The organism is Flavobacterium microcysteis (assembly GCF_006385255.1).
Taxonomy (GTDB): Bacteria; Bacteroidota; Bacteroidia; order Flavobacteriales; family Flavobacteriaceae; genus Flavobacterium; species Flavobacterium microcysteis.
The window spans coordinates 230,686-288,356 of sequence record NZ_VFJE01000053.1; the positions used below are offsets into that span (position 1 = coordinate 230,686).

Below are 57,671 nucleotides of genomic sequence, written 5' to 3' on the forward strand. Positions count from 1 at the left end.
CCTTGGCTATTACTTTAATTATAATACAAGACTATATATAGGATACCAATCTACAGAATCGAACGACATTCAAAACCTCAACAGTTCAACCTTACGAGATTTCGATAACTCTTTCATCACTTCCAACTTTGAATACTCAAAATTTAAAAGGGATGATTTTCTATTTCCTGATAAAACACTACTCAATATCAAGGCCGGTGTTGGTAGTAGAGATTCTGAAAATTCAAAAAACAGCCAATTTTTCGCAAACATAGATCTCCGGCACAACCTCTATCTAAACGACAAGAACATCATAGCACTGCGGAGTCAAAACTTCTTGCTGCAGAGCGACAGCTATATTACCAATGAACTTTTCCGTTTTGGCGGAATTAATTCCATACGGGGCTTTAATGAAAACAGCCTGCAGGCAAATCTCTATTCTTCTATACTCACAGAATATAGATATGTCCTCGCCCCAACAATTTACATGCACTCAATTATTGATTTTGGCTATTATCAGGACAAGACTACAGACAATGATGGAAATCTTTTAGGACTCGGATTTGGATTTGGATTACTTACCAAAAACGGACTCTTTAATATTGTTTATGCCAATGGTAGTACGGGCGATCAGCAAATAAAACTTTCCAATTCAATTGTTCACATTAGTTTTAAAGCCAAATTTTAACAATTATAATATAGATACCCTAATATATTAAAAACAAAATTAAAAAAAGTATAGGTTTGTTAAGAAATATTTAAGAAATTTGAATTAACTAATTCTAACCTATATCTAATGAAAACAAAGTTAAACGGCTTGTTAACGCTTGCACTTGCGTTAATAATGCAGATTTCTTTTGCACAAGAAAGGACAATTTCTGGTACAGTGAAAGACCAAAACGAACTGCCTCTTCCTGGGGTAAGCGTAACTATCAAAGGAACGACAATGGGTACTCAAACCGACTTTGATGGTAAATTTCAAATTAAAGCTTCACCTTCCGACATTCTAGTTTTCAGTTTTGTGGGTATGACCTCAAAAGAAGTCATGGCTACAGCTACCGATTTCAATATTGTCCTTGCAGATGATGCTACGCAACTTGAAATGGTTGTTGTGACTGCACTGGGAATAAAAAGAAACCCAAAAGAGCTGAGTTATTCTACTCAGGTCGTAAAATCTGACGAATTAAACCAGGCAAAAGCTGTAAATGCAGCCACAGCCTTGGTTGGAAAAGTATCCGGTTTGCAGATCAACACTATAAATAGCGGGGTTAATCCACAAACAAGAGTTGTATTAAGAGGGGCTAGATCCATTTCAGGAAACAATGAGGCTCTTATCGTAATTGACGGTGTACCATCTGCACTAAACACTTTAAGTGAATTGAACCCGAATGACATCGAAACCACAACTATTCTAAAAGGTGCTAATGCTGCCGCCTTATACGGTTCTGCAGGTTCTAATGGAGCGATCATGATTACCACTAAAAAAGGACGAAACGGCAAGATGACATTGCAATACAATTCGACCATAACTTTTGAAAAAATCCAATTCATTCCAGACAGACAAACCAGATTTGGTCAAGGTTGGGCAGGAGAACTTGATCCGGTTGAAAACACCAACTGGGGAGCACCATTAGATGGATCACTGGTACAGGTAGGTGCAGAATTGCCTGACGGTTCTATCAGAGAATTTAGCTATATAGCGAGAAAAAACAATATCAAAGACTTTTTTAATGTAGGAACTACAAAACAAAATGGCTTCTCTATATCACAAGGAGATGAAACGAGTAGTTTGTTCTTCTCCGCACAAGATGTAAAAACAGAAGGAATTATTCCTGGTGATGTTTACCACAAAAACACCTTCCGATTAAACACAAGCAAAACTTCTGGAAATTGGTCGGTTGCAGGTAATGTTTCGTATTTTACTGACAAGACAGACATTGCAGGAAGCTTAACAGGTTCTGACGATGAATCCGAGTTCTTTTCAGACACTGTATCCGGGCGAAGCATTTACAGTCAGCTTTTACAGACTCCTATCAACGTTCCTTTAAGCGTTTATTCGCAAGGAGATTTGCAGGATTATTTTACCAATTATGCCTATAACCCTTATTGGATCATAAAAAACTCACGACGCATTTCTTCTTCAGAAAGATTCCAAGGGTCGGTTGATTTAGGCTATAAAATAAACGACTGGTTCAACATTTTATACCGAGGTGGTGTGAGTGTATTGAGTTCCGACTTCAAACATACCAATAATGGCCATGTTTTCACAGACGGCAGTGGTCGTCAGGATTTAAACCAAGGTGTTTCTGACGGTTCAAATTTCGAGAGAAGAATCAATAGCGACTTGATGTTTAATTTTGATTTTAATATTACTGATGACATTACCGCCAAAATCATTTTGGGTAACAACATCAGAGACATCAGAACAAAAGAAATGGGAATCCGTGGTGATAACTTGGTTATCGAAGGACTTTACAATGTTTCGACCAGAACCGGTGAGCTTCGTGGAGTTGAGTTCAATTCCCGATTAAGAAGCATTGGGCTATATGGAAGTGCTGAACTAGGCTACAAAGACTTTTTATTCCTAAATGTTACAGGAAGAAACGACTGGTCTTCTGCTCTGATCAAGGAAAACAACTCCTTCTTCTACCCTAGTTATGGTGTTTCATTTATTCCAACATCTGCTTTCCCAGAATTAAAAGGAAACGTTTTGAATTTTGCAAAAGTAACAGCGAGTTACACCAAAGTGGGGAACTCAACTTCTGCCTATGCCAATCAAAACACTTATATTAGATCTGTAGGTTTCCCTTATGGCGACCTAACATCATTTAATTTGAGCAGCACAGTTGCTTTAGCAGGATTAAAGCCCGAGTTTACAACATCCAAAGAATTTGACCTGAATCTGGAATTCTTCAACAAAAGAATCTCGTTAGATGCAAGTTACTACATTTCAAACTCTACCGACCAGATTATCAATGCTGCCGCATCTTCTTCATCTGGAGCGACAAGAGCTTTGCTAAATGCCGGAGAATTACAGACCAAAGGATTTGAATTGGACTTAGGATTTGTGCCAATCCAGACTGAAGATTTTCAGTGGGATTTTAGAGTTAGCTACAGTGCTCCTAAAACGGAAGTTAAGAGCTTACTCCCTGGAGTAAATGAGCTTTCATTAGGTGGTTTTTCAACTGCAGGAGTTTATGCTGTTGTTGGAGAAGAATATCCTATCATTAAAGGAACAGCTTACCAAAGAGATGACCAAGGCAGGGTAATTATCGATCAGGCAACAGGTAACCCTATACAGTCATCAGCCTTGAAAAATTTAGGAAAAACAACTCCTGATTACATCGTAGGTCTTACAACCAACTTTGATTATAAAGGATTTAGACTTTCTGCCGTTTTTGATTACAGAACCGGACATGTGTTTTATAATGAGATAGGAGAAATGCTTGACTTCACAGGATCTTCAGTGCAAAGTGCCCAATCAGGAAGATTGCCGTTTGTATTCCCTAACTCATCCTACCAAAGTGCACCGGGCGTATACACTCAAAACACAAGCATTCCAACATCAAGTGGAGGTCAACCTTTCTGGGATTCAGTTTATAGTAAAATCTCTGAAAATTACGTAGTTGACGCTACAGCATTCAAATGCCGTGAAATAGCGCTTAGCTATTCGTTCTCTAAAAAAGCATTAGAGCATTCTCCTTTTGAAGGTATAACCATTGGAGCAAATGCACGTAACGTATTCATGATCCTTCCAAAATCAAACCGATACACAGATCCTGAATTTGGATTTACTACAGGAAATGCTGTCGGTGTAGGAACAGTAAATGAGATCCCACCAACAAGAAGCTACGGTTTCAATGTAACATTAACTTTCTAATCAAAAAAATGATGAAAAATATATTCAAAAAAAGCTCTTTATTAGTTGCTTCTTTTTTCTTACTGGCTTCATGTAGTGATTATCTGGACATCAATGAGGACCCGAACAATCCTACGAATGTAAAGCCGGAATTACTACTGGCCAGTGCTCAAAATTCTGGAGCTGCTAAACTGAATGTTAACATGAATCAGGTGGGCAACTTTATGGTCTATAACTGGGCGAACAATATCGAAGAATATATCGCCTACCAAGACGAAATGCAGTACACCGTGAACAGTACATTTTATGATGATGTTTGGGATGACCTGTATCTAACGTTAGCGAACTTCCATAAGATCGAAAAGACACCTTTGGAAGATTATGAAAATTATCAGGGAATTGCCAAAATAATGAAAGCTTTCTATTTTCAATATCTTGTAGACTTATATGGAAACATTCCTTATTCAGAGGCATTGCAACGTGATTTGGAACTGACTCCTGCTTACGATAATGCGGAAGTTGTATATGATGACCTGATTGTGCAATTAGATGCCGCAATCGATCTTATCAAAAACGCTCCTGCTTCAGCATTAAATCCGGGCAGAAATGACATTATGCTTCACGGAGACATGGACGAATGGGTGAAATTTGCCAATACAATAAAGATGAGAATCCTGATCCGTCAATCCGGAATGCCTTCAAAACAATCCTATATTGCAGACAAATTCGATGATATTATCAACGAAGGCAGTGGTTTCATAACTGAAAATGTGACAAACAATCCAGGCTACCTTGCAAGTACCGGAAAAATGAATCCGTTTTTTGAAACTTTCGGAACAACATTATCCGGAAGCCCAACAGACGACAATAGATCTTTAAAAGGAACACAGTATACTGTTGATTACCTTACAAACACGAACGACACAAGGCTGGAGAAAATCTATGCTCCTATTCCAGGTGGAGGTTTTGCCGGTATAAATCAGGGCGCTCCTGACGAACAAGGAACCGTTGTTGTACCTTATTCTGGATTAGGAAGCGGAGTTCTTAAAAACTTTATCCAAGATGCCTATATACTAACCGCTGCTGAAAGCTATTTACTTCAGGCCGAAGCTGTCGCAAGAGGTTATATAGCAGGAAGTGCTCAGGGTCTGTACGAATCCGGAATTCAGGCTTCTTATGAAACTTTGGGTCTTACAGCTGCTCAAGCTAGCACTTATTATTCACAGGCCACTAACCTTGTAGGATGGGCAGCTTCATCAGGAAATGAAATTGAAGCGATCATAACACAAAAATGGATTGCCTTGAATAGCATAAATGGTGCTGAATCTTGGATCGAATATACAAGAACCGGATTCCCATCCAGTCTTCCTATATCATTAATTGCCAGCAGGCCGCAACGCCCAATCCGATTAATGTATCCTAACTCAGAATATGTGGCGAATTCTGCAAATGTTCCTAACCAGACAACAGATGACGCTTTCACATCACCTATTTTTTGGGATAACTAATAAAATATGAAACATGAAAAATTTTAAATTCAAATTCGCAGCTATTGCGATCATATTGGCCCTGTTTTCATCTTGCCTTGTAGATGATGATGTAACAGACTATGGCGCCGGAACAAAAATTGTCGACTTCCCGTCGGGTACAGTTGACGGCACATTTGATATCGGATTGGATCAAGTTGAATTTCAGGTTCCTGCCCGCATAGTGGGCGGTAACGGTTCTGCAACTCCATCAGACATTGTTGTTACCTATGAAGTGGATGAGGATAAGACAACCGCTGTTGAAGGCACCAACTTTACTATTTTAAATAATGGAACTTTTACGTTTCCTGCCGGAGATACTGAAGCAACTTTTCCTATATTGATAATTCCTTCTTCTTTGGATCCGGAATTGGAAGTTCCATTGACTATTGCGCTAAAACTGACTGCTGCAACAGGAAATTTCCCGATAGGAGTTTCTACAAAAGAATCTACCGGTACTGTCATAATCAATTTAAAACCATTATGCCCGATTACGGATGATTTATCAGGAACACATACCTATACTCAGACTTCAATGCAATATGGCGACGGAACTGGAAACGGTACCGGAACTGGAATTGCCGGCACTATCAGCGGTTCAGTAACCTGGACTGAAGCTGAGCCAGGAAAGTATAGCCTTGATGATGCTTCATTCGGATTGTATGAAGCTGTCTATGAAGACGACCCTGCTGTTGGACCAGATGGTGCTTTTTTTACTTGGGTATGTCGTGAATTTCTTTTCAGCGGTTCAGATCAGTATTCGGATGTTTTCACCTATAATATTGTCAGTGTTACAGGACCTGTTATGGTCTTTACCTGGAGAAACACCTTTGGCGATGGCGGTACTGTCACCCTGACCAGAGAAGGCGGTGTTGATTGGCCGGATATCTTCCAGACAAACTAATCAAAAAAATATTTAAAGGCCGGCAGATTGAATTCGCCGGCCTTATTTTATTTCTCTATAACTTTATCCTATCTTTGCCACCATGGAAAAAGGACATCAAATTTTCGGAATCAGAGCGATTATCGAGGCTATACAGGCTGGGAAAGAAATAGACAAAGTATTCATACAGAAAGATGCGCAAGGCGAATTGATGAAAGACTTAATGAAAGTCATGAAACGTGCTAGTGTAAATTTCTCCTATGTGCCTGTAGAAAAGCTGAACAAACTGACACCGAATAACCACCAGGGTGCCGTAGCTACTATTGCGCCGGTTTCTTTTCATAATCTTGAAACACTTGTCGAAACGGTGATGGATAGCGGCAAAACTCCTCTTTTCCTTATCTTGGATCAAATATCCGATGCCCGAAATTTCGGAGCCATCATCAGAACAGCAGAATGTACTGGTGTCAATGGAATTATCATTCAAAAACAAGGAGCTGCTCCCGTTAATGGCGATACTGTAAAAACTTCAGCAGGTGCCGTTTTCAATGTACCCATCTGTAAGGTAGAACATATTAAGGATGCCATTTTCCATCTTCAAGGATCAGGCATAAAAACTATTGCTGCTACAGAAAAAACAGACCAGAATATTTACGACCTATCGCTTAATGAGCCTATAGCTATTATTATGGGTTCTGAAGATCGTGGTGTCAATCCTTCTGTTCTAAAAATTGTGGATGAAAAAGCTAAGTTACCAATGTTTGGTACTATTGCTTCTTTAAATGTATCTGTTGCTTGTGGTGCTTTTCTTTATGAAACAGTAAGACAGAGAAGTTAACTATTCTTTTCGACAGTATCTGTTTCACCTTCCTGATTATCTTCTGAATTATCACGGACAATTGTATAAAAGACATTATAATTGGACCTGAAAAATTCTTCCTCCCTGATTTCAGCATCGTCTTCAGGCTTTGGTAGATTTTGGAAGTTGCCATTTTCATCAAAATGCCTCATGAACATATCTTCTTCAGGATTGAAATCTGGTCGTTCCCAATCATATATAATCGGCTTTTGGTATTCTGGAGTTTTTATCGCTAATGAAAAGACATAACCTGTTATAAGACCTGCCAAATGGCCTTCCCAAGAAATTCCTTCTTGTACATCTGGAAAAACATACCATATCATACCTCCATACATCAATATAATGGTTAATGATAGGGCAATCAGTCTGTAATATTTGGTTTGGATTCCTTTAAAAAAGATAAAACTCACCAAAACATAAATCAAGCCGCTGGCTCCAATATGATAGGATTCCCTACCAATAACCCAAGTCAGGAAACCAGAAAGTAATATTCCATATCCTAACACTGCTAATGTCTGCTTCCTATAAAAAAAACGCATCGCAGCAATCAAAAGAAACAGCGGAATCGAATTATTATAAAGATGCTGGATGTCGCCATGTAGAAACGGGCTAAATAAAATACCTCTTAATCCAGAGAAGGTTCGGGGATAAATTCCATATTCTGTAAGATTGAGCTTAAAGCGAACTTCGGCCCAAAAAACGATCCACAAAAGAACTACGGAAAACAATGGCCAGGCCAAAACTGAGGGAGAGAATTTCAAATTTTTATCGTCCATTGCTTTTTAGGATTTTTTTTACCAAAAACTGTCAAAAACTTATCCAATTTTATTTTCGTGCTATTTTGTCAGCATTCAAAATAAATGAGCCCTTTTTACCCTATCAGACAAATAAGATCGCTCTTTAGAAATTTCACAAAAGTTTATGCTGTGTTGCATTAAAAAAACTTCTTCAAATTCAGTAATTTTACAAAATGGAAGCACCATTAGCAGAAAGAATTCGCCCACAACAGCTTGAAGATTATTTAGGCCAGCCACAATTAGTAGGCCCTAACGGATCATTAACCCATCAGATTGCAAAAGGCATTATTCCTTCCTTGATTTTTTGGGGACCACCCGGAACAGGAAAAACTACATTGGCCCAAATTATTGCACAAGAATCAAAGCGTCCGTTTTATATCTTGAGTGCAATTAATTCTGGGGTAAAAGAAGTGCGTGATGTCATTGAAAAAGCCAAGCAGAGTGGTGGTTTATTCACGGCTAAAAATCCAATCTTGTTTATCGATGAGATCCACCGTTTCAGCAAGTCACAACAAGATTCTTTATTAGCAGCTGTAGAAAAAGGCTGGGTAACATTAATAGGCGCTACTACAGAAAACCCTAGTTTTGAAGTAATCCCCGCACTACTGTCGCGTTGTCAGGTTTATGTATTGAATGCTTTTTCAAAATCAGATCTGGAAGCACTACTGGAGCGTGCTATGAAAACCGATGTTTTCCTAAAAGAAAAAAATATCGAATTAAAAGAAACGGAAGCTTTATTAAGGCTTTCGGGCGGAGACGGCAGAAAACTACTCAATATCTTCGATCTTGTTGTCAATGCATCAAACGATGAAAAAATCGTGATTACGAATGATTCTGTGCTTAAGCTGGTACAACAAAATACGGTATTGTATGATAAAACCGGCGAACAACACTATGACATTATTTCTGCTTTTATAAAATCAATCCGTGGTAGCGACCCTAACGGAGCGGTTTATTGGCTGGCACGCATGATTGAAGGAGGTGAAGATGTCAAATTTATAGCAAGACGCATGCTGATTCTTTCCAGTGAGGATATTGGCAATGCAAACCCAACAGCTTTTATCATGGCAAACAATACATTTCAGGCCGTGACTACCATAGGTTATCCCGAAAGCAGGATTATCTTAAGCCAATGCGCCATCTATCTGGCAACCTCGCCTAAAAGCAATGCCTCCTATATGGCAATTGGGAAAGCGCAACAAATAGTTAAACAGACGGGTGATTTGCCAATTCCGATTCATTTGAGAAATGCACCTACAAAATTGATGAAAGAATTAGGTTATGGCGAAGATTACAAATATGCCCACGACTACCAGAACAATTTTGCCGAACAGGAATTCCTTCCTGATGAAATAAAAAATACCCCTATTTATGTTCCCGGAAATAACTCCAGAGAACAGTCAACAAGGGAATTTTTAAAAAATCGTTGGAAAGATAAATATGGTTATTAAAACTTAATTAAAAGTTTTTCTGAAACCGGCTTATCATCTTTATAATATTCAAGTATCCATTCATTATTTTTTCTGATTAATGCACCATTAATCGTTTCAGATTGCACTGTAAAATAATCCGGATGCGAAGTCTTGAAAATTTTGAACACCACTTTTGGTGTTTTATCAATCAATTGGTAACCGTTTGAAATTGGTTGGGCAAAAAGCATGTTTGGAGTATCTTCTGGCTCAACAGAAGATTTGGGAGTTTCAACCTTTTTTGTCTCTGCTTTATAAACGGTCCCGTTATAATTATATCCAAGAGCAAATAGCGACTTAAAAGCATTATTCAGCGCTTCAGGATAAGCAAGTTTATACTCTTTAGCCTTGCTGGTTCCGACATCGCTTCTGGTAATTTCTCTGTTTTCACAATCTCTGAATACAACAATCAGCTTTGTGGATAGCAATGAACTTACTTTTTCTACATTAACAAATACCCTACTACATCTTTCTCCTGCTGTTTCTAATGGCAGATTCTCATTATCATAGAAAGCCTCAAATCCCATCTTACTAAGATTAAATTTTGTGATAGTATTGAGTCTATACTCATTTTCCTCATTTGTAAAAGCAAACTTTACAGGAACAATGGCATATTTGTAATTATTCAATGACTTTTGTGCCAAAGCAGAAAGTGAAGCAAACAGGAATAAGATTAGAATATTTTTTTTCATATGGAAAAAGTTTAAAGATATTTTTTTAAATCCAGCAGATGATTCACCTGCTTAATATTAGGATGTGTTTCTAAATTGTGTTCGTTAAAAAAGATAGCGTCTAGGCCTACATTTAAGGCGCCTTCTATATCGGCTTCCATGTTATCGCCAATCATAATACTTGTTTCTTTAGAACATTTCGCCAAATCCAGTGCATAGTTAAATATTTCCGGATTTGGTTTTTTTACTCCTGCATTTTCAGAATTAGTAATTGTTTCAAAATAATGCACAATATTAGAATTGACCAGCTTATTGTTTTGTATCTGGTGAAATCCGTTCGTAATTATGTGCAGCCTGTATTTTGGCTTAAGATATTCTAAAAGCTCTATTGTACCATCATAAAGATGATTGAATTGGGGAAGATAGCTAATATATTCCTCCGCTAAAAAATGAATCATTTCGTCGTCAATCTCTATTTGCATATGATCAAAAACATCTTTTAATCTTCCGTAACGCAATTGTTCCTGCGTTACCTCATCGTTTTGATATAGCTTCCAGTATTTGATATTTATAGGAACATACAACGAAATAAAGTCCTGAATATTCACATCTACTTTGTGTTTTTTCAAGATGGTATCGAATGCTAATGCTGAATTTTTCTCAAAGTCCCATAGCGTATGGTCCAAATCAAAAAAAACATCTAAAATTTTACTTTTCAATTTATTTTCCTTTTACAATTACGGCATCTTCTATATGATAGATCCAGTCTTCTACATCATTTTCATTTATACGGAAATTACCTTCCAAAGTTACATACTGATCTGTTTTCAATTTCGGAGTGCCTCCTCTGAATTTTATTCCCATAATGGTTTCCGGCCCAGCTTGTCCACAGAAAAAACAAGCCGCAAAAACATTTTTACTTAGTGCATAAGTTGTATTGTCTATAGGAACAATAAATCCTGACATGGCAATTCTTTTTTTGTTTTTCCCCTTCAGGGTAGAATTTATTATGGGATACATTACCCCATCAGGATAATCCTTATTTTGTTTTTTTACAAATTTGATCGCTCCTAACAGTTTCCAGTTTAGGGTATCTGACACAACAAAAGACTTTACTTCAGACTTAGAAAAAATTTCAGTTCTTGGCAAAAAGCCCGCTTGTTGCAAGGAAGATGAATCTGATTTTTTCCCCTTTAGGTTATCAGATATAGAAATCACACTTAAAAAAGTGAAAAGAGTTATAACAAAATAATAAGTCTTACGCATTTGCTAAAGTTTTTGAAATATTCAATCGATATGCTTTTATGGCTGGAATTACCGCTGCCAATACTCCTACAAAGATAGTCACTATAAATAAAATTCCTTCTTTCTGCCATATAAAAGCAAACGGATCAAAAGTCATTTTATATTCTTCATCTGTTGAAGAAGAAATCAAGAGCAATGCAATCCTTCCAACAATAGTGCCGAAAATGAACCCAACAAAGCACAGCAATATACTTTCAAATAGTACCAGTGTAAGCAATTGCATACGGCTGGCTCCGCTGACTCTCAATAGGGCAAATTCGTATTTTCGTTCTTTCAGTGTGTTATAAAGCGCTATAAAGATACTGATTCCTGATATAAGCATAATTCCGTAAGCCAGATACTGCAACGCCTGTAGCCCAATTCCGAATAAGGAAAACAGCCTGTTGATTTCGATTGCTGGAGAGGCAGCCTGCATTTTTGTATTCTGTGCTATCAATCTCGGCCAGGTTACAAAGCCCATTTTATTCCTGAATTTTATCAGGACTGCGGTTATTTCTTTTCCTTCTTCTGATACCGGCATTGCTTTTTCATGATCGTGATGGTCGTGGTCGTGTTCATCGCCTTCAAAATGGATATGTCCTTCTTCTCCATGAGCAGGATTTTCATCTGCATGTTCATGATTTTCATGCATTGCCCATACGCTAGGAATATTGCACAAAATAAGATTATCAATTACTTTTCCCGTTGGGCTTGCAATACCACTTACTTTATAGGCAAATTCTTCATGAACCTCACCTTCTGCTGCATCGCCATGCGATCCGAAAAATTTATCTCCTACTTTTATATTTAGTTTTTTTGCAATTTCAGCACCTACAACAACTTCAAAATCGGCTTGGAATATTTTGCCTTGAGAAACTGTTGCTCCAAATTTACTCAGATAGTCCGGTGTTGTTCCTACAATCTTAAATCCTCTGTAGTTGTCTCCAAAAGCCAATGGTATAGCACTTTTCACAAAAGGATGTTTCATCCATGTTTTCGCTTCGCTGTAGCTAATATTTCCTGTTGGCGCATCAACCTGATACACTGAGGAAAGAATCAATTGAAGCGGACTTCCTTGTGCTCCCAAAACAACATCAACTCCATCAATGTTACTTGAAAATTGCTTTTCAAATTGCTCTTGAAGTAAGATTAATAATGAAATTATAGCAACACTTGCTGTTAGCAGAACAATGCTTAAGATGGTGTTCAAAGGTTTGAACCAGATATTTTTCCAAGCTAATTTGACAATCATACTAATGTAATTTGATTAGAAAAACGATCTTTTAATCTTTGGTCGTGTGTAACAATAATGAGTGCAGCTCCATATTCTTTAGACAATTGCGAAAGCAAGTCGGCTACTTTATATGCATTCTCATCATCAAGACTCGATGTAGGTTCATCGGCCAAAAGCAATTGAGGCTCATTTACCAAAGCTCTGGCAATCGAAACCCTTTGTTGCTGTCCTATACTCAAACGTGATGTCAATTTATGTATCTGGTCTGAAAGCCCCAGTTCAGCCAAAAGTGATTTTGCTTTTTCTTCGGCTTTTTGTCCGGTTGCTAACCAGGAAGAAAGAACAACATTTTCAAAAACAGAAAATGCTTCTACAAAATGCGACTGCTGCAGAATGAGTCCTATATTTTTCCCTCTGAATTTATCCAACTTCTTATTGGATAGGCTTTCAATATTTATATCGCCTATACGAATGGATCCTGATTGTGCTTTTAGCAAGCCTCCCAGCAGATGAAGCAATGTAGTTTTTCCTTTCCCTGAACCGCCGGTAATCAAAAGTACCTGACCGCTATCTAAAGAAATATCAGGGAAATTAAAATTCACTTTCCCATTATAAGAAAAAGCGAGATTTTTGGTCTGAATCATAATTAATGTTGTTTCTGCAACTGCCTGCAAGATACTCAAATACTTTAAAATATTTTGTTAAGTCAAATTTATAAAATGCCATTGTCTGGCTTCTATGTTTACTTAACGGTCTTATATTTTGACAAGAGAACAGCTGATTATTCCGTAAAAGAAAATATATTTATAAAATAATTTTTTCATTAACCCGCATAAAAGGCCACACACAATCATGAAGCAATTATTTAAGTGTATTTTTATTTTACTTTTCACTTTAAAAATTTCAGCCCAGACAGACACAGAAGTTTATTTATTTTCAAAAGATATTGACGCCAAAATCCAGAAAGATACCTTGGCATGGAAATATCAGATGGGAGCAACCCATTATTCCATAAGCGAATATTACCAAAAGGCCTTGAAAACTTGGGATAAAAACGGGAGTACTGCACGAGAAATAAGCAAAGAAGATAGTTTGTACTTTACTTCATTCAAACAAAAGGATGCAAAGGATTATATCATCAACCGTTCAAAAAACGAACAGATCATCATTATCAATGAGGCCCATCATAACAATATGCACCGGGTTTTTACAACTTCACTCTTACAAGGTTTATATGATAATGGTTATCGCTTTTTTGGCTTGGAAGCTCTCGCAGACTCATTAATAAACAACCGAAAATTTCCTATTATGGATAGCGGTTTTTATGTTGCAGAACCTCAGATGGCAAATTTGTTAAACGAGGCATTAAAAATTGGTTTTGTTTTATTTGAATACGAGGCAGCAGAAGGGAAAAACGGAAAAGAAAGAGAAATTGAAGAAGCAGCAAATATTGCGCAATTAGTCAAGAAGAATCCGAATTCAAAATTTTTGATTCATTGTGGCTTTGATCATGTGATAGAAGGAACTCCAAACAATAAAAATTGGGGAAGAGCTATGGCTGGCCGATTAAAAGACGAGACAAATATTGATCCTTTTACTATTGACCAGGTTGCTTATACTGAAAAAAGTGACATTCAATTCACCAGTCCTTATATGTTGATGGCCAATCCTGAAAAATCAGTAATCCTAGTTAATGACAATGGAAAATTATTCAATGGAGGTGAAACAAACGACCAGACAGATTGCAGGATAATTCATCCTATTACTCGATACATAAATGACAGGCCTAATTGGCTCTTGTTAGATGGACAACGAAAGACCTATACGATTCCAAAATCTAAAATCACAGAATATCCCGTTTTGGCTCTTGCTTATAGAAAAAATGAATATGCTCAAAATGGCGTTCCTGCGGATGTTATTGAAATCGTAAATAAAGAAACAAAGACAAATTTTATTTTAGACAAAGGCATTTATAAAATAATTCTTAAGGACAAAAATTATAAGATTATCCAGGAATTTGATGTGAAGATAAAATAACCTGATTAACGGGAAATAAAGATACCGTAGCTAAAAACATTGTTATGATTTACTTCAACTCATAAGATGCCTTCATCTGCAAAACTGTAAAAGGCATTTTCAGTAATTATGACATGATCCAAAACTTTAATATCCAGGTTTTCTCCTGCCATTTTTAATTTTCTGGTTATTGCCTTGTCAGATTCGCTGGGATGTAATATTCCTGAAGGATGATTATGAGCGTTATGTAAAGCTTTGCATAATCATCATTATGCAAACTAAAAAATTATGGATAGTATAGCTCTTATATTGTTTATTTTCATACTGCTTCTGTTTTTTTTGACAACATAATTTTTGTCTAGCTTTATTAATAGTTAAATCTATGTTAATTTTTTTCTGTCTTTGTCAAACAAGAGATCGTTTTTTTCAGCATTTTCAACCAACTTAGGAATAATCTAAAAAAAATGATTGTATATGTATAAAATTGTACATACAAGCCACAATAAAATCATTTAATAAATTAGTTTTCAATTAATTAAAATTAAATGGACAATAAATTTCAATTTTTTCAGAAAATTGTAATACAGGCAGAGGAGTACTTGTTTGTAAATCTTAACTTTTCCCCAACCCACATCGAATACTGTAAAAAAGATTGGAGGACGATTCGTTATTATTTGGAATCACTCGGTTATACAGATTTTTCTATTGCTCATGAAATGGAAATACGGAATTATTTCATAAACCATACGGGCAAGAAAAGAAAGACTAGATCCTCTGAGAGAATGAATACTGCCATAACAGCACTATGCGAATACGCAAAAACTTCAAAAATTTCACTCCGAACTAGGACTAACAAAACAAAAAAACTTTTTACCGGAGAATTGGGGATAATAATTGAAAAATTTATTCGCCACGAAAGAGAAATTAAGCGATTGTCATATATCCGTTCACTCAGCTATGAAAGAGAATTGGACAAATTTTATAAATTTTGCTCAGAAAATCTGATTAAAAGCATTCATGAAATCGATTTAGCATTTTTATTAAGTTTCATAAACCAAATCCCTACTACCTATAAATCCTCTATTCAAACTGCAATCAGTGCTTTGCGGGGATTCATCCAATATTTATTTTCAAACCAACTTATAGCTACGAATTTTTCAAACGGAATTCCACGATACAAAACTATAAGTCAAAAGCATCTTTCTTCAACTTACACAAAAGAAGAAGTCGAACGCATAATAGAAAGTATTGACCGATCCACACCTAGAGGCAAGCGTAATTATGCTATAATCCTTTTGCTGGCCAGATTAGGCCTACGAGTCTCAGATGTATCTAATTTAAAATTCGAGAATTTAGACTGGAATTCCAACCTAATCTCTATTACGCAATTTAAGACTGGTAAAAATATAGTCTTACCATTACTCCCTGAAATAGGAAACGCTATAATAGACTATTTAAAATATGGTCGTGCTGAATCCGATGAAAAACGGATCTTTTTGTCTTGTGTTTCCCCGTATAACAGCATAACGACAGCAAGTGCTATTAGCTCAAGAATAGCTAGTGTATTTAAGCATTCCGGAGTCCATATTGATGGTAGAAAAACAGGACCACATTCACTGCGACACAGCCTTGGATACAGGCTACTTCAAGAAAACACAGCTCTGCCGGTAATATCTCAGATATTAGGCCATCAAAATACCCAGTCTACTAAATATTACTTACGGATAGACCTCACATCTTTAAGACACTGCATTCTCGATGTTCCATTAATTGATAAAGAATTTTACGAACAAAGAAAATATTCTTTTTATGGCTAAAATATATTACTATAGCATCTATGCTGATAAAATACAAGAATATGTTCGACTAAAGCATAAGCTCGGCTATCAATTCAAAAAGCAAGAATATCACCTTAAACAACTTGACAGATTCGCTTCATTAAGAGGTGAGACGTCGGTGGGGTTTACTAAAGCTTTTTCAGACGATTGGGAAATAAAAAAAAATCATGAAACTGAAAGGAATAGATATATCAGGGTGTCTATCCTGTTACATTTTTCATCTTACCTTCGGGATATTGGCTATGAATCATACTTGCCAAAACTTCCAGCATATAAAAGATCTACATATATGCCTTATATTTTCTCAAAGATTCAAATCGAAGCCTTATACAAAGCTGCGGACGAGCTTAGGGCAGGACGTAATACTTCAATGAATACATGCATAATGGCAATTCCAGCAATCTTGAGAATCTTAGCTTCAACAGGAATAAGAATAGGCGAGGTAATAAATATAAAAATATCTGATATAATACATGAAGATCAATGTTTGAAAATTTGTGATGTTAAAAATGGAAAAGAGCGTCTAATACCTATATCTAAAAATTTACTGAATGTCATAGAATCTTATAAGAAGTTCAGAAATTTATTGCCTGAAAAAAATATACAATCAGAATATCTCTTTATCAAACTAGATGGGAGAAGATGCACGGCCAACGGCATAAGGAGGTGGTTCTCTAAATCTGTTCAGATGGCAAAAATTAGGGAGTCAAATCCAGGTCATACTCCACGTGTACACGACCTTAGACACAGTTTTGCTGTAAATTCCCTTGCTTCAATGGTAGCTGATGGGATAGATCTTTATGTGTCGTTGCCTATCTTATCAAATTACATGGGACATCAAAATATTCAAGCAACTGAATACTATGTTCGTTTGACTAAAAACATGTTTCCAGATCTATCAGATTCGTTAGATAGCACATGCATAGATATTTTTCCAAAATTTAAAAATTATGAATAAATCCGATTTCCCAAAATATGTTGCAAACTTTATATCCAAACATCTTCCATTTGAAAGAGGATTAAGTATAAACAGTATCAGGGCATATCGAGATACTCTTGTTCTTCTGATAAAGTTCTTAACTGAAGAGAGAAATATTCGTGAGGCAAAAATTGAGATTAAACACCTGACAAAAGAACTAATACTTGCTTTTTTAGAATGGATTCAAGAATTTCGAAAATGTAGCAATTCTACGAGAAACTCTAGACTCGCAGCAATCAAATCCTTTATCAGGTACGTAAAAGAAGAAGATATCCAATATATGCACCAATTCCAGCAAATCAGCTCTATTAGAGTAAAAAAAACGGTTTCTACGATAACGCCATATTTAACTATAGATGGATTAAGACTTTTGTTAGAGCAGCCTGACTTAACAAGCGAAAGAGGACGAAGGGATCTTGTGCTACTATCATTACTATATGATTCGGGCGCAAGGGTTCAAGAAATAATAGATTTAACACCCTCTATGTTAAGAATTGACAAGCCTTATACCATACAGTTACTTGGAAAAGGAAACAAAATGAGACTTGTTCCATTAATGTCTGAACAGATTGAAAATTTAAAAAAGTATCTAAAAGAGCAAAAGTTGTTGGAATCGCATACAAACCACTATCCTGTCTTTTTTAGCAGTCGAAAGCAAAAATTAACGCGTGCCGGGGTTAATTATATTATACGCAAATATGCTCAAAAAGCAATGAAAACAAATCCAGAATTAATACCGAAAAAACTAACCGCACATTCCCTTAGACATTCGAAAGCCATGCATTTATTACAAGCAGGCGTTAATATTGTATATATTAGGGATATATTAGGGCATGTTTCCATAACCACGACTGAAAGATATGCCCGAGTAGATTCCAAATTCAAGCGAGAAGCACTTCAAAAAGCATATTTAGATATTAATAAAACAGAAGATGCTCTTTGGGAAAAAGACTACAGTCTTATAAATTGGCTGAACAAATTCTAATCAGTACTGTAAGAGAATTTGTCGTTTAACATCTTCCAATTGTACTAATTAACAAAGAGGACCTTTTATTAAACTCTGAACAATTCTTTCATTTCTTAAATTCTTCATTAGCTACGGATTTCATTTTCAAGTTTAAAATTTAATTTAAAATCATCTGTTAATTGAGATCTATTAAGTGAATTCATATCCATATGTCCAAAACCCCATTCTCCTTTGTTTTTTACTTTTTGTGTGACAAAATGAAAATTTAATGGCAATATAATTTTTTCCGATTTTAATTGTTCATCGGAAGAATTAAAAGGTAAAAATATTTGTAATCTGTGAAATCCAAATCCAAAAATGAATGTGTATTGAGGCGAATCACATGGAATCTTCCTTTTGGCTAAGAATGCAATAGGTTTTATAATAGGTGGCCTACTTTCGTTATGGATCAAAAGTAATGGTATGAAATTATCATCAAATTTTTTTTCAGGTTCATTTATCCATTCAACTGTTTTTCTGAATTTATGAAGTTCGCTTTTTTCCACCATTGACAAGGCAAATTTCGTTAATGCTTTATAGACATAAAGAGGTATAAATGTTTGTGTAGTGGCTTTAATATTTAAAATACCATTTTCTAGTTTCATACACTCTAAGTTCCCATCTACTTTAGCAATAACTTTGTTATCATTTTGAAACTGAACTGAAAAATCACCACTCTTACTTTTAAATTTTGGGTATTTATTTTTTCCCTTAATTGGTAGAAATGTATTTTTAATTCCACTAAAAGCACTTAAATTAGTTTCATACAAACCAAATTTCTTATTGCAATCGTCACATTCATTGTAACAAAATAGAGTTTTGTTACCTGTGAATTCAGGCAGTAAATGTGCTTTTGATTTGAATTTAGCATTTGGTGATGAACAATATCTGCAAATGTGAAATTCATCTTTTGGAGAAACGTAGTCTAACATTGAATTTGAAATTTCGTACGTTTCATAAAATTCTTCAGGATCTATAACGTAAACTATTTTCGTTTCCATAAAAAATATTTGTTTTTATGAGTTCTGCTGCAACTAATATTTCGCAACTTTAGGTAGCAACTACAAATTAATGGAAAATGTAGTAAGAAAATGAATTCGATTCAATTGAATATTCCCAAATAAAGGCTGACAAACTATTCCATTAAACCATTGTAAAATGATAATTACTTGAATATCTCTTGCCAAAAGGTAATTGGCAAAAAAGACTTTTCTTTGTCTTTGATATTAAATTCCTTGGTTAAATAACCATTAGTTTCGATTTCTACTTCTACTTCTCCTTCCCCTTGACAAAGAATGTTTTCAATGTTTTCATAAATATTCATATCATTTTCATCATATCCAGGAATACAAATCCCTACCCTATAAGAATCTGATTTAGTTTGCAAATCAAACACTATGAGAAAGCTTTTTAGTTCTTTTGGTTTAGTAATAACATTTACGCCCAAAAAATCGTCAGTGTAATTATTATGAATCCAAAAAGGTTTGTTTATAATTTCCTTTTCTGGGTGTTTTATTTGACTTCTTATGACTTCCATGTGTTCGCCAAATAAAAATGCATGTCCTAGCTTTTCGAATCCTATTAAGTAAGCAATTTTTAGAAGACCAATACTTGCTATACGTTCATTTCTTCTATTTGGTTTTCTAAATTCAAAACTTAGTTTTTTTCTTAGATCGGCAGATTCAAAATTTGAAATCAACGGTAAGCCGGAAATGTACTCATATTCGAAACTATTGAGAAATGCATCTTTAACAACAGGATTATTAGCCGGGCTAATATTTATCTTAAATCCTCCTTCAGAACCTATGCTTACTATAGCATTAACGCCTTTTTCTCCAGTTGATTCATTACGTAATTGGGTTTTTATTGATGCATTGGGTTTAAAACCCATTATATCGAACTCATTTAATGCCAGCAAAATTTCACTGTCAATTTTTGAACCAGCTGAATTATTACAATTTTTGCATGTCAATATGTTGTCTTTACCTCCTAAAGAACTCGGTGGATTATGTTCTAACGTTAATTCTTCGTATCTATTTTCATTATAATGCTGTGTACACAATGGGCAATAAAGTCCAAATTCAGTAGGCACTATATTGTCGGATTTTAAATTTTTTTTAAAGTCCAATAGATTATTTGAATATATATCAAATAAAATCCGTTTTTTGACTTTTTTACTCATTAGTTTGTATCATTTGCAAACAACATTTACGACTTAAAAAACTTTACGCCAATTTAAGGATTAATTTGTTATGAAATTAAGGTTTACAGCCTCAAAGGTTTTCATTAAGACACTAAATAGCAATGTTTAAATATCTATTATTGGCAGTTATTGTCTATATTTTTTCTTGTTATTCAAAATCCATGACTTTATAGCTTGTTTTTTTAAAGTATGGATAGTTTATATCTAGAATTTTTTGATTGTCACCTTCATCAATAACCAGCTTATAGACTTGATCAATAAATTTATTCTCAAGAATCTCTTTAAATGCTTTTAGGGTATGTATTCGATATTCATTATTATACATTATGAAAGTCGGCGTGTTAATAATGAATATTCCCTCAAAAGAAAAAGTTTCAATTCTTAAATCTTTATTATTTGTCAGAACTTGGAAATGTTCCTGAACTTCATGAATTTTTGAAGTCAAATATGTTAGTTTTCGTTTAATGGTTTTATTATAAGACTTTTTATTTGTTTCAAAATAAGCACGATCATTTTTAAAATTATTCATATCATAACGTGCGATTTGATGTTTACTATCTGCAATAATAATTTTCTTATTATGTATAAAAAGAAAATCAATCTCCCCACATTCTTCATTATCAATATTTATGTGTTGCCCATTCCATTTTTTTAAATAAGTAATATTCCTATCAAAAATAATATCATATGTTTTTAAAAGCTTTTCTGCTTCATCTTCCAAGATTTTGTCATTATACATGACCTTGTTTTTTATAAATTCTTTAAAACAAGGATTTTCCCATTCAATAGGATATTTATTCCAACCAAACGCATTCGTTGTAAGCGACATAATACTTTCCACAAATGAGCGATCACCTACAAACGTCAAGTTTTTGCCATTAACATTCCAGATTAAAAAAGGCCGATATAGATATTTATTTAAATTATGTGGTTTATAGACTGCATCTTGCAAAGACATTTTATTCTCTTTTGATAGAGTTAGTCCTTTAAAAAAAGTAGAACCTTGTTCATATGAAACACCATATAAGTTTTCTAAATTTTTCGGATAGATAAACCATTCATCTAACGTAAATTTCCCACTTTCAGAATTTTCATGTATAGCTTTTATTGTTCCTACTGCTGCGCCATATTCTACACCTAAACATTTTTTGGATGCTGCTATGAAATCATTTAAATCATTTTTTCCTGTTACAGCCATATCAATATGACTTTTAAAAGAATCCATTAATTTTGTAATTAAAAAACCATAATAGTGCTTGTGGTCAAAATAAAATTGATTATCAGAAGTAAATTTAAGATCAATACAATCTTCAATTAATTGCTGTTCGGCTAATAGATTTGAACAAGCAAATATAAAGTCCCCAAAATAAAGTAATTGATCAATTACATCCTCCTTTTCTTTCAAATACTCAATTGAACTTGGTCTACTAGAAACTAATTTCAAGTCACAAGCTTGTTCTAAACATAATTTTAAAATTCTTCGATATACCGCAAATTCTTTGTTATCTAGCTCTTTTATTGGTGAAACATTTGGATTTTCTTGTTGAAAAGCGCAGGAGAATTCATGGAGTAAAAATAATCCTTGATAAAAAGTTAGCTCATTTTCATTTTGTAAAATCTTAATAAATTTCTGCTGATACCAATCAAGCGTATAGAATAGGATTTTATTAATTTGGGCTTCATCAAACGGGCCCTTTCCATACTTATCTATTAATTTTCTTGAAATTATTGGGCGATATTTTTCAATTGTATTTTTTTGATACCAAGCAACAAGTCTGCCTTCAGGTGTAAAATATATCGGCATATGATTTTTTAAATTACAAACAATGTTCTGTAACTTTGCGTAGTTGCAGATTCGTAAATGAATTTACTATTAAAGATAAAACTTCTTGCAAAACAAGATAACAAATATTATTCGTACACATCTTCTTAATACCTGACATTGACATAAGGTATGTATAGACCTATAAATAAATACGCCATTCTTCTGGCAACAGCTCATTCTTGTAGTAGCTATGGGCTAGATAGCGCACAAAAGAATAGCCCGCAGTATCTGTTCGGTAAATAGGCACCATTGCCTTCACTCCTTTAAATCGGTTAATAAAGTCTTTGAAATCAAGATCCGGCTTATCCAACATCTCAATGTGATATTCTTTGTGGAGATGTTTCTCTAATAAAAGTTCCTCAACATTATAGGACTCGCAATCTATTGTAGGTATTTGAAAGTTCATATCTTTCGAAAGATATTTCTGAATTTCACCATAAATAACTTCATTCTTAAAGATTACTGTTAATTCCAAAAGTGTTGCAATAAGGATTGAAGAATCATCTGTATACTCTTCAGGCTTTTGTCCCATAGATAATGCTTCAATAAGATACTCTATACTATTAGAAAATTCAGGCATGAGATCATTTTTAATTTTCATAATCGCAATCCCATGAACAACCTGTGATAGATAATCGACAAAGAATTCAACATCTTCTTGTCTGCGTGAAGATACTTCGACAAAATACACAAACAGTTGCATTATAGGTATAGAGTGATTATCAAGTAATGGTCGCCAGCAACCTGAATTATTTTCGACAATACGTATTATTAAATCTTTCATTTTATTACGTAATCGTCTCTTAATGACATTGTTCGTTTTTGCTTTCCCGATATGTTCTCGAAGCCTTGAATAATAAATCATATCATCAAGATACTCAAAACATCTCAACGGGTATCCTATCTTTTCAAAGAATACCCCATTTTCCGAATACAATCCGTTTTCGATTGAAGCGACTGGATATGTTTTCTTGAAATAAGCACTCAATATCCTGAATTGGGTCATGAGTAACTTATTAAACTCTTTTTTTATTGCTAATTTTTCTTCCACTTTATTATTTAACACCCACCTCCATGTCCGTAACACTAAATATTTGGAACATTCTTTAGCTGCAAGAAGATTTTTGCCCAAAACACTATAATGAAAGATTAGTGCTTCCAACAGATTAAGTGTAGCAAATAACTTTTTCAAAGAACGTCCACGTACTTCGAATACTTTATCAAATTGTAGGTTTACTAGTTTTTTAAAATCACCATAATCATAATCAGGAGTATCTAGAAATGCAAGAGTCTTCTTTAATAATCGTACACTATCATCGTCAGAAAGAAGATATTCTCCAAAAAGATGTTCCGAAAACAAAATGGTAAGCTGATAAATATCCCAACGTTCAAATTCACCTTCGTTAAAATTCTTAGTAATAAATCCATCAAAGGTTACCCGTAAGCTGGGTTTAATCACTCCATTATGTACTAGAATTATTTTAACAGGAAGATTATTAAATTCAGGTATAGAGCTGTCTATAAATGCTGTATCTTTTGCTGCTAATATCGACTCTCGTATACCGTCCTCTGCAAAATAATTCTTTTCATTGATGTTTCTATCAGAATAGCCTTTAAGTTCAAAATACCAACGATATTTTACACCATTGGAATCTTTGCCAATAGCGATAATATCTTTACCATATTGTGCCTGACCTTTCGATTCCTTGGCCGTTTGGATAATCTTAAAGCCCATCGAATTAAGTAAAATTGGGAAAAGGTAATCTAGTTCCCGGTCTTCTTTCAGTGAACCTAAATATTCCTGTACCATGATAGATGCGCTATTCATTGGCAATAAGTTGTATTATTAAATCAAATTGTTCCTCTTCCCAGTCTGTCCGCTGTTCTATACCACATTGTATATTATATTCTTCAGGATAAATAAAAAGACTACGTGGAAGAACCATTCCAGTCTGGATATGCCCAAGTTTCTTTACTCCCTCTCTGCCTGGAAATTTCCAGCCTCCACCCTTGCCCAACTTTACTGTCTTTCCTATCATAGACAAAAAGCTATTCTCTTTTGCCCCTTTTTCAATTGTTCTTGAAAAATTTCGATTGTGGAGTTTATTGAATTCCCTGAGTAATCTATATTGCGTTTCATAAGGATTAAGTTCCGCTATTCCCTCCTTGCAATCTGCATTAATTCTAAAAAATTCATCTCTGTACTTAGTTACTCGTTCCAAGACTTCAGGCCTTTTATAAATATGGCTGTAGTCATCTAACGCTTTTGTAATGTGACCAGCATAATCTTGAGTAAGCTCCTCAAGCTTTGAGATAAAACTTTCTCTCACAGTCTCAGAATTACTATTTAAAAGTGGCAACAGTGCTATAAGATAATTTCTAGGCTCCCCAATATTTTGACACAATCCTACCCATAATTTATATTGAGTAAGGGGTGCTAAGGATAAAAGATCATAATCTAACATATAATCACTTTGCAAGCGGTTTGCATTAAAAATCGAATTACCCAACTCCCTTCTTGAGCTTTTGTTATCCGTTACAAGTTCTATTATAGTCCAGTCAAGCTCTTTTTTGTCGCACTTATTTATGAAGTTTTTAAAATTTTTCCCGAGATCTCTAAAAGGCTCCTTGTCGGCTATCGCAGTAAGAACCTGTTTAAAACTTTTCAAATCGTCCAATCTCCAATATACATTTTCTATAACTCTTAAAAATTCTTTCATATTGAAATAGGATTGATCAATGAGTGTCAATAGTAAATGGGTTTTATAGTTTTCATGTCCCTTTATAAAAGCCATTTGATCTATAATTTTAATTGCAGGTAACGCACCATAATTTACAAGGATATTCTCTAGCCTTTCAAAACACGCCTTGTCAATTTCTTCTTTCTTGTTATATTTAATCTCATTACTAATTAGATTTAAAAGCATTTTGGATAAGGCAACGATCAATACTTCATTATCCTTATTACTTTCGTACAATTTCAAATATGACAGTGCCCCAACATGTTCTATCCCCTTGACCATGGATAGACCATAAAAAATACATTCTGCAACTAGGTCGTTTGCTAAATATGGCTGTGCAATAGTCGATAGAAATATTTCTCCATGAATCTCATATAAATAGGCAGTAAGTGCAGTGATAATCTTACCTGATTCTATATTACAATTGCAACTATATTCAAACAATACAATTGCTTGCTCTGTTTTTTTTATAGTAAATTCACGTAATCCTTCCAAAAGGTAATATTGGTTACTATTGTAGGTTGCTTCGCTTTCTGTTAATTCAAATAAACGCGTTAAATCACTATATAGAACTTCTGTTTTTGCTTTTATTTCAGTCAATGCATTGCCATAAGCATTTACAAATTCATAAATACGTTTCCTACTTTTTGGGTTTATTTTATCAAATTCTTCAAGTTGGTCAATATAATGTACAAATAAGAAACCATTTTTAGAAAACCTAATAATGAGTAGTGTCAATAGCTCTCTTGATATATCTTCTTTTTTACTAGCATATCCTTCTGCTTTCAGAAACTTGGCAACGTGTAAATATAAATTATGGTAACTCTCAAAAATATTGTTTTCAGTAAAATTCAGCTCCGTTTTAAAGTACTTGTAAAATCCAACAGCAATGGCAGCACTATTTTCGATTTTCAATAGTCCATTAACTGACAAGCAAATATTTTTTGATATTAATTCATTGGCTTCCTTCAAATCTTCAATTAGAACACTATCTCCCTCTTTTTCTATTAGACACAGAATATAAGCCTGAAGTGTAAGATCAAGAAAGTCATCGTTATTTATAGTATCATACAATTTCGCTATTTCGTATTTCTGTATCATATTAATAAGTTTTTCAGATGTTAAAATACATAAAAAAAATACGTTTTTTTTTAACAACTGCACAAATATTTACAAAGGTCATATGGACAAAGATTCACAAATCAAAAAGAAACTCTGCTTATTCTCTTTCTAAATAATTATTCGTAATTTTATTAAAGTCTTATATCTTATATCACTAATAATATGGCGAAGAATAAAAAGATAAATCAGCAGTTAGACAAACACGATAGTTTATCCAAAGATGACTTTCAAAAATATCCGCAGACTGAAAATGATTGTGATCCTCTTATAACAATAGCAATAGCTGCAATAAAAAGTAGAAAAGAACCGCTTTTTAAGAAGCAAGATGAGGAGGCCGACAGACAGTTGGACAATTCAACTTTCAAAATTTCGATGAAATAATATTGTCTCTATCTTATTAAAGAACAACTTGTTTTAATTGTCAGTCTAGGAAATGAGTTTAGGAAAGCGCCCTTTATCTCCACATAATCTCTATTTTCTTCATACATACAAGTAAAGGGGTTGAATTGCGCTTATATCATGTTTTATCACTACAGATCAAATTCCTACCGGGTGTAAACACTACTTATAGAATTATTTACTAATCGAATTACGTCAGAAGAACAAATCTCTCTTATTTTAAATACAAAAGCCTTACTATGAATGCAAAAATCTTAATTTGAGTTCTCTATTTAATATTTATGTCAAACTAAGCATACTAAAATTCATAAGTTTCAATATATTAAGCACTTCTCTTTACATAACAAAATACTTTACATAATGAGCTAGAATTATTGAAGTTGCATTATGCTCGATGGCTACTTTAAAAACAAGACGGGCATCTACTACAGTTCCTGTCATTCCGCCTTTACTCAACCGCCATTTGTGAGTAATCCTATTGGAATTACTAAGATACAGAATCCAGAATTCCTCATGACCAAGCTCACCAATAATAGGCTGCATTGTCTCAAAAACCACTTTACTGGTAGCAATTCTCCTTGACGGCCTGGCTTCTTCAGAGCGTCGTCTTCTGCCTAATTCAATAGCAGCAAGAATCGTAATAGCTTTTGCCTCTCCAATGCCATGATAAGTGAGCAGCTTTTCAATGGATAGCTTTCCAATACCATTTAGATTTTTAGCATCGTCCAGGATTCGTTTACTTAAGGCTACCGCACTTTCGTTTTCGTTTCCGGTGCGTATCAGGATGGCTATCAACTCTGCATTGCTTAGGGCTTCTTGTCCTTTATATCTTAATTTTTCACGAGGCTTGTCGTCTATAGCCCAATCTTTGATTGTAAGTGTTTTTGTTTTTTTCTCCTCTTCTTCCTGCATGGCGTTTAAATTAAATTACGATGAAATATACGAATATATGTTTAAGAAAAAAACTTATAAATCAATCCTTATTATAAGATATATCATACATTTTGCGTTATAACTGGAAACTAATAGCCATGAAGTATTTTCTCTCTCTCGCCTGTTTCTTATTTATCACTATTGCTTTAGAAAAGAGTTTCCCGGAAAAGCTTTCGGATGCAGCAATTGCGCTGACAAAAGACAAAGTCATTTACGATCCGAGTTACTTTTCAATAAGCTATCCTAACGGCGATGTACCAAAAGACAAAGGCGTTTGTACAGATGTTGTTATCAGGGCATACAGAAAATTGGGAATCGATCTACAGAAGGAAGTACATGAAGACATGAAAAAAAACTTCTCAAAATATCCGCAAAAATGGGGGCTCAAAAAAACAGACCCGAATATTGACCATAGAAGAGTGCCTAATCTGCAGATCTATTTCACCCGATTCGGTAAAAGCTTAGAAGTAACCGATAAAGCTTCGGATTATAAAACAGGCGATTTAGTGACCTGGATGATCAATAATAAAATGCCGCATATTGGAATTGTAACCAACCGAAAATCAGCCGATGGGAAACGGAATCTGATTGTTCATAATGTGGGTGCGGGACAGGTTTTGGAAGATTGCCTTTTCCAATATAAAATAACCGGACACTACCAGTTTAAAAAATAAGCGGACCAGCTTCCTAAAAGGAAATGACTGATCCGCAAATCATCATAGTTTATTTATAGAAGCGTTTTTACCTCATCAAAATTTAGCCCACCATAATTTCCGGAACTCATCAGCAACAATGCGATTTTCTCCGTATCAAATTTTAGGTGGAAAAGGTATTCTTTAAATGCCGCAGGATTTGTATAAATAATCAGATCTTCACGATTGAAAGATTTTGCTATTTGCTCATAGGTTACTTCTTCCAACTGTTTGATTTTTACAGCATCAGGTGAATAGAAAACGACTGCCACATCGGCTGCATCTAATGATCCTTCGTATTCTTTCAGAAATTCAGCATTTAGGCTGCTATACGTATGCAATTCCAAACAAGCAATCAGTTTTCTGTCTGGATATTGTTCTTTCACTGCTTTTGTCGTAGCTGCTACTTTGCTTGGTGAATGTGCAAAGTCTTTATAGGCTACATTATTCTTATTTTCTGCAATTTTCTCCAAACGTTTTGAAGCGCCTTTAAAACTGGCAATCGCTTCATAAAAATCTGCCTCATCAACACCCATGTTCTGGCAGATCCATTTGGCTCCGGCAAGATTATTCAGGTTGTGGGCTCCAAAAACTTCTATTGGCATATCTCCTTCTGGAGTTTCAAGCAATGTTGTGCCATTCTCTACGCTATAACTTGGAGTCGAATATGCAATTTTTCGGATAGGATTTGTTGCCGCTTCCGCTACTCTTTTTACTTCCGAATCATCTTCATTATACACAAGAATACCGCCGTTGGTGATTTTTTGTATGAAAATCTCAAACTGTTCTACATAGTTCTCATACGTTGGAAAAACATTGATATGATCCCAAGCAATTCCGGAAATCAAAGCAATATTGGGCTGATACAAATGGAATTTTGGTCTTCTGTCCATTGGCGATGATAAGTATTCATCTCCTTCAAGAACGATAAAATCATTTTCTTCCGTTAGGTGCACCATCGTATCAAAACCTTCCAATTGTGCTCCAACCATATAATCCACATTGATTCCGTGGTAATGCATAACATGCAAAATCATCGAAGTAATGGTCGTCTTTCCATGCGAACCTCCAATTACTACTCTTGTCTTGTTTTTTGACTGTTCGTATAAAAACTCAGGATATGAAAAAATCTTCAATCCTAATTCTTGCGCTTTTAAAAGTTCAGGATTATCGGCTTTGGCATGCATCCCAAGAATAACCGAATCGATATCCGAAGTAATTTTTTCAGGAAACCAACCCAATTCTTTAGGTAGCAATCCTCTTTTCTCCAAACGTGTTTTGGAAGGTTCAAAAATAGCATCATCGCTCCCGGTTACCTGGTATCCTTTTTCATGCAAGGCAATGGCAAGATTGTGCATAGCACTGCCTCCAATGGCTATAAAGTGTGTTCTCATCTATTCAGATTATGATCGGATATTAATTATGTTTTGCTTTTCTCAGCATATTCATCCAAAACAGCTTTTGCTTTTTCCGGCTGTTTCATTTTATTTTTATACAGGTCGGCTAATTTTTTATAGGTCGTTTTTGACCTACCAATTTCGACTGCCTTTTTATAATTCTTTTCTGCTTCTTTATATCTTTTAAAATATTCTGCAATATGTCCTTTTGAAAGATAGCCATCAACAGCAGAAAGCGACATCAGTTCCTCAGCATACTTTTGTGCCTTTTTTTCACTACCGCCAACAATCCCGGGAAGCTGCAGGTATAATTCAACCAATGCCCATCGGGATTCAATATGTTTTGGATTTAGCTCAATGGCTTTTTTAAAGGAATCCTCCACATCGTCAATCATCCCCAAAGCTTTAAATTTATTGCTTTCTTTAGCTTTCATTGCCAAAGCGCCTCCGTATTTATAAAAATAATTAGCTTCAGAAGGTTTTAATTCTTTTAGCTTTTCATAATACCCTAAAGCTTCATTCCAGTTTTTTGTATGCGCTTCAATATCTCCTAAATACTCTATGACACCTGCATCTTTTGGGCTCTTTTTATAAAGGGCGATAAATATTTCTTTAGCCTTTTCATAGTTTCCTTTATTAAAAAACTGCTCACCTTTCGCATATTCAGATTGCGAAAAGGCAGCTATTGGAAACAAGAATAAGAGTAAAAAGAAACGTTTCAACAGGCTTGATTTAGTCTTCCAAAAATAGCAAAATGATTTGGAATAGTGGAACGGATTTTATCAGTTTTGGAGAACAAATAAAAGTAGTATATTGGTGACAATTATGGCTCCAATTTTATTTTTGAGAGCTTCCAACCTTTTTATAAAAACTATACTCCTTATTATATAAAACCTCTTTTATGAAAAAAATTATAGGATTACTGGTACTATTCTTTTCCTTATCAATAACAGCCCAAAGTTTGGATAAAAGCTGGAACAAAGTATATGAGTACGAATACGATGGAAAAATAAAATCCGCTTCAGAGGAATTAAATAAAATCTATAAGAAAGCCAGAAAGAAAAATGACCAGGCAGAAATAATCAGGACTTTCCTATATCAATCCAAGTTTTTAATGACGCTTGAAGAAGAAGCTCAATATAAAATCATCAAAAATCTTAGGGAGGAATTAACAACCAAAGACGAAGCCAATAAAGCCATCTTCAGTTTCATTTACGGAAAATTGCTTTCTGAATATTATGGACAGAATAGGTATAAATTAAAAAATCAAACAGCAACTGAGTCTATTTTCAATCCAGACTTTAGGACATGGTCATCATCTGATTTTGAAAAAGAAATTGCAACTGCCTATGAAAACAGCATCAAAAATGAGACGATTCTGTTAAAAACACCTTTAAGCAATTATGACAAGATAATCGTTTTTGGAAAATTCGAAGCCCCTTTAAATAGGTCTCTTTATGATTTTCTATCCGAAAAGTATCTGGAAAAAAATGAATTTTATAAAGATGAATCTCCAGAAGAGAAAACCTTTCTTTCTAACAATATTCATTCATTCTATGGAAACCCGAAAGAATTTCAGGAACTAGATTTAAAGAATTACAAATTCTCGCCTTTTTATCTCAGATTAGCTATATATCAAAAACTAGAAAAAAGTTATGCCTCACAAAACAATGCCATTGCTCTTTCAAACATCGCTCTCAAAAGAATTCAGACCGTTTACAAAAGACGAAATATACTGGAAGAGTATTTAACTGTTTTAGATCGATTTATAGCAATAACACAAGACAAGTATCAAAGTGCTTTTCTTATCGAAAAAGCTACAATATATCAAGATAACGCTTCAAAAGATACCCATACGGATTATAATTCAAAAGCAGTTGAAATCTGCGATTCAGTCATCCTAAAAGGAGATGAACCGTTCGCCTCAGAGGCAAAAAATACTAAAGTATCTATTTTAGCCAAAAATCTAACTGTAAAAACAGAAAAATACATCATCCCCAACCAACCCAATTTAGCCTTAATACAATTCGCAAGCATTGACACTATTTATGGGAGTTTATATAAAATCCCATTAAAATTTGCTATCAAACTTGAATCCCGAAACATCGAAAAAGATTCTCTCTTTATTGATTTTGTAAATAAAAACAAACCGTATAAAACGTTTAAAAACAGATTACCTAGTACAAAAGGCTACTTTGAATACTCAACAGAAATTATTCTTCCTGAAATGGAAGCTGGGATATATTTATTGACAATAAGCACAAAAAAAGACAGTTTATCCATTGAGGATATCTATTCTTATGCCACTATAAATGCTACTGATCTCACTTTAGCATATTCTGACTCCCAAAATACGGAACGGTTTCAAGTATTGAACAGAAAAACAGGGAAACCAATAAAGGATGCGATCATAAAATCAGATGATTTTATAATAAAAACCGATAAAAATGGAATGGCCAAATATGAACGGACAAAAGCAACCCAAAACTACTCTCAAAACATCCAGATAATAAAAGCAAAAGATACTCTTTCTCTTTTTTACAATACAACTTATTTTTATGAACATGTAAGGACAAAAGAAGAAGAAGAAAAAGAAGAAAAAGAAAAATTTAGAGTTAAAGCCAATCTGTTTACCGACAGGTTTATATACAGGCCGGGGCAGACCGTTTATTTTAAAGGAATACTACTCAAGAAAAAAGATAGCAAAAATGATATTGTCCCTGACATGTTTGTTAGTGTAAGAGCAGAAAACGTAAACGGTGAGGATATTTATATGGCACGTTTAAAAACCAATGAATTTGGCTCTTTTATTGGCGAATTTAACATTCCAAAAAATACACTAACAGGAGATTTCACGATTAATGCTGAGGAAGACGAAGACTATGAAACTGACGCTCATTATGACGAAAACAAAGACGAGCATCCGTTTTGGGATAAGGTTAATCGCTTTGAACACAGCGAAATCAGTTTTAAAGTTGAAGAATACAAGCGTCCAAAATTTGAAGTGACTTTTGAACCGATTACAGAGAACTTCATCGTAAACCAAAATATTAAAGTTAAAGGAAAAGCGAAAGCCTTTGCAGGAGCTACTATTTCAGATGCTACAGTTTCTTATACAGTCAAACGAAACAGTTATTATCACAATTGGCGATACTCAAATAATCATTTCAGTTATGACGATGAAGAAATAGCAGCAGGTACAATAGAAACAGATCAAGACGGAAACTTTGAAATCGAATTCACGGCTATCCCAGCTAAAGGTTTCAATGAAGAAGGACAGCCTGTTTTTAATTTTTCTATAGAAGCAGAAGTTACAGATAGTAATGGCGAAACCAGAAAAAACATCACAGTAGCAAAAGCAGGATATCATAATCTTGTATTGTCTGCAAACATACCCGAAACGATCAATGCCAAAACGATTCAGAAAATCACTCTAGACAGCCAAAATTTAAACGGACAATTTATTCCAATAATTGGAGAACTTAAAATTTACAAATCAAAATCTCCAAATCGCGTCTTAAGCAGCAGACGATGGGAAGCTCCCGAAATTCAGATAATCCCTGAAGATGAATTCATTCGGCTATTCCCTACATTGCCTTATAAAAACAACAACGTAGAAAAAGGAGAGCTTGTTTTTAACCAAAAGGTTGACACAAAAACAACAAAAGAAATAATTCTGAATGATTTGAAAAAATGGGTTTCAGGAGGATATCAATTATTTTTTACCTCAAAAGACATTTCCGGAAAAGAAATTGAAGTCAGTTCGAGTTTTAAACTGCTTAATGATTCAGACAAAATGCCTGGTGATCATGAGCTATTTCAATATGAAATTATAAATACAGATCCGAAAAAAGATGGGTTTGTAGAAGTGCAATACACATCCGCTGCTCCTCTATATATTACCACAGAAGCTTTTTATCAAAGCGAAGCCGTATTCAATAAAGTTATCGAAGTAAATGGAAAAAATATTTTTAGGATTCCAATAGAAAAGGACTGGAAAAATGACGTTAAGATTAGTATGAATTTTATATGGGAGAACAAAAATTTCGAAAAAAAACATACCCAATTCCTTCCCATTTATCGGGAAAAAATAAATATCGAAACCGGTACTTTCCGTAATAAAATAGAACCCGGCGGTAATGAAACCTGGTCTTTTTTCATCAAGGATCAGCATAAGAACGGTATAAAGGCAGAAGTTTTAGCCTCTATGTATGATACTTCTCTTGATCAATTCTATGAATCGGAATGGAATACTTCATTAGATTTTTCTAATGATAATTACAATAATATCGAATTCAAACAATTTTTAGGTATGGGTAATCTTGCTTCTTTATATTTCAGAAACCTAATTCCCTATCAAAATCCTATTTACTACTCTCGAAGCCAATTCAATTGGTTTGGATTTGATTTTTTACACTCTGAACAAAAAGACTCACAATACCACCAATATTTGACAGAAAAATTAATCCTTTCAAGCGGAAAAACAATTTCGGGAGTTATTACAGAAAATGGATTGCCTTTGCCGGGTGTTTCTGTTATAGTCTCAGGAACAGACAGGGGTACTCAAACCGACTTTGATGGGAAATATGAAATCAAAGCCCTAATGAATGAAATTCTTGCATTCCATTTTGTTGGAATGAAAAGCCAATACATCAGGGTTAATAATAAAACCATAAATATTGAAATGACTGAATCTGACGAAATGCTTCAGGAGGTTATCGTTACCGCATATACATCTACGAAAAGACCTAAAAGTTTAGCGGCAGTAAATTATGTAACTGTTGATGTAATTGAAGAAAGATCAAATGCTTCAGTAATTCAAAGCTTACAAGGCATGGTCCCTGGCTTGAATATCGGTTCAGGAAGTGGCCAACCAGACGGGGATACTACTATCATTCTTCGTGGTAGCGGCTCAATTAATATGAGCGGTTCCCCATTATTTATTGTTGATGGTATGCCTGTTGCTGAAGACGAATATCGATCCATGAATCTAAAAGATATTCTCTCTGCAAATGTCTTGAAAGGCAATGAGGCGACTTCGCTTTATGGCTCCAGAGGTGCTAATGGTGTTGTAATAATCACTACAAAAAAATCACTGGAAGCCCTGACTGAAGTGAAAGCCCGAAAAAACCTTTCGGAAACGGCTTTCTTCTTCCCTCAATTGCGAACTGATGATAAAGGAAACCTAAAATTCAGTTTCACGTCACCGGAAGCTTTGACTCAATGGAAACTAAGGCTTTTTGCCCATAACAAAAAAGCAGTTTCCGGATATTTAGAGAATTTTGTTATCACTCAAAAAGACCTGATGGTACTTCCAAACGTACCGCGCTTCTTAAGAGAAAATGATACTATCGTAATCACGTCAAAAATCTCAAATATCACTTCCGAACCAAAAAGCGGAATCGCCATGTTACAGCTTTTTGATGCAGCAACCATGCAACCTATTGATGCAAAAATGCTGAACACAGACAATGTCAAAAACTTTAATATCAAGGCAAAAGGCAATACGGCAGTAAGCTGGAAATTATTCGTACCGCAAGGATTACAAGGCGTGCAGTATAAAATTTTGGCAAAAGCCGGAGATTTTACAGATGGTGAAGAAAACATACTTCCTGTCCTGACCAATACTATGCTGGTGACAGAAAGTATACCGCTTTGGATTCCCGGCAACACCAAAAAGGAATATGTTTTTGAAAACTTAAAAAACAACCAATCTTCAACATTGCGAAACCATCTGCTTACTTTGGAATATACTTCAAATCCTGCCTGGTTTGCTATCAAATCATTGCCCTATCTGATGGAATATGAACATGAATGTGCCGAACAGGTTTTTTCAAAATATTATGCCAATACGTTAGCAAATGAAATCATAACCACCAATCCAAAAATTGCAGCTGTTTTCGATGCCTGGAGAAAAGCAGGAAAACCAATTTCTAAATTAGAACAGAACGAAGAATTAAAATCATTGATTTTAGCCGAAACACCTTGGACAAAAGATACCGAAAATGAAGAACAGCAAAAGAAAAATCTGGCAATGCTGTTTGACCTGGAAAAAATGAAAACTGATATCAATGACAATTTTGAAAAATTAGACCGCAAACAATCTCAAAGTGGCGGTTTCCCTTGGTTTAGTGGTGGAAATGACAATGAATACATTACCCGCCATATCGTTACAGGATTAGGTCATCTGGAAAAACTAAAAGTTTCAAATCAAAATATTGAGAAATTCAGGCGAATTACTGCCAAGGCAATTCCTTTTATTGATGAGAAGTTTTTAACCCGAAACAGAAATGCAGAAATCAATCAAAAGAAAAACAAAATCTGGAACTATGATACCTATGCTGATCTGCATTACTTATATGCCAGAAGTTTTTATACAAACACCTACCCGACAAACGACAGTCTTAAAAAAGCTATCCTAAAACACCTTGACTATACAAAGCAACATTGGATGGAATATGGCTTGTATCAAAAAGCGATGGCCACATTAGCCTTACATCGTTTTGGAGAAAAGGAAATCGCAAAAAAAATAGTAACCAGCCTAAAAGAGACCGCCATAAATAACGAAGAAAACGGAATGTATTGGCTTAGCAATAAATCAGGCTGGTATTGGTATCAGGCACCTATAGAAACCCAGGCCTTATTGATTGAAGCTTTTAGTGAAATTGGAAATGAGAAAAAATCGATTGAAGCCATGAAAGTCTGGTTGCTTAAAAACCGACAAACCAAATCATGGAATACCACTAAAGCAACAACCGAAGCCATATATGCCTTATTGCTTCAAGGAGAGGATTGGCTTTCTGTCAAAGAAAGTACGGTCATAAAACTGGGTGATGAAAAGATTGTGACTAAGAAATTAGCCGAAAATGAAAAAGAAGCAGCGAGCGGCTATATCAAGATGAATTGGAAAGCAGATGAAATCACTAAAGACATGGCTACGATAAGCATCAACAACAAAAGTAGCATACCTGGTTATGGAGGCTTTTATTGGCAATATTTTGAAGATTTGGACAAGATAAAGTCCAGCCAGGACGGTCCGCTTTCTATCGAAAAAGAATTATATATCAAGGAAAATACGGCTAAAGGCAAGGAACTCCAAAAGATAACAAACAAAAAAGCATTGAAGATTGGAGATTTGGTAACCGTTAGACTGATTATTTATGCCAAAGATGACATCGATTTTGTACACCTGAAAGATATGAGAGCAGCTGCATTTGAACCTGTTGATGTACTTTCCGAATACAAATGGCAAGGCAGTTTGGGATACTATATGAGTACTAAAGATGCAGCAACCCACTTTTTCTTTGACAATATCAGTAAAGGAAAATATGTGCTGGAATATGACATCAGAGTGAATAACCCAGGAGAATTCTCTAATGGAATCACAACAATCCAAAGTATGTATGCACCAGAGTTTTCAAGCCATAGTAAAGGAATTCGTGTAAAAATAGAAGAATAAGTACGAATTTAAAATAATGGATGAGTTCTATTCCCGGAACTGAGAAGGGAATCGTTCTTCGAAATAATTACAATATTTTCCTCGAAAGCAGCGTTAATTCGTAACGAGTATCAGTAACAAATAAAAAAAGAAACTATGAAAAGTAAACGCCACCTAAAATTACTATTTGCCTTATTTTGTACATTACTTTTAATAAACTGCTCCAGTCCGGAATCTAAAGTTACGAGGGTAGTCAATAAGTTTTATTCGGAATACAAACATAATTTCCGGATAGTAAACAAACAATATGTAAGCGACCACTTATATGAACTTATTTTAAAAGCGAAGGAAATTGAGGATGAAGATGCCATGCTTATAAAAAACAGTGCTTTTCCAACGGATAAGCCATTGCTTATTGAAGGTGATGTTTTTACCAGTCTATACGAAGGGCATACCTCATTTACAATTAAAAAAACAACTATTACAGGAAACAAAGCAACCGTAATTGTTGAGTTTAAAAATAAAAAATACAATCAAACCTGGGAAGATGAAGTACGGCTTGTAAATGAGAAAAGCAAATGGAAGATAGACGATGTGATTTTTAAAAAAGAAATCAGTTCTTTTGGTTCAACACAGCAATGTCTGAATCAGATTATAAATCATGAGTAACGAAACTAAATAACAAAAAAAACACTTAATTTCTTAAGTGTTTTTTTATTATTTGAACTAATAACTAATCTAAAAATTATTTTGCGATTGTCATTTCGTCAATGATATGTTTTGCTCCAGCATATTTGTCAATGATAAACAAAACATAACGGATATCAACATTGATTGTTCTTTGTAGTTTAGAATCAAAGATTACGTCACCAGCCATAGCTTCAATGTTACCGTCAAAAGCTACACCAATAAGCTCTCCTTTTCCATTCAATACCGGTGAACCTGAGTTACCACCTGTAATATCATTGTCTGTTAAGAAGTTTACAGGCATATATCCTTTTTTGTCAGCATATTGTCCGAAATCTTTTTTCTCGTTCAATTCAATCAATTTTTTAGGCAAGTCAAACTCTTGATCGTTTGGCTTGTATTTTTTGATTGTTCCTTGAAGCGTAGTATAGTTATTGATTTTAGCGTCATTTCTCTTATCTGCAGGCAAAGAACGAACTTTACCATAAGTCAAACGCAAAGTTGAGTTTGCATCTGGGTATTTGATTTTGTTCAGCTTAGACTCACGTAATCCTTCAACAAGAAGACGGAATGACTTCTGGTAATCATTTTCCAATTTAGCCACTTCTTCCGGCTTGCTTCTGTAAGTAGCCAAGATGCTAGATGAAAGCAAGTATAGCTTATCATTTTTCAACGCATCTGGATTTGGGTTTTTCAAAAATGCTTCCGCTTTTTCTTTTGTAGCGAAAACGCTTTCTGCGATAGCTTCATCTACAAATTTTGTGAAGTTATTGTTGTTTTCTTTAGCAAGTCCTTCAACAAACGGATCTAGCTTATAACCTGCTTTTGCAGCATAAAGATTTAGCTCTGCAATCAATACATCTCTTTCTAATGGAAGATAGAAACCTTCATAAACACCTTCGATTGCTGCCTGAAGTCTTGGAAGCATTTCTGCTTTCTTAGCATCATTTTCTTTAGCATAAGCTGCAATTCCGTTTCCTAAACTTGCAGGACCACCAGCTAGGCTGCTGTTTCTCAAGATAGAAATTAGGTAATTATCGTGTCTTGACTTTTCGTTTGTTGCTTTGTAATATTTGTTGATTGTTTCAACAACAGCACCATATTTTTGCTTGTTCTCAGCCTTGTTAGCCCATTTGTTGAACTCAGCTTCTTCTTTTTGTTTTGTATCTGCTGTCTTGAATTTGGTCAACGCATCAATCATACCTTGACGGTTTTTCCAATAGTTCGCTACAGAAGCATATTTAGAAGCATAGTTTAAACGTACTTGGTCACTTTTGTCCATGTGAACTTTCATAGCGTCCATTCCAGTTTTAGAACCTTCAACCCATGCAGGATAAGCAAACTTTACGTTTTGCTCAATTCCACCAGCCGGCATCCAACGGTTTGTTCTACCTGGATAACCTAAAATCATTGCGAAATCATTTTCCTGAACACCTTTCAAGCTGATTGGCAAGTGGTGCTTAGGCTTCAATGGAACGTTCTCAGTAGAATATTCAGCAGGATTTCCATCTTTATCAGCATATACTCTAAACATAGAGAAATCTCCTGTGTGACGTGGCCATTCCCAGTTGTCTGTATCACCTCCGAATTTTCCAATACTTTCCGGTGGAGTTCCAACTAGACGAACGTCTTTATAATCTTGGTAAACGAAATAGTAGTATTCATTTCCTTGGAAGAATGGACGAACAGAAACAGTATATTTCCCTCCTTCATCATTTTCTTTCTGGATTTTAGCAATTTCCTGGTTGATCGCTTTTTCACGCTCAGCCTCGCTCATGCTATCCGTAACTTTAGAAAGGATTCTTTTAGAAACATCATCCATTCTCACGAAGAAACGTACATAAAGTGAGTTTGGCTTAATTTCAGCTTTCTTGTCTTTTGCCCAGAATCCATCTCTCAAGTAGTTGTCTTTTGGAGTAGAAACTTCTGCAATTGCATCATAACCACAGTGGTGGTTAGTCAAAACCAAACCTTGGTTAGAAATAATTTCTGCAGTACAGCCGCCATTGAACTGAACAATAGCATCTTTAATACTTGAATGGTTGATGCTGTAGATTTCCTCAGAAGTCAATTGCAATCCCATTTTCTGCATGTCACGGTGATTCAAACGTTCAATGAACATCAAGAACCACATCCCTTCGTCAGCCTTTACTGTTGTAGGAACAAGCAGTATAGCCGTAATTAAGGATAAAATAATTTTTTTCATTTAATAGTATTTAAAGTTTAATAGGTATGTGAGTAGTCGCATAAAATGTTTTTTTGTTACATTTTTGACCGCCGACATATATTTTTGCGTTGCGAATATACTTCATTTTAAAATTTTAGACTTACAAACGAAGAGAAAACTAAATCGTTATCGCAATTTTAACTTTTGTTTTAGAGTTCTAGTTTCTTAGCTTTTTTATCTGGCTTCTTGACGGCCGGTAATTTCATTTACTTTCCTTGTTTTCTTTTGTGGCAAAAAGTTTCTTTCGCTCAAATGCGAATAATATTGCTGGATAAAAGCCTTGAAATACAAAATATTCTTTTCATCTTCCCGTGTTTGGTTTTTAACCCCATTATTTTTCCATAATGGGTCTTTTCTGTAATCTGACTTGACCAATATATCCTTTTCATTGAATTGGTAGTAATGAGTATCAGTTGTACAATTAAAAGCACTATTCGAAAAATTAATGGCAAAATGGTTTTCTTGCCCATTCGGATTAAAATGATTTTTTCCAAAGGCAAAATACGGTTGGTCATAATCAAGCATTCCTAAAAGTGTAGGCATGATATCAATATGTTGCATGATTTTGTCATCGGTTCCTGTAAAATTTTTACCCGGATGATAAAACAAAATCGGGATAGAATAATCAAATGGTGGTTTTAAAAACTTTGGGGAATCGGCTCCGGAAGCATGATCGGCTGTTATGACAAAAAGGGTATTCTTAAACCACGGTTCGTTTTTAATTTCATCAAAAAATAATTGAAGTGCATGGTCAGAATATTTGATAGCACGGTGTATTGGAAGCGTTCCTTTAGAAAACTTGCCTTTAAATTCATCTGGAATACTAAACGGATGGTGTGACGAAAGCGTAAAGACGGTCGTAAAAAAAGGTTTGGGCATCTGGTTGACTTTCTCATGAACAAAAGGCCAGAATTTATGATCCCATATTCCCCATTTTCCATCAAAATCATCGTTTCCTTTTGCTTTTTCGTATTCTTCTCTGGATTGAAATTCTTCTATATCAAGATTTTTACCAAAAGACACAAATCCCATAGATTCTTTTACGGCTCCGTGCATAAAAGCAGTATGATAACCCATTTCGTTCATACAGGCTGGCAAAGCATGATAATCTGCTACAGAATTGGGTAATGAAAGGAATGGCTCTTTGAAAGTTGGAATTGAAGCCCAAATTGCTGGCAGCGCATCCATAGAACGGTAGCCATTCTGATAAGCATTTGTAAAAAGATAGCCTTCCTGAAAAAGCGAATCCAAAAATGGAGTATTGGTTTGCTGTTTCGGTTTAAACTGATCCGAAAGACTTTTGATGTGGGCTTTACCGAAACTTTCTAAAATTATGATAAAGACATTCGTATTCCTGTCAATCTTAAACTTGTCTGAAGACGACGGCATATGTGTCGTTGGCATATAAGCTTCAGCCGTCTTTTTGTCAAAATATTCGAGTTTGGGAACTTTTTTGGATTTACCTATCGTTCGGAAAAGACAGAAAGGATTACTCAATATTAAGGAAGTATGCGAAGCATTATCCGTATACATAAAGGCATCACTCATCGAAATCGGAAAGGAAGCTTTTGAAAGGCTGGCTCCCCTGACAAGAAAAACAGTCAGAAAAACCATTACACCCAGATATACCGAATTGACTACATAATATTTCTTATTACTGGACAGTACTGATTTTCCATATCCTATCCATCTGAATCCGATGCAAAGTATGGCAAGCACGATAAGATAGAAGATAAAACCATACCAATAATCGGCTATAAAATCAAGTATCAAAAGTGAAAAGCTATCTTCATTGACTAAAAACAAATCTCCTAAAACCAATCGGGACTGTTTGTATGGATAATAAAACACATCCGCAAAATTAACCAGCAGGCCAAGGCTATTTGAAATCATATAAATCCAAAAAAGCCTTTTCTGATAGTTTTCTTTTTCCCGAAACCGAAAAGGAAGCAGCGAGAAAAAAATAAAAGGCAGGTTCAGATAAAGTATGGAAACTGTATCAAACATCAGGCTACCTCTGAGCAAAGAAAACAGGTCCTGATGGTGGATGGGATCTATCAGGTGGTCGTTGAAATAATAAAACATGAATCTTCCGAGCATGAATGCGACATAAACGACCATAAGTCGTAACAGCATAACGGTAAAATCATTTTTCCAGTTGATTTTCATAAAATCTAACTACTTAGCTCCTTCGAAAAACGAAACAAGAACCTGTTCTGTGGTAGCAGAAAAAGTGTTGGGGAATCGAAGTAAAATGTTTGTTCACACAAAAATAACGAATAATTTACATTCTGTTTACTTGCCTAAAAAATTATATCAACCATTTAGCCCATAAAAAAAGCATCGTAACGATGCTTTATCTTTTCTGCTGTATGAGTTCCATTGTCTTTTGTAATGCGTCCTCATTATCCTCAATCTCAATATCTGGGAGAATACTTTCTGTGTCGATAATGCCGCTTGGACGCACATCCAGACTGGTCGATACCTGAAATGTAAATTTGGAATAAGGCAATGCATACCACATCATAGGATCTGCATAAAAAGAAGAAAGGTTTGCCGTGGGTTGTCCGACCAAAGTTCCGAGTTGGTAATCTTTTACCATTGCCGCAAACATTGACCCGGCTGAAAAAGTATAATTATCAATCAGCACGAAAACATTCCTTTTATGTTTTAATGATGACTTTTTAGGCTTTATGAGTTTATGTTCCACAACTGCCAGTTCATTGTCTTTTGTGCTCCAGATTGCCTTTGTATGCTTATTGATTCCATAAGTGAACTTTGCCCATCGCATTATTTTGGGTATGTACATTGCCGAAAAGTTCTTCTTGAATTCCGGCGTAACCTTCCACAACGTTTTAGAGGAAGTACGGAAAGGTTTATCAGCAAAATAGCGCCCTAAATCTTCCCCATAACGAGCATCGCCTCCATCATGATTGCGGACATCAATAATTATGTTTTTAATTTTAAGTTTTTCAATTTTCTTAAAGCTTGTCTTGTAAAACTTCTTGAAATAGCTTCGCTTCTCGCTGTCAAAATCCTTAATCGTAAGTAAGGCTGTGGAATCATTCAGAATTGTAAACATGCAGGTTTCTTCTTTGGCTTCAGATTTCTTTTCGGCCAGGGCAGTACTCAGAACACCCTGCACCTCCATCCTATCCGTTTTTCCATTCTTATCCAGAAAATCAATTGCATAAGGAGCCGTCCAATCATAAACACGCCACAGATAATACGGAAAAGAAGCCGTGACATATTTTTCGTCAAGAAAATCCAATTCTTTTGAAGATTGCAGTTTTAATGTCTGCACTACTTTTTCAATCGGAATGCCATTTACCGCAACAATCCGGCTTATAGAATCGATAGCTGTTTGGTCTGAATAATTCTTTTTCACCCCATAGCTTCCTTTTTTGTTTTCTATGGAAAAAGGAAAAAACAAACCACCCTCTTTTACATACTTTTTATAAAACTGGGTAGGATAACTTCGGGTATGGGCATCATTCATAAAAACCAATATCTTATCAATCTGTCTCCAAAAGCCAAACGGCGAAAGATTTTCCGGCAACTCCTTTTTTAGGGAATCCAAATAATGTGTCCATTCTTCCTTGTTCCTGTAATAATAGGGATTGGGATGCGAATAGTTTATTTTTTCTACCAGACAGTCTATATCATAAATCATTTGCTTTTTAGAAAGCTGTTCATCTTGTGCAAAAACCTGTTGGCATTGCAGTATCGTTAAAAAGGCAATGGTTAGTAGAAACCGTATCATTTCAAAACATCTTTAAGTTCTACGATTTCAAACTCAGGATCATATTTGACAATCTCACGAAACATTGAAATATGACCGGCACCTAGTAACACCATCACTTTACTGTCTTGACTTTCCGTTAGTTTTTGCACTAACGAAAACATATACAGGTTGCGTTTGTACCATTCCGATACCAGAAAAGCCCCAATAAAATTATCTGTCTTTCCGGCTTTGTTCGCCAAGCCTACATACCATTGGATATCAGAATTTGCATATTCTGGGGTATTCAGGCTCAAAATCAAATCTGTTAACGAATAGGTCGCAATCTTTTTATTTGTATTCGTTTCAATATCTTTCATCATTTTGCTGCTTCGCTCTATTAGCGCTGTCTGTCCGGCCTGTTCCATCCCTAAAAGCAGCATATTGTATGGAAAAGTCGTATCTAAATAATCAATCGCATACATCTTTTTATGGTTGAGCTTTTTTGCGGTTCGCAATGCTAACTGCACTCTTTCATCAGCCATTTTTTTCAATAGACTATCTGGGGTTTGGGCATAAAACTGGTCTAATTCATCCTGTTTTGTATGATCCCATTCTACAAAAATTTTATCTGGACCAAACTTTTTAATACGGTTTGTTATCGTTTCCAGTTCCTTTTGGCTCTTTGGAGTCATGACATCAAAAGTGTTTACTTTGGCGACATCATATCCCGGGTTTTCAAAATGAAAGCTACCAACCAGCAAAATCTGTTTCTTTTTTGTTTGTGCCATCAATCCTGTACTGGCCACCAATAACATCAATAGGACTATTCTTTTCATAATTTGAACGTTTTAAATTTGTTCCAAAAGTAAAATCCCAACAGTAGCGCTTTTTTAAATTTTGACGAAGGCATGATAGTATCTTACAAACTGTCAAAATCAAAACCTGAATAATTTCATATAATGAATCGGGGGATTTGTCTCAAGAAATTGAGGTTTCGTGTAAATATTGATTTGATTCAAAGTCATAATTGTATTTTTGAGAAGCAATACTGATGACATGAAACTAAAAATCCCATTACACTATCATATTACATTTTTTCTCAGCATATATCTGCTTTTTGTGCTTTGGGAATTTACAACCAGTCTCAATCAGGATTCCTCTTTTTTTGCTTTTGATTTGATGTCTGTGTTGTTATCCGTAACTCTGGCGCTGGCGCTTTTTAGTATTTATCTTTTTAATTTTTATACTTTCTGCCATTGGTTTCTAAACCGAAGAAAATTAATTTTATACATACTCTCCCTTCCTGTCACACTCATACTTTTTGCTGGAGTGCGTTATTTTTTGCAGGAAGTTGTTGTATTTGAATTGACAGGTTTCCATAATTATTATGACGCATCCAGGCAGCCTTTATATTATATCCGTGACAACTTTTTTTTCGGGATGCCTGCCATAATATTAAGTACGCTGTTTTATCTCATGTTGCAATTTCAGCAGTATCAAAGACAAAATCAGCAATTGTTACTCGAAAATAAAAAAGCCGAATTCCAGCTATTAAAATCGCAAGTGAGTCCGCATTTTTTATTTAATACGCTTAATTCTTTTTATAGCGAATGGATTGAAAAAGATCCCCAAACCGCTTCAGATTTGCTGAAATTATCCGACCTTTTGCGTTATGTGATTACAGAAACCGATAAAGAATATGTACCACTTACTAAAGAATTACAGTTTATCAAAAACTACATTGATTTGCAGGAAAAAAGATTTGAAAATCAGCTCTATCTTGATTTTTCGATTGAGGGCAACGCTGGCAACCTTATGATTCTTCCTTCGGTTTTAATCCATTTTACAGAAAATGTTTTTAAGCACGGGAAACTGAATGATCCTAAGAAAAAAGCGAATATTACTATAAAAATCAGCAGTCATTTTCTGGAAATTTCAACGTTCAACAGCAACCAGCCGGGTGAGAATTATTCATCAACGGGAATTGGTTTTGACAACCTTACCAAACGCCTGGAATATGCCTATCACGAAAATTTCACTCTGGAAAAAACCAAAGAAAATGATACCTTTAAGACTTATTTGAAAATTCCTTTAAAAAGCAATCTATGAAATTCAAATGCATAATTGTCGATGACGAACCGCCAGCAACACGCATCTTGGAAAAGTATGTAGAGCAAGTTTCTTTTCTGGAAAGAGTAGCCACGTTTAATGATTCTTTAAAGGCTTTAGAGTTTTTAAATACCCATACTGTTGATTTGATTCTTTTGGACATACAGATGCCACAGCTGACGGGACTGCAGCTTTCAAAAATCATTTCAAAAGATATCAAGATTATTTTTACGACGGCTTATCCTGATTTTGCACTGGAAGGTTTTGAGTTAAGTGCTCTCGATTATTTGGTCAAGCCTATTGCTTTTGAACGTTTTTATCAGGCGGTATCTAAATTGCAGTCCAGTCCAAAACAAGAAATCCAGTCCTCCAATTCAGTCGATTTTATTTTTATAAAAACTGATGGCAAGAATAAGTTTGCCAAGCTGTTCTTAAAAGACATTCTTTATATTGAAAGTCTCCAAAATTATATCTGCATTCATACGCTGGAACAGCAATTTATTACACATTCTTCTTTGCGAAATGTATTGGAATCCTTGCCACAGGATGATTTTGTGCAAACCCACAAATCGTATGTAGTGGCTTTAAAACAAATCGAATCAACCGATAATTTTTCCGTTTTCATTAACAACAAAGAATTGCCTATTGGAGCGACCTACAAGGATGATTTTTTTAAGCGAATCGATCAGAACAAAATATAAAAGGCGACCATTAGGCCGCCTTTTTATTGATACTCTTTTATTTCTTTTATTCCTGATTCTCGTCAGCATTCAACATTTCCCAAAGCTTGTCTTTTAATTCAACAAGTCCCTGGTTCGCTATTGAAGAGATGAAATGATATTTCAAGCCTTTAAACTCTTTATCCAGCTGTGCTTTCATTTCTGATTTCAGTTCTTCGTCAAGCATATCCGATTTCGAAATCACGATAAAGCGTTCTTTATCTAAAATTTCCGGGTTATAGCGTCGCAACTCATCCAAAAGGATTTCATATTCTTTTTTAATATCGTCTGCATCAGCAGGAATCAAAAACAGCAATACCGAGTTTCTTTCGATATGTCTTAGGAAATAATGTCCTAGTCCTTTTCCTTCGGCAGCACCTTCAATAATTCCCGGAATATCTGCCATTACAAACGATTGGAAATCTCTGTAGGCCACAATTCCAAGATTCGGTTTTAGTGTTGTAAACGGATAATCTGCAATTTTTGGTTTTGCAGAGGTTAATACAGACAGTAAAGTAGATTTTCCTGCATTTGGAAATCCTACCAAACCAACATCGGCCAGAACTTTAAGTTCCAGAATAATATCCAATTCGTTAGCTGGCATTCCAGGCTGCGAATATCTTGGCGTCTGGTTTGTGGAACTTCTAAAGTGCCAGTTTCCTAATCCGCCTTTTCCTCCTTTTACTACAATCTTTTTCTCACCGTGTTCTGTAATTTCGAACAGAATTTCGTTGGTTTCTTTATCACGAACTACAGTTCCCAACGGTACTTCAATGTATTTATCTTCTCCGTCAGCACCCGTACTTCTTGCACTTCCTCCATCGCCACCATGTCCGGCTTTAACGTGTTTTGCAAACTTTAAATGGAACAATGTCCAAAGTCCCTTATTCCCAACCAGATATACGTGTCCTCCTCGTCCTCCGTCACCTCCGTCAGGACCACCTTTTTCAATAAATTTCTCTCTATGCAAATGCGTAGATCCTTTTCCTCCTTTTCCGGAAGTAACATAAATCTTAACGTAATCTACAAAATTTCCCTCTGTCATTTTCTTTATTTAAAGTGTAAAGTTTAAGGTTTAAAGCTACAGCATACTGCCAACTCTAAACCTTAAACTTTATACTGTTTCTTTTTTGTTTATTCTTTTAGGGAACGTACTAAAACCTTATCGATTTTAACGCCGTCCATATCTATAACTTCTAGTTCAAATAAGTTCCAGATTAGCTTTTCGCCTTGTTTAGGTATATACGAAAGCTCTGTCATGATCAAGCCGCTCACTGTTGTAACTTCATAATCATTGATCAGTTCATCCAAATCAAAATAAGTCAAAAAGTCGTGGAGCGAGTAATGCCCGTCTACCAACCACGTACCGTCTTCTCTGGCTACCAACTGGAATTCTTCATGATAGAAATCGGATGCATCACCAACCAACGCTTCCAGAATATCATTTAAGGTAATCATACCTTGCGTGATTCCGTATTCGTCTGTTACGATAGCATAATGCACTTTGGTTTTCTTGAAAATATCCAATGCTTTATAAGCAGAAGTATGTTCTATCAGATAAACCGGTTCTTTCATTATTTCTCTAAGGTTGAAATCTCCGCTTTCGAATTTGGCAAACAAATCTTTTAGCAGCACGACACCCACAACTTCGTCCAAACTTTCTTCACAAACCGGATATACGGAGTGGATTTCGTCAAGGACTTTTTGCTTAAGTGTCGTAAGATCATCTTCCAATGAAAGATAATCAACCGATTTCCTGTGCGTCATCAGCGAGTTTACCTTTCTGTCACCAATATGGAAAACACGTTCCACAATGTCCTGTTCGATTTCCTGTACTTCTCCTACTTCGGTTCCTTCCTTGATAATTGCCTTGATTTCTTCTTCGGTAACTTTTCCGTCAGCCGTAGGTCTGATTCTGAACAATTTCAGAAGCGATTCTGTCGAGATGGTCAAAAGCCAGATAAAAGGTGCGGTAATTACCGAAATTATCTTCATTGGCAAGGCCACTGTCTTTGCAATGGTTTCCGGATAATTGAGTCCTATTCTTTTAGGAAGCAATTCTCCAAGCACTAATGAGAAGAAAGTCAATATAACAACTACGATTCCAACTGAAAGATTTGCCGAATACGGCTGAAGGAATTCGTACTGGTCCAAGAAAATCTTTACATCGCCAGTGACATTATCACCTGAATAAATACCCGTTAAGATTCCGATTAATGTGATTCCGATTTGAACGGTAGACAAAAATTTGTTTGGTGAATTGGCCAAATCCAAAGCAGTTTTGGCACTGGTATTCCCTTTTTTTGCAGAGGTCTCCAACCTGTTTTTTCGCGCTGATATCAATGCGATTTCCGACATCGAAAAAACACCATTTAAAAGGATTAAAAAGAAAATTATAGCTATTTCCAAGTTTTATAAATTTAGTTAAAGGCTATCGATTACTGTACTTAATCGATCTGTAATTTCTTCTATGGTACCAATTCCGTCCACAGCGTGAAATTTATTTTGTGCTTTATAATAGTCCATTAAAGGAGCTGTTTTTTCATTGTATTCCTGATAACGGTTTCTGATTTTCTCTTCATCCTGGTCATCCGGCCTTCCGGAAGTTTTTCCTCTTTCCAAAAGTCTTTGTACTAATATTTCATCATTTGCTTCTAGAGCAACCGTTGCCGTAATCTTTTCTTTTTTTGATTCTAAGAAATTATCTAAAGCTTCTGCCTGTGATAATGTTCTTGGAAATCCGTCAAAAAGAAATCCTTCAGATTGTGGATTTTTATCTACTTCACTTTGAAGCATCTGGATGGTTACCTCATCCGGAACTAAATCTCCTTTATCCATATAGGTTTTGGCTAATTTACCAAGTTCCGTTTCATTTTTAATATTGAACCTAAAAATATCTCCTGTTGAGAGATGGGTCAGATTGTATTTCTTTTTTAAGAATTCGGCCTGAGTTCCTTTTCCCGCTCCAGGCTTCCCAAATAATACGATATTAATCATTTTGTTAGTTGTGAGTTATTATATGCCAGGATTTTTCAATCCAAAATGTTTCATTTCCAATCCGACTTAATCTTTTAATTGGTATACTTCGGGAATATTTCTTCCTAGTCCATCATAATCCAGGCCATAGCCTACAATGAATTTATTTGGAATTTCAATACCAATATAATCAATTTTTATGTCTTTTTTGTATGCTTCGGGCTTTAAAAATAAGGTAGCAAACTTAAGTTGCTTTACATTTTGCGACTCAAACATTGCTTTCAGTTCTACCAAAGTATTACCTGTGTCGACAATATCTTCTATTACGACAACTGTTCTTCCCGATAAATCTTGATTAAGTCCTATAAGTTTTTTTACCTCATGGGTTGTAGTAGTGCCTTCATAGGAGGCTAATTTCACGAAGCTGACTTCGCAGGCTTTCGGATAGTGTTTCATAAAGTCTGAAACAACCATAAAGGCGCCATTCAAGACGCCCACAAATAAGGGTATCTCTTCGTCTAGGTCTTCAGCTACTTCCTGCGCCATTTTGGCTATAGCTGAATCAATTTCCTTTCCACTAATGAAAGGAACAAAATGTTTGTCGTGAAGTTGTATCACAATGATTTTATTAAATAATAAGTTGCAAATATACTAAAATAGAATCCAGCTATTTTACAATTTATTTCAGTTTTATTACAATTTTATTTTTGTTAAATGTTTTTTAATATTCCTTAAACTCCGAAGATAAAAAATTTAAAATCAGTAAATTCAATATTCAGAAAACACAACCACTAATTTTTTTGAGCTATGAAAATGCGAATTTTACACCTACTTCCCTGCCTTGCTTTTTCCTTCTTATCCTGCAACGGACAAGAAAAGAAACAGCCTGTTAAAAACAACACTACTGTCGTAAAAACTGCAATTGGCGATTTGGAGCTTCCCGCTCCGTATGCCACCGAATCTGCAAGAAAAATAAGCAAGATGAAAGAATGGCCGGAAGGAATTACACCAAAAGCTCCAGAAGGATTCGTGGTTACCAAATTTGCAGACGGATTGAAAAATCCTCGCTGGACTTATATCGCACCCAACAATGACATTTTTGTAGTTGAAAGCAACACTTTTAAAAGTGCAAACCAGATTACTATTTTTAGGGACAAGGACAATGATGGCGTTTTTGAAACCCGTGAAATTTTTAAAGACGGGCTCAATATGCCTTTTGGAATGCTTATTCTTGGAAATTATTTTTACATCGCCAATACCGACGGGCTTTATCGATTTCCCTATAGCGCCGGTGACCTGAAATTAAGAGGTAGTGGCACAAAAATACTGGAACTTCCTGCTGGAGGCTATAACAACCACTGGACAAGAAATCTGCTTGCCAATGCTGACGGTTCAAAAATATACGTTTCTGTAGGTTCTGCCAGCAACAATGCCGAGCATGGAATGGATGTAGAAAAAAGGCGTGCCAATATTTTAGAAATCAATCCTGATGGAACCGAAGAACAAATCTATGCCAGCGGACTGAGAAATCCTGTTGGAATGGATTGGAACCCGGCAAATAATGAGCTTTGGACAGCCGTAAACGAGCGTGATGATTTGGGCGACGAGCTTGTTCCTGATTATATTACAAGCGTAAAAAGAGGAGGTTTTTATGGATGGCCTTATTCCTATTACGGACAGATTGCCGACCCAAGAATGAAAGGACAAGGAAAAGAACTGATTGCAAAAGCCATCATTCCCGATGTTTCGGTTGGTGCCCATACGGCTTCGCTTGGGTTTGCCTTTTATAACAAGGATGCCTTTCCTGGCAAATATAAAAATGGGGCATTTGTCGGACAACATGGCTCGTGGAACCGTTCGAAACTAAGCGGCTACAAAGTGCTTTTTGTGCCTTTTAAAAACGGAAAGCCTTCCGGAAAACCTGAAGATTTCCTGACCGGATTTATTGCCAACGAAGAAAAAGCTGAAGTTTATGGTCGCCCGGTTGCTGTAACCGTTATGAATGACGGCTCCCTTTTGGTCAATGATGATAGCGGCAATACGATATGGAGAGTAGCTGTTAAAAAATAAGTTTTTCGGAAATTCCCAAAATATATCCCGCTAAGTTTAATCATTCATGCAAAGTTTATTAACACACTAATTTTTTTTGCATCTCCTTTCATTATAAACTTTTGGCAGTTATTTTATTTTAATACTTTTACTCCAAACAGCCCAATCTATGAATCCGATTTGCAAAAATTGCGAGCATAAAATCAATGGAAATTTCTGCAGTGAATGTGGACAATCTACCGACACACATCCTATAAATTTTCATTACCTCTGGCATGACATACAGCATGGTATTTTTCATTTTGATAAAGGACTTCTTTTTACTGCCAAAGAGCTTTTTACACGACCTGGTCATTCTATTAGAGAATTTATCGAAGGCAAAAGAGTCAACCATTTCAAACCTACAGCATTGGTTTTTTTGCTGGGTTCTCTTTATGGCCTGCTGTATCATTTTTTTCATATTGAGATTCCGTCCACTATAACCAATGAAGATTCGGAACAGACATTCAATATCATAGGAGATTGGATTACTACACATTATGCATTGGCAACTTTGTTTACCATTCCTCTAATATCCATCGCTTCTTTTCTTGCTTTTCGAAAAACAGGCTATAATTTGGTAGAACATTTGGTACTAAACGGTTTTATTGCCGGACAAAAGCTGATTCTCCAATTTATTTTCTTCCCGCTTCTTTATATTTACAGCGGAACCCAAACTATGTTGCTACTTTCCGGAATATCTGTACTTATTGATATCCTGCTTGCATTTTGGGTCTACAACCAGTTTTTTGACACCCAATCAACTTTAAAAAACATTTTAAAAACGGTTCTGACTTATATTTATTTCTTTATACTTTTTACAACCCTGACGGTTGTAATAAGCATAGTCGTGGAACTATTTATAAACAAAGTATAAAATGACGAGTTCTGATTTTATCCGAAAATTAGAAAATAGCACGGCACACAGGCAAAGCCGTGAATCAATGTCTGACAGCGTTTCCGCAAATCCAGAACTGTTGCCGGTTTTGATGAATGTAGTATTAGACACCCAAAACAAAAACCATTATAAAGGTTGTTGGATTTCAGAGTTGGTTTTTGAAAATCATATCGACTGGCTTATTCCCTATCTGGAAACTTTTTGCAAAACACTGTCGGCATATTCGCATGATGGTGCCTTGCGCTCTGTTTCTAAAATCTGTCTTTTTTCAGCAACTCACCATCTGAAAAAGAAAAAATCAGGAGAAGCTTTCCTAACAGACGAGCAATTGGAACTGATGATAGAATCCTGTTTTGACTGGCTTATCAGCGATCAAAAAGTGGCAACCAAAGCCTATGCGATGCGAGCGCTTTATGCTTTTGGAAAAACAAACGACTGGATATATCCGGAACTCAAGACTATTTTAGTACAAGATTACCCGAATCATTCTGCAGCCTATCAGGGAGCTTCAAAGGAAATTCTGAAAAAACTGAAATAGCTAAAAAATATTCTCCGTTTTACTAGCCAATTCATTTTAAGACTTTAAATTGCACGCTTTAATTTCCTTAACAATGGCGGAAAGCATTGCAAAAAACAACAGTCTTTTATTCAAAATAGTCACCAATCTTACTTTTTGGGTACTGATCGCAATTATTTCCGGCGTTTTGGTTGGACATTATTTGCCTGAAACCGGCACAAAAATGAAAATCATAGGCGATACTTTCATCCAGATTGTCAAGCTTTTTATTGCCCCTATTATTTTTCTGACCATAGTTTTAGGAATCAGCGGTATGGGCGATCTTCGAAAAGTGGGACGCATTGGGATAAAAGCGCTGATTTACTTTGAAATCGTTACCACATTTGCTCTCGCTATTGGCGTTATCGCAGCCTATGTCATCCAGCCCGGCAAAATTGACAAGTCTGGTCTGGATATTCAGGATGCATCAAAATACACCTCAAATCCAAGGACAGAGTTTGACTGGTGGCAGTTTTTTATGGATAATTTCACCTTGCAGGTTTTAGTTGTAGCCATAGTTTGTGGCATACTACTTAATTATTACAGCAAACGTGAATCTGTAGTAGGCACCTTATACAAAGCCTCAAAAATTGTTTTCAAGGCTTTAAAATTTGTGATGTTTCTGGCACCATTAGGCGCTTTTGGAGGCATGGCTTATACGGTTGGAAAGTTTGGACTGCATACCTTGATTCCTTTAGGAAAGCTGATGTTTACAGTATATGTGACAATGGCTATTTTTATCTTTTTGGTATTGGGCGGCATCCTGCGCTACTATAAAATGAGAATATGGGATTTTATAAAATACCTGAAAGCCGAACTGCTCATTGTTCTGGGAACTTCATCATCTGAACCGGCATTGCCCAATTTGATGGACAAGCTGGAACGATTGGGTTGCAGTAAATCGGTTGTAGGATTGGTAGTACCCACCGGATATTCTTTCAATCTTGACGGCACATCTATCTATCTTTCTATGTGTGTTATATTTTTAGCCCAACTGTATAACGTGCATCTTTCTTTTGGCGAAATACTGACTATTATCGGGTTACTGATGATAACTTCAAAAGGAGCTGCCGGAGTTACAGGAAGCGGCTTTATTGTTTTGGCTTCAACACTTACAGCCATTCATAAAATTCCGCTTGAAGGACTGGCTTTTCTTTTAGGAGTCGACAAATTTATGAGTGAAGCAAGAGCTATAACCAACTTTATTGGCAATGGCGTTGCGACTATAGTGATTTCTAAAAACGAAAACGAGTTTATCGATATTGAAAACCCTATGGAACTCGATTAGGCTTTTCTTTTCAGGTAATCGTAAATTTTATCCTGGGAACGAATTGGTTCTTTTTCATTTCTTACCGGAATATTTTCGAGTGATGTTCCTAGCAAAGAAGCCTTCGTGTTGTCTTCTAACTGGATATTTAGAATGTCGAGCATTTGTTCTTTCAGAATTGGGTCATATATGGGAAAACAAACCTCAATTCTATTGTAAATATTTCTGTTCATCCAATCGGCAGAACCCATAAATAGTAACGGACTGCCATTGTTTTCAAACACAAAAATGCGTCCGTGTTCGAGATATCTGTCAACAATTCGTCTCACGGAAATGTTTTCACTCCTGCCCGGAATTCCTGGAACAAGACAACAAATTCCACGAATCATCAGCTGGATTTTTACTCCTGCATTAGAAGCTTCGTATAATTTTTCGATAAGACTTTTCTCTTCCAGATTATTCAGTTTTATAATAATTCCGGCATCCAAACCTTTTCTTTTGTTTTGGATTTCGTTATCAATCAGCTTGATGAATTTTTCCCGCAGATTGAATTTGGCAACCAGCAGGTGCTTGAAATCCATTTTATATTTCTTTGGATTTTTCTTGATGGTAGCAAGAAGCAGAAATGTCTTTTCCAAATCTTTCAGCATTTCTTTATTGGCAGTCATGAGGATATGGTCTGTATAAAAACGGGCTGTGTTTTCATTCAGGTTTCCGGTTGCCAGCAATCCTATGGACGGAAGCTTGCTTTGTTTTTTAAATTTTACGAGTGCTATTTTAGCGTGTACTTTTAGCGACGGAATGCTATGAACAATCCGAACGCCAGCTTTTTTAAGCTGTTTTGACCATTTTATATTGTTTGCCTCGTCAAATCGTGCTTTTAATTCTACTACAACGGTTACTTTTTTTCCGTTTTTAGCCGCACTTATCAAGGCATTCGCAATTCTTGAGTCGCTAGCTACCCGGTAAAGGGTTACGTATATTTCTTCGGCATTGGGATGTATGGAAGCTTCATTAAAAAAACGAAGTACGCTATCATACGATTGATAAGGCACATGCAGCATAAGATCTTTTTCTGCAACGGTATCAAAAAGGCTCTTATCTGCCGGACCATCCAAAGGAATAGGAACCATTTCGGCATACGACAGGTTTGGTTTTTTTAACGGCAGCGAAGCCAGGTCTTTTAAATTATGGTAGCGTCCACCCAAAACAATCGTGGCATCTTTCAGTTTAAAAGTATCAATTACCGACTGTAAAAATGGCGGCGGCATGCGGTAATCGAATAAAAAACGGGTAGCAAAGCTAAAATCTCTTTTGGCAATTTTCTTTTCCATTTTTTCAGCCATAGCCTCATCATACTCGTCATCAAGCTCTATAGCTGCATCACGTGTTATTTTGAAATTATAATCGGCCGGCAGTTTCTGGTCTTTGAAAATAAATTTCAAGCCAAAACTGATAATATCGTCCAGAAAAACGATATGTGTTTTTGTTCCTTTTTTTACCGAGAAAAACCGAGGCAAATCGTCAGATGGTATGTTAAGGAGAAACAGTTTGTGCGTATCGGCATTTTCTTCTAACACGACAAGCTTGTATAGTTTATTATTTTCCGGAAAGAATTCTGTTTCTTTGGTTATCTCTACAACTTGCAGGAATGTCAATACTTCCGTAAAAAAATAATGGGTTAACTCATCGTGAATATTTTCAGGAACAGGCTCATTATAAATAAGATGAAACTTTTCTTTTTCGAGTCCCGGCAGAATCTTTTTCGTCATTACCGTACCAAAAACCCGCTGCTGATCATCAACAATATGCTGTATCTTGTCCAGAATATGCTGGTAGACAAAACTATTTTCCTTTTTGTTTTTGGAGATTTTTTTGAGAGCCATTAAGGACGGTATCCTGACTCTGTAAAATTCATCGAGATTAGAAGAATAGATGGAAAGGAACTTTATTTTTTCAAAAAGCGGTACATCATTGGCATCAGCCTCAAGAAGTACTCTTTCGTTAAATGAAAGCCAGCTGATATCCCTGTCAAAAAAATCAGGTTTCAGGCTCACTTCTTTGTTCTTGGTTTCCAGAATCATATCGTATCTTAAGTAGTTATAAAAGTATTAATTTATAATGACTATATCATTAAGATACTATTATCCTTTGCGGCATTCTTCCTTTTATTTACAGTTTAGCAATACGTTCTACCTGAATACCTGAGTTTGTGGTGATTTTCATCAGATAGATACCTGATTCCAACGCATCGAAATGCACAACAGGACTGGTTCCGTTTTTAAAATTTTCTGAATGCACCAGCTGCCCGGTAATTGAATACACTTCTGCTTTGACAGCTTGTATTCCCGAAAGTTCCATTTGCAATACCGTTGTAACCGGATTAGGATAAAAGCGTATAGTAGCTGTTTTAGGATTATCTATATCCAGAAAATGGTCATTCAGATACAACCTGGATATGGTGCCCGCTTCCGATTGTCCGGTTGCCATAAAATCCAAATCGTTATCGCCGTCAACATCTGCAAAAGCCACATGAGAATTGTTCACACCCAGAAACGGAACTGTTACTTGAGTAAATCCTCCTGCTGCTCCATTGTTTATGTACATATCGGCTCTTCTGTTAGGATTCATATAACCGGAAATAAAGACATCGGGATAATTATCATTATTTATATCTGCAAAAACGCTTTTCCCGTATTGTGCGCCTATAAAAGGAAGATCAGGCACTAGGGTAAAATTGCCAGCACCATCATTTTTATACAGAAGCGCAACTTTTGCACTTACGGAAGTAGCACCTACAATCAAAAGGTCTTTATCGCCGTCATTATCATAATCTGCTGCTGCAACAGAACCTGTCTGTATGGAAGTTATAGGAGTAGGTTTTATAGTGAAAGTGCCATCTCCATCATTTATATATAAAGCATTTGCGATTATATTGTTTGTTGTACTTCCTGTAGCAAAAATATCCAGAAAACCATCGTTATTAAAGTCTTTCATAATAACCGAGCCCCTAGATACTCCTGAAGCAGTAATACCGCTTTGTGCCGGACTTACTTGGGTAAAATTTCCGGTTCCGTCATTTTTATACAATTCAATAATTGCTTCTGTACCTGTAAAGCCTGTCATTATCAAATCATTGTCGTTATCATTATCGATATCACCAAATGCTAGTGCCGAAAACGTGTTTTGTGTAAAAACTGCGGCTGAAAGTGAAAAATTCCCGGTTCCGTCATTGATATATAGTTTTGTTGTTGGACTTGGCGCACTACC

General features: G+C 35.5%; 44 protein-coding genes and 1 pseudogene (2 of these 45 only partly in view). 20 read left to right on the forward strand and 25 right to left on the reverse strand.

What is annotated here, in order from left to right:
• From FJA49_RS08280 to rlmB, 5 genes are all read left to right on the forward strand, one after another.
• A protein-coding gene (locus FJA49_RS08280) for a BamA/TamA family outer membrane protein (protein ID WP_140000502.1) crosses the window boundary here: on the forward strand, positions 1-667 show its 3' end. Its footprint begins 1,001 nt before the window's first position; only the last 667 of its 1,668 coding nucleotides appear in the window; the start codon falls outside the window, past its left edge; the stop codon is at positions 665-667.
• Positions 668-775: 108 nt separating this feature from the next.
• A complete protein-coding gene (locus tag FJA49_RS08285; protein WP_140000503.1) occupies positions 776-3,859 on the forward strand; it encodes a SusC/RagA family TonB-linked outer membrane protein in 3,084 nt (1,027 codons plus the stop codon).
• An 11-nt stretch (positions 3,860-3,870) separates the two neighbouring features.
• Positions 3,871-5,346 carry a SusD/RagB family nutrient-binding outer membrane lipoprotein gene (locus tag FJA49_RS08290; protein ID WP_158629467.1) on the forward strand — a complete coding sequence of 492 codons (1,476 nt, stop codon included), beginning with the start codon at positions 3,871-3,873 and terminating at the stop codon, positions 5,344-5,346.
• 13 nt (positions 5,347-5,359) lie between these two features.
• The gene (locus FJA49_RS08295; RefSeq protein WP_140000505.1) at positions 5,360-6,268 is read left to right on the forward strand and encodes a DUF1735 domain-containing protein; all 909 of its coding nucleotides are present in this window, start codon (positions 5,360-5,362) and stop codon (positions 6,266-6,268) included.
• 82 nt (positions 6,269-6,350) lie between these two features.
• A complete protein-coding gene (gene rlmB / locus FJA49_RS08300; protein WP_140000506.1) occupies positions 6,351-7,085 on the forward strand; it encodes a 23S rRNA (guanosine(2251)-2'-O)-methyltransferase RlmB in 735 nt (244 codons plus the stop codon).
• On the opposite strand, the gene FJA49_RS08305 is transcribed toward rlmB, so the two are convergent.
• Positions 7,082-7,882, reverse strand: coding sequence for a rhomboid family intramembrane serine protease (locus FJA49_RS08305; RefSeq protein WP_140000507.1), 801 nt, complete (start codon positions 7,880-7,882; stop codon positions 7,082-7,084). The genes rlmB and FJA49_RS08305 overlap by 4 nt on opposite strands.
• Positions 7,883-8,076: 194 nt before the next feature.
• On the opposite strand from FJA49_RS08305, the gene FJA49_RS08310 reads away from it, so the two are divergent.
• The gene (locus tag FJA49_RS08310; RefSeq protein ID WP_140000508.1) at positions 8,077-9,354 is read left to right on the forward strand and encodes a replication-associated recombination protein A; all 1,278 of its coding nucleotides are present in this window, start codon (positions 8,077-8,079) and stop codon (positions 9,352-9,354) included.
• Here the strand turns inward: FJA49_RS08310 and FJA49_RS08315 are convergent.
• From FJA49_RS08315 to FJA49_RS08335, 5 genes are all read right to left on the reverse strand, one after another.
• Positions 9,351-10,064: a hypothetical protein gene (locus tag FJA49_RS08315; RefSeq protein ID WP_140000509.1), complete on the reverse strand. Its 714-nt coding sequence runs from the start codon at positions 10,062-10,064 to the stop codon at positions 9,351-9,353. The two genes, FJA49_RS08310 and FJA49_RS08315, sit on opposite strands and share 4 nt — an antisense overlap.
• 11 nt (positions 10,065-10,075) lie before the next feature.
• Positions 10,076-10,762 carry a YjjG family noncanonical pyrimidine nucleotidase gene (locus tag FJA49_RS08320; protein WP_140000510.1) on the reverse strand — a complete coding sequence of 229 codons (687 nt, stop codon included), beginning with the start codon at positions 10,760-10,762 and terminating at the stop codon, positions 10,076-10,078.
• A gap of 1 nt (position 10,763) precedes the next feature.
• Positions 10,764-11,144 carry a hypothetical protein gene (locus FJA49_RS08325; RefSeq protein ID WP_233590089.1) on the reverse strand — a complete coding sequence of 127 codons (381 nt, stop codon included), beginning with the start codon at positions 11,142-11,144 and terminating at the stop codon, positions 10,764-10,766.
• Positions 11,145-11,301: 157 nt separating this feature from the next.
• Positions 11,302-12,579, reverse strand: coding sequence for an ABC transporter permease (locus tag FJA49_RS08330; protein WP_140000511.1), 1,278 nt, complete (start codon positions 12,577-12,579; stop codon positions 11,302-11,304).
• Complete coding sequence (locus FJA49_RS08335) at positions 12,576-13,205, reverse strand: ABC transporter ATP-binding protein (RefSeq protein ID WP_140000512.1); 630 nt, start codon at positions 13,203-13,205, stop codon at positions 12,576-12,578. The genes FJA49_RS08330 and FJA49_RS08335 overlap by 4 nt, the downstream gene beginning before the upstream one ends.
• Before the next feature lie 208 nt (positions 13,206-13,413).
• Here FJA49_RS08335 and FJA49_RS08340 point away from each other — a divergent pair, with 208 nt between their 5' ends.
• Complete coding sequence (locus tag FJA49_RS08340) at positions 13,414-14,598, forward strand: hypothetical protein (RefSeq protein WP_140000513.1); 1,185 nt, start codon at positions 13,414-13,416, stop codon at positions 14,596-14,598.
• A 59-nt stretch (positions 14,599-14,657) separates the two neighbouring features.
• On the opposite strand, the pseudogene FJA49_RS08345 reads toward FJA49_RS08340, so the two are convergent.
• Positions 14,658-14,819, reverse strand: a pseudogene (locus FJA49_RS08345) (JAB domain-containing protein); the annotation flags it as partial.
• Between the two features lie 303 nt (positions 14,820-15,122).
• On the opposite strand from FJA49_RS08345, the gene FJA49_RS08350 reads away from it, so the two are divergent.
• From FJA49_RS08350 to FJA49_RS08360, 3 genes are read left to right on the forward strand one after another with little or no spacing between them, the layout of a single operon-like run.
• Positions 15,123-16,394 (forward strand): tyrosine-type recombinase/integrase, encoded by a 1,272-nt coding sequence (locus FJA49_RS08350; protein ID WP_140000514.1) that lies wholly within the window; start codon positions 15,123-15,125, stop codon positions 16,392-16,394.
• Positions 16,387-17,373, forward strand: a complete 987-nt coding sequence (locus tag FJA49_RS08355) for a tyrosine-type recombinase/integrase (RefSeq protein ID WP_140000515.1) — start codon at positions 16,387-16,389, stop codon at positions 17,371-17,373. The genes FJA49_RS08350 and FJA49_RS08355 overlap by 8 nt, the downstream gene beginning before the upstream one ends.
• Positions 17,366-18,379 (forward strand): tyrosine-type recombinase/integrase, encoded by a 1,014-nt coding sequence (locus tag FJA49_RS08360; protein WP_140000516.1) that lies wholly within the window; start codon positions 17,366-17,368, stop codon positions 18,377-18,379. The genes FJA49_RS08355 and FJA49_RS08360 overlap by 8 nt, the downstream gene beginning before the upstream one ends.
• Positions 18,380-18,486: 107 nt before the next feature.
• Here the strand turns inward: FJA49_RS08360 and FJA49_RS08365 are convergent, their stop codons facing one another.
• From FJA49_RS08365 to FJA49_RS08385, 5 genes are all read right to left on the reverse strand, one after another.
• A complete protein-coding gene (locus FJA49_RS08365; RefSeq protein WP_140000517.1) occupies positions 18,487-19,401 on the reverse strand; it encodes an HNH endonuclease in 915 nt (304 codons plus the stop codon).
• A gap of 164 nt (positions 19,402-19,565) precedes the next feature.
• Positions 19,566-20,582, reverse strand: a complete 1,017-nt coding sequence (locus FJA49_RS08370; RefSeq protein ID WP_140000518.1) for an HNH endonuclease — start codon at positions 20,580-20,582, stop codon at positions 19,566-19,568.
• A 169-nt stretch (positions 20,583-20,751) separates the two neighbouring features.
• Positions 20,752-22,407 (reverse strand): hypothetical protein, encoded by a 1,656-nt coding sequence (locus FJA49_RS08375; RefSeq protein ID WP_140000519.1) that lies wholly within the window; start codon positions 22,405-22,407, stop codon positions 20,752-20,754.
• Between the two features lie 160 nt (positions 22,408-22,567).
• Positions 22,568-24,256 (reverse strand): hypothetical protein, encoded by a 1,689-nt coding sequence (locus FJA49_RS08380; protein WP_140000520.1) that lies wholly within the window; start codon positions 24,254-24,256, stop codon positions 22,568-22,570.
• Positions 24,249-26,270, reverse strand: coding sequence for a hypothetical protein (locus tag FJA49_RS08385; protein ID WP_140000521.1), 2,022 nt, complete (start codon positions 26,268-26,270; stop codon positions 24,249-24,251). Before FJA49_RS08385 ends, FJA49_RS08380 begins: the two co-directional genes overlap by 8 nt.
• A 183-nt stretch (positions 26,271-26,453) precedes the next feature.
• On the opposite strand from FJA49_RS08385, the gene FJA49_RS08390 reads away from it, so the two are divergent.
• Complete coding sequence (locus FJA49_RS08390; RefSeq protein WP_140000522.1) at positions 26,454-26,672, forward strand: hypothetical protein; 219 nt, start codon at positions 26,454-26,456, stop codon at positions 26,670-26,672.
• A gap of 354 nt (positions 26,673-27,026) precedes the next feature.
• On the opposite strand, the gene FJA49_RS08395 is transcribed toward FJA49_RS08390, so the two are convergent.
• Complete coding sequence (locus FJA49_RS08395) at positions 27,027-27,602, reverse strand: JAB domain-containing protein (RefSeq protein ID WP_140000523.1); 576 nt, start codon at positions 27,600-27,602, stop codon at positions 27,027-27,029.
• 119 nt (positions 27,603-27,721) lie between these two features.
• Between FJA49_RS08395 and FJA49_RS08400 the strand changes: the two genes are divergently transcribed.
• Entirely contained in the window at positions 27,722-28,297 is a 576-nt protein-coding gene (locus tag FJA49_RS08400; RefSeq protein ID WP_140000524.1) for a DUF1287 domain-containing protein, read from the forward strand.
• A 53-nt stretch (positions 28,298-28,350) separates the two neighbouring features.
• Here the strand turns inward: FJA49_RS08400 and FJA49_RS08405 are convergent, their stop codons facing one another.
• Positions 28,351-29,709 carry a UDP-N-acetylmuramate--L-alanine ligase gene (locus FJA49_RS08405; protein WP_140000525.1) on the reverse strand — a complete coding sequence of 453 codons (1,359 nt, stop codon included), beginning with the start codon at positions 29,707-29,709 and terminating at the stop codon, positions 28,351-28,353.
• A 26-nt stretch (positions 29,710-29,735) separates the two neighbouring features.
• Complete coding sequence (locus FJA49_RS08410) at positions 29,736-30,434, reverse strand: tetratricopeptide repeat protein (protein ID WP_140000526.1); 699 nt, start codon at positions 30,432-30,434, stop codon at positions 29,736-29,738.
• A 179-nt stretch (positions 30,435-30,613) separates the two neighbouring features.
• Here FJA49_RS08410 and FJA49_RS08415 point away from each other — a divergent pair, with 179 nt between their 5' ends.
• Together FJA49_RS08415 and FJA49_RS08420 are read left to right on the forward strand one after the other, a co-directional pair.
• On the forward strand, positions 30,614-37,171 hold the full coding sequence (locus tag FJA49_RS08415) for an alpha-2-macroglobulin family protein (RefSeq protein WP_140000527.1): 6,558 nt from the start codon (positions 30,614-30,616) through the stop codon (positions 37,169-37,171).
• 135 nt (positions 37,172-37,306) lie between these two features.
• The gene (locus FJA49_RS08420) at positions 37,307-37,819 is read left to right on the forward strand and encodes a DUF3828 domain-containing protein (protein ID WP_140000528.1); all 513 of its coding nucleotides are present in this window, start codon (positions 37,307-37,309) and stop codon (positions 37,817-37,819) included.
• Positions 37,820-37,895: 76 nt separating this feature from the next.
• Here FJA49_RS08420 and FJA49_RS08425 read toward each other — a convergent pair whose 3' ends face one another.
• From FJA49_RS08425 to FJA49_RS08440, 4 genes are all read right to left on the reverse strand, one after another.
• A complete protein-coding gene (locus tag FJA49_RS08425; protein ID WP_140000529.1) occupies positions 37,896-40,043 on the reverse strand; it encodes a S46 family peptidase in 2,148 nt (715 codons plus the stop codon).
• A 195-nt stretch (positions 40,044-40,238) separates the two neighbouring features.
• The gene (locus FJA49_RS08430) at positions 40,239-42,233 is read right to left on the reverse strand and encodes an LTA synthase family protein (protein ID WP_140000530.1); all 1,995 of its coding nucleotides are present in this window, start codon (positions 42,231-42,233) and stop codon (positions 40,239-40,241) included.
• A gap of 187 nt (positions 42,234-42,420) precedes the next feature.
• Positions 42,421-43,827 carry a S41 family peptidase gene (locus FJA49_RS08435; protein WP_140000531.1) on the reverse strand — a complete coding sequence of 469 codons (1,407 nt, stop codon included), beginning with the start codon at positions 43,825-43,827 and terminating at the stop codon, positions 42,421-42,423.
• Positions 43,824-44,624 (reverse strand): DUF5694 domain-containing protein, encoded by an 801-nt coding sequence (locus tag FJA49_RS08440; protein ID WP_140000532.1) that lies wholly within the window; start codon positions 44,622-44,624, stop codon positions 43,824-43,826. Before FJA49_RS08440 ends, FJA49_RS08435 begins: the two co-directional genes overlap by 4 nt.
• A 220-nt stretch (positions 44,625-44,844) precedes the next feature.
• Here FJA49_RS08440 and FJA49_RS08445 point away from each other — a divergent pair, with 220 nt between their 5' ends.
• Entirely contained in the window at positions 44,845-45,897 is a 1,053-nt protein-coding gene (locus tag FJA49_RS08445; protein WP_140000533.1) for a sensor histidine kinase, read from the forward strand.
• Positions 45,894-46,598 carry a LytR/AlgR family response regulator transcription factor gene (locus tag FJA49_RS08450; protein ID WP_140000534.1) on the forward strand — a complete coding sequence of 235 codons (705 nt, stop codon included), beginning with the start codon at positions 45,894-45,896 and terminating at the stop codon, positions 46,596-46,598. Before FJA49_RS08445 ends, FJA49_RS08450 begins: the two co-directional genes overlap by 4 nt.
• Before the next feature lie 46 nt (positions 46,599-46,644).
• On the opposite strand, the gene obgE is transcribed toward FJA49_RS08450, so the two are convergent.
• The 4 genes from obgE to FJA49_RS18560 form a co-directional block, all read right to left on the reverse strand.
• Positions 46,645-47,661 (reverse strand): GTPase ObgE, encoded by a 1,017-nt coding sequence (gene obgE, locus FJA49_RS08455; protein ID WP_140000535.1) that lies wholly within the window; start codon positions 47,659-47,661, stop codon positions 46,645-46,647.
• A gap of 89 nt (positions 47,662-47,750) precedes the next feature.
• Entirely contained in the window at positions 47,751-49,025 is a 1,275-nt protein-coding gene (locus FJA49_RS08460) for a hemolysin family protein (RefSeq protein WP_140000536.1), read from the reverse strand.
• Positions 49,026-49,040: 15 nt separating this feature from the next.
• Positions 49,041-49,613 carry an adenylate kinase gene (locus tag FJA49_RS18555; RefSeq protein WP_233590091.1) on the reverse strand — a complete coding sequence of 191 codons (573 nt, stop codon included), beginning with the start codon at positions 49,611-49,613 and terminating at the stop codon, positions 49,041-49,043.
• Between the two features lie 66 nt (positions 49,614-49,679).
• The gene (locus tag FJA49_RS18560) at positions 49,680-50,210 is read right to left on the reverse strand and encodes a phosphoribosyltransferase (protein WP_233590093.1); all 531 of its coding nucleotides are present in this window, start codon (positions 50,208-50,210) and stop codon (positions 49,680-49,682) included.
• Between the two features lie 189 nt (positions 50,211-50,399).
• Between FJA49_RS18560 and FJA49_RS08470 the strand changes: the two genes are divergently transcribed.
• The 4 genes from FJA49_RS08470 to FJA49_RS08485 all read left to right on the forward strand — a co-directional run bounded on the left by FJA49_RS08470 (position 50,400) and on the right by FJA49_RS08485 (position 54,422).
• Positions 50,400-51,662, forward strand: a complete 1,263-nt coding sequence (locus FJA49_RS08470) for a PQQ-dependent sugar dehydrogenase (RefSeq protein ID WP_140000537.1) — start codon at positions 50,400-50,402, stop codon at positions 51,660-51,662.
• Between the two features lie 148 nt (positions 51,663-51,810).
• The gene (locus FJA49_RS08475; RefSeq protein ID WP_140000538.1) at positions 51,811-52,557 is read left to right on the forward strand and encodes a DUF3667 domain-containing protein; all 747 of its coding nucleotides are present in this window, start codon (positions 51,811-51,813) and stop codon (positions 52,555-52,557) included.
• A 1-nt stretch (position 52,558) separates the two neighbouring features.
• Positions 52,559-53,116 carry a hypothetical protein gene (locus FJA49_RS08480; RefSeq protein ID WP_140000539.1) on the forward strand — a complete coding sequence of 186 codons (558 nt, stop codon included), beginning with the start codon at positions 52,559-52,561 and terminating at the stop codon, positions 53,114-53,116.
• A gap of 73 nt (positions 53,117-53,189) precedes the next feature.
• On the forward strand, positions 53,190-54,422 hold the full coding sequence (locus tag FJA49_RS08485) for a cation:dicarboxylate symporter family transporter (protein WP_140000540.1): 1,233 nt from the start codon (positions 53,190-53,192) through the stop codon (positions 54,420-54,422).
• On the opposite strand, the gene ppk1 is transcribed toward FJA49_RS08485, so the two are convergent.
• Together ppk1 and FJA49_RS08495 are read right to left on the reverse strand one after the other, a co-directional pair.
• Positions 54,419-56,485 (reverse strand): polyphosphate kinase 1, encoded by a 2,067-nt coding sequence (ppk1, locus tag FJA49_RS08490; RefSeq protein ID WP_140000541.1) that lies wholly within the window; start codon positions 56,483-56,485, stop codon positions 54,419-54,421. The genes FJA49_RS08485 and ppk1 overlap by 4 nt on opposite strands.
• Positions 56,486-56,573: 88 nt before the next feature.
• Positions 56,574-57,671: the 3' portion of a T9SS type A sorting domain-containing protein gene (locus FJA49_RS08495; protein ID WP_140000542.1), read on the reverse strand. The gene runs 324 nt beyond the window's last position; the window shows 1,098 of its 1,422 coding nt (coding positions 325-1,422); the start codon falls outside the window, past its right edge; the stop codon is at positions 56,574-56,576.

Bases quoted from the DNA above. Each gene is read 5' to 3' on its own strand.
- FJA49_RS08285 (WP_140000503.1), top strand. From the start codon at position 776: ATGAAAACAAAGTTAAACGGCTTGTTAACGCTTGCACTTGCGTTAATA.
- FJA49_RS08290 (WP_158629467.1), top strand. From the start codon at position 3,871: ATGAAAAATATATTCAAAAAAAGCTCTTTATTAGTTGCTTCTTTTTTC.
- FJA49_RS08295 (WP_140000505.1), top strand. From the start codon at position 5,360: ATGAAAAATTTTAAATTCAAATTCGCAGCTATTGCGATCATATTGGCC.
- rlmB (WP_140000506.1), top strand. From the start codon at position 6,351: ATGGAAAAAGGACATCAAATTTTCGGAATCAGAGCGATTATCGAGGCT.
- FJA49_RS08305 (WP_140000507.1), bottom strand. From the start codon at position 7,882: ATGGACGATAAAAATTTGAAATTCTCTCCCTCAGTTTTGGCCTGGCCA.
- FJA49_RS08310 (WP_140000508.1), top strand. From the start codon at position 8,077: ATGGAAGCACCATTAGCAGAAAGAATTCGCCCACAACAGCTTGAAGAT.
- FJA49_RS08315 (WP_140000509.1), bottom strand. From the start codon at position 10,064: ATGAAAAAAAATATTCTAATCTTATTCCTGTTTGCTTCACTTTCTGCT.
- FJA49_RS08330 (WP_140000511.1), bottom strand. From the start codon at position 12,579: ATGATTGTCAAATTAGCTTGGAAAAATATCTGGTTCAAACCTTTGAAC.
- FJA49_RS08335 (WP_140000512.1), bottom strand. From the start codon at position 13,205: ATGATTCAGACCAAAAATCTCGCTTTTTCTTATAATGGGAAAGTGAAT.
- FJA49_RS08340 (WP_140000513.1), top strand. From the start codon at position 13,414: ATGAAGCAATTATTTAAGTGTATTTTTATTTTACTTTTCACTTTAAAA.
- FJA49_RS08350 (WP_140000514.1), top strand. From the start codon at position 15,123: ATGGACAATAAATTTCAATTTTTTCAGAAAATTGTAATACAGGCAGAG.
- FJA49_RS08355 (WP_140000515.1), top strand. From the start codon at position 16,387: ATGGCTAAAATATATTACTATAGCATCTATGCTGATAAAATACAAGAA.
- FJA49_RS08360 (WP_140000516.1), top strand. From the start codon at position 17,366: ATGAATAAATCCGATTTCCCAAAATATGTTGCAAACTTTATATCCAAA.
- FJA49_RS08365 (WP_140000517.1), bottom strand. From the start codon at position 19,401: ATGGAAACGAAAATAGTTTACGTTATAGATCCTGAAGAATTTTATGAA.
- FJA49_RS08370 (WP_140000518.1), bottom strand. From the start codon at position 20,582: ATGAGTAAAAAAGTCAAAAAACGGATTTTATTTGATATATATTCAAAT.
- FJA49_RS08375 (WP_140000519.1), bottom strand. From the start codon at position 22,407: ATGCCGATATATTTTACACCTGAAGGCAGACTTGTTGCTTGGTATCAA.
- FJA49_RS08380 (WP_140000520.1), bottom strand. From the start codon at position 24,256: ATGAATAGCGCATCTATCATGGTACAGGAATATTTAGGTTCACTGAAA.
- FJA49_RS08385 (WP_140000521.1), bottom strand. From the start codon at position 26,270: ATGATACAGAAATACGAAATAGCGAAATTGTATGATACTATAAATAAC.
- FJA49_RS08390 (WP_140000522.1), top strand. From the start codon at position 26,454: ATGGCGAAGAATAAAAAGATAAATCAGCAGTTAGACAAACACGATAGT.
- FJA49_RS08395 (WP_140000523.1), bottom strand. From the start codon at position 27,602: ATGCAGGAAGAAGAGGAGAAAAAAACAAAAACACTTACAATCAAAGAT.
- FJA49_RS08400 (WP_140000524.1), top strand. From the start codon at position 27,722: ATGAAGTATTTTCTCTCTCTCGCCTGTTTCTTATTTATCACTATTGCT.
- FJA49_RS08405 (WP_140000525.1), bottom strand. From the start codon at position 29,709: ATGAGAACACACTTTATAGCCATTGGAGGCAGTGCTATGCACAATCTT.
- FJA49_RS08415 (WP_140000527.1), top strand. From the start codon at position 30,614: ATGAAAAAAATTATAGGATTACTGGTACTATTCTTTTCCTTATCAATA.
- FJA49_RS08420 (WP_140000528.1), top strand. From the start codon at position 37,307: ATGAAAAGTAAACGCCACCTAAAATTACTATTTGCCTTATTTTGTACA.
- FJA49_RS08425 (WP_140000529.1), bottom strand. From the start codon at position 40,043: ATGAAAAAAATTATTTTATCCTTAATTACGGCTATACTGCTTGTTCCT.
- FJA49_RS08430 (WP_140000530.1), bottom strand. From the start codon at position 42,233: ATGAAAATCAACTGGAAAAATGATTTTACCGTTATGCTGTTACGACTT.
- FJA49_RS08435 (WP_140000531.1), bottom strand. From the start codon at position 43,827: ATGATACGGTTTCTACTAACCATTGCCTTTTTAACGATACTGCAATGC.
- FJA49_RS08440 (WP_140000532.1), bottom strand. From the start codon at position 44,624: ATGAAAAGAATAGTCCTATTGATGTTATTGGTGGCCAGTACAGGATTG.
- FJA49_RS08445 (WP_140000533.1), top strand. From the start codon at position 44,845: ATGAAACTAAAAATCCCATTACACTATCATATTACATTTTTTCTCAGC.
- FJA49_RS08450 (WP_140000534.1), top strand. From the start codon at position 45,894: ATGAAATTCAAATGCATAATTGTCGATGACGAACCGCCAGCAACACGC.
- obgE (WP_140000535.1), bottom strand. From the start codon at position 47,661: ATGACAGAGGGAAATTTTGTAGATTACGTTAAGATTTATGTTACTTCC.
- FJA49_RS18555 (WP_233590091.1), bottom strand. From the start codon at position 49,613: ATGATTAATATCGTATTATTTGGGAAGCCTGGAGCGGGAAAAGGAACT.
- FJA49_RS08470 (WP_140000537.1), top strand. From the start codon at position 50,400: ATGAAAATGCGAATTTTACACCTACTTCCCTGCCTTGCTTTTTCCTTC.
- FJA49_RS08475 (WP_140000538.1), top strand. From the start codon at position 51,811: ATGAATCCGATTTGCAAAAATTGCGAGCATAAAATCAATGGAAATTTC.
- FJA49_RS08480 (WP_140000539.1), top strand. From the start codon at position 52,559: ATGACGAGTTCTGATTTTATCCGAAAATTAGAAAATAGCACGGCACAC.
- FJA49_RS08485 (WP_140000540.1), top strand. From the start codon at position 53,190: ATGGCGGAAAGCATTGCAAAAAACAACAGTCTTTTATTCAAAATAGTC.
- ppk1 (WP_140000541.1), bottom strand. From the start codon at position 56,485: ATGATTCTGGAAACCAAGAACAAAGAAGTGAGCCTGAAACCTGATTTT.